Below are 57,671 nucleotides of genomic sequence, written 5' to 3' on the forward strand. Positions count from 1 at the left end.
GTTTTGTTCCCCCATATTTTGCCTTGTTTCCCCGTCTTTCCTCAACCTTAACGAACTACAAAAGAGTCGGATCAGAAACTGCTAAACAAGGTTGACGGAAATTTCTGGGGTTCCGGCTTAGACCCCCTACAAGGGAGCAACCGAGCCTGCAGTGGAAGACATGAGCTTGATGCCAGTGTGGTGAATACGAATGATTTACACTTTATCGAGCATGCTACAAGTAGCATGCTCTGTACGTCAAACTGCTCAAATTGCAGAGCTTTTTGTGGATATCCATTGCTTGAGAGAACTCCCTTATGTCCCATTATTCATCTTACAGCCCCCAAGACACCAACAACCGCAGCAGTGACACTGAAGATCGCTACAAGCGCGATCAGGATGTGTACTACTTTGATATTCGCGAAGGTTTGGTAGTGGGTGTGCAAGAGTGGGATGATGGTCGTTGGGAAAATGAGCGCATCGAGGCTGAAGAAACCTATACCCTCGATGGTCGGGATGTGCTCAAAATTGAGTACGAGCGCGGCTATACCGAAATCACCCGCTACAGCGACCCAGAAAACGATGGCTCCTACGTAGAGGTGTCTGAAACCCGAACAGGTACTATCACGCCAACCACCCCAGTCAGCGTAGATGAACGCATCGAAGTGCGCGCTGGTCAAACAGGCCCTGCCCTGGGCGGTCCGGGTGCTGACAGCTTTGTCGTGCGCGATTTTGGCCACGTGGTGATTGGCGATTTTCACCACAATCAAAATGACCGATTGGTGTTTGACACCGGTACCGGCATTGACTCTCTGAGCGCCTTGGCGCAACGCCTGACCGACTTGCGCTGGGAAGGCAGTGATTTGGTGATTCAGTTGGGCGAGCAGGCTTCTGTTACCCTGTTGGGGGTGCGCATCCACGGCATTGGGTTGGAAGACATCGACACCTTGAGTTGAGGTTCTGCTCGTGGTCGCATCGGGTGGATACAGGATGGCACAGGTCTATGTTGCGTCCGTCACAAGGAGCAAGTGCGCTATACCTGCTGGAATCGAGCTAGCACTGGAAAATAGCCAGCACTTGCAGCCGTAAGGCAGCAGGGGGCAGAGTAGAAAAATTACGCTGCTGCAGCGGTGCTGAACTCGTCAAACGCTGCCGAAGCCTTAGCAGCATACATGAGCGAGGGGCCGCCACCCATATAGACGGCCATGGCCAGCACTTCGGCCAGCTCGGCACGGGTTGCGCCCAGCTTGACCAACGCTTGCAAGTGAAAGCCCACGCATGGATCGCAGCGTGCGGCCACCGACAGAGCCACGGCAATCAACTCTTTGGTTTTTTTGTCCAAAGCGCCATCGGCAGAGGCCGACTGACCCAGCGCATGGAAGGCTTGCAGGGTGTCGGGGATTTCTGTGCGCAGCTTGCCCAATTCGGCAGAAATATCACGGGTTAGGTCACGGTAAGAAGTGCTCATACTCAAGCTCCAGAGGTTGAAAAAACAGGGGGTGGGCGCAGCGCCAAGATGACGTTGAGCGCATCGAGGTTGTGGATGCACACATTGCCCGTTTGACATGGCAGTAACGGAGCGATTTGGTCAAATTGCTCGCGCGTCAGTTGCATGAGCGAGTGGTTTCAGAGCAATCCGGCTCTGGGTCAGTTTGTGTCAACAGGCCCTAGTGTACTTTGCAACCTAAATTCTGGTACGAACCCCGCATGGATTGCATTCACCATAAATTAAATATATGATTAATTAACTAATTAATTAAGAATGATGGTAAGTAAGCTCGTTGGCTAGCTTGACATGCCTGAAAAAGCAGGCATCAGAAAAGAACTTGCAGACGCTGCTGACACCCCATATAAGAAATCACGCTTCGACGCTTGTTGCAACTTTATTTGCATAGGTTGATTGTGATTACGCTGAGATTGTTTGTGACAGGGTACACAACCTGAACCCGTTGATAGATCGATTGCCTTGCATAAATCCCCGTCATCCTCTAACCATTGGAGCTCCGATGCCCTCTGAAATCTTCACTGAAATTGCTATTTTGGGTGCTGGAAGTGCCGGCCTTTATGCCTTGCGTGAGGTGCGTCGTGCTGGTCGCAGCTTTGTGATAATTGATCCAAGCCCTTTAGGTACAACCTGTGCGCGGGTGGGTTGCATGCCGTCCAAAGTTGCGCTCCATGCGGGTGCTGAGTGGGCTACCCGTAAGACCCTGACACACTTGGGTGTGCAGGGGGTGGAGAACTTGTCAATAAATCTATCCGCTATATGGGCCCGACTACGGGAGCAGCGAGATTTCTTCAGCAGCAGCGCTATTGCTAAGCTCCGTACAGCAGCTGGAGAGCACCTGCTTGAAGGTAGCGCTCGCTTTATTGAGCCCACCTTGCTCGAAGTCAGCACTTCCACTGGCGTGCAGCGCATCCGTGCCAAGGCGGTGGTGATTGCCACTGGATCGCGTCCCGTGGAGCCAGCCTGGCTGGCACCGGTGCAGGATCGCACCGTCACTACAGATGCCTTGTTCGAGCTGCCTACCCTGCCAGCCCGTGTTGGTATCTTGGGCCTAGGGGCGATTGGGTTGGAGATGGGGCTGGCTCTGTCCCGTTTGGGCGTGCAGGTACTGGGTGCAGATCTGGCACCACAGGTCGGCGGTATCACAGATCCGGTGCTGGGTGAGTGCGCCCGTGCTCGCTTTGGTCGCGAAATGGATCTGTGGTTGGGTGTGGAAACTCGCCTGGAACGTACCAAGACCGGTGTATGTCTACGCGCTGGTGAACGCGAGGCAGAGGTGGATTTGTTGCTGGCTGCCTTGGGCCGACGACCCAATACCGACAACCTGAACTTGCAGGCGGCGGGCTTTCCACTGGATGCGCGCGGTAATCCGCGCTTTGACCCCGCCACGATGCAGGTGGGCGACTTGCCAGTCTTCATTGCGGGTGATGCCAACGCCACCCGCCCGCTGATGCACGAGGCCGCCGATGAAGGCACCATCGCAGGCTATAACGCCGCGCGCGAAATGCCCACTCGCTTTGCACGTAAGGTCACACTGGGGATTGCATTCTCCAATCCTGACATTGCCAGCGTAGGAGCACGCTTCGACACGCTACCGCCCGAAGGCGTGGTGATTGGTACCGCCAGCGGCGACAAAAACGGCCGCGCCCGTATCCTGGGCGCTACTGACAGCCTGCTGCGTGTGTACGCCGATGCTCACGATGGTCGCCTCCTAGGCGCTGCCATGGTAGCCGCTGGTGGCGAGCATTTAGCTCATCTGCTGGCTTGGTCTATCCAGCGCGGTGAAACGGCGGAGCAGTTGTTGCAGCTGCCCTTCTACCACCCTGTCATTGAAGAAATGCTCCAAACCGCGCTGCAGGACATTGTGCGCCAACTACCCGCCAGCAGATCCCATCCTCTGGGTCTGACTTTGGAGGGATCCGTATGAGTCCGTCTGTCAACGAACCGCACGAGCGGCTTGCCCATGTACCGGTGGCTCTGTTTGCCACCGTGATGGGTATGGCGGGCCTTACGATTGCTTGGATCAAGGCCCACCATGTGGCTGATGCTCCGCTGGAGGTGGCTTGGTTACTGCGCTGGCTGGCCAGCGGGTTGTATGTGTTTTTGCTGGCACTGTATGGGGCCAAGCTGCTGCGCTATCCTCAGGCAGTAAAAGCAGATTGGGCCCATCCGGTACGGGTAAATTTCTTCCCGGCCATATCCATTGGCCTGCTACTGCTTTCGATTGCTTGGGCCCAAGACGCACCGCACGTTGCCTTCTGGATGTGGGGTGTTGCCGCTGCCTTGCATCTAACATTTACGCTGGCGGTGATGAGCAGCTGGATACACCACACCCACTACGCCATCCAGCACGCCAATCCCGCCTGGTTCATTCCAGTGGTGGGCAACATTATTGTGCCGATTGCTGGCGTGCGCTTTGCTCCGGTGGATATCAGCTGGTTTTTCTTCAGCATCGGGTTGGTGTTTTGGTTAGTGCTGATGACCATCGTACTGTACAGGCTGTTTTTTCATGAGCCCCTGCCAGCACGCCTTACACCCACGCTGTTCATCCTGATTGCGCCGCCTGCGGTTGGGTTTCTGGCGTATGTTGCGCTCAGTGGTCAAGTTGATGGCTTTGCCCGAGTACTGTACTTTTCGGGCCTGTTTCTGACTTTGCTACTGTCTAGCCAGGCTGCCCGGTTCTTCCGGCTGCCGTTCTTCATCTCGGCCTGGGCTTATTCTTTCCCGCTGGCGGCGATTACGATTGCCACCTTTGAGATGGGGGCTGGTGGTGTCCAAACCTTCTACATCAAACTGGGTTGGTTGCTGTTGGTAGTTTTGAGTGCTGTGGTGATACTGCTTGCCATCAAGACTTTGCTAGCTGCTGCACAAGGAAAGATTTGCGTGCCGGAGTGAAGGTAGGTATGACGCAGTTCTGCGTCACGTAATTGTTGGTGACGAAACCGTGACCCAGACGTGCAGTTGCGCCTTCCAAGCGACAGCACCATTTGAATGACCAGTTATTGGCTTTTGCCAGCTGCCGCACACTGGTCAACCTGAGCCTGATTTACCCTGTTTTCTGGCTGCTCCACACCGGTTTATCTGAGCCAATAGGTGTACTTCGACACACAGAACCCCAACCAAAGACCTACATGGTGGGAACACCTCCAAGTATCGAGATTACCGCTCGATGGGAGCATTCACAATGGCGGAGTAAGCAAACGCCCCGGCGAATCATCGCTAGGGTTCAGGCGTTTGCGCCGGCGATCTGTACTCCTTGGCCCATCAGCAGTTTGCGCGAAAGCTTCAACAGGGCCAGCAGGGTCACGACCTGAACACAGGCTAACAGCCCGATGCCAATCCAGTAGGCTGTCTCGTACTTGACGATCACGCCGGTTTGTACCCATGCCAAGTGCCACCAGAACATGCCCATCACGAAAAGTGCCACACCAGGGCAGATCAACCCAAAACTGAGCGGGTCACGCCCGGAATTGCCCAGATGCGACCGCAAATAGCCAGTGAGTTGCATGACTTTGAAGCCCATCCCCATCACCGCGAGCTGCAGCGTAAAGATGGCGGTGATCTTGTAGAAGATGTCCCCTGAATCCTGGGGTGAAGTGAAGTGGTGTGCCAGACCATGCTGGATCCGGATCCATTCAATCCCCAGCAAGGTGAGGATGGGTACCAGCATCCAGAGGCTCGGGGCTGCCTTGGCCTGTAGGCCGTGCGTCATCATGGCCGATACCCCGCTAACCAAAACAATCAGTGTAATGACCACCGTGACCACGAAAAAAAAGATGGAGGCAGTGGCTGCCAGCGCCGAAACTACCTGAATATGGGACATGGCAGCGGGAGCGGCAAAGCCCACCGATAACATGGAGAAAGTGAAAGCAGCGATCAGGCCGGACAGATGGTTGTGCTCGCTGGCTTGGTAGCCGCCCTGCACGAGGAATCGTGCCAGGTAACGTCCATATATACGCAAAGCGTGCCAGCCAATCACCACGAATGCGACCAGCGCCCCAGGAAACAGGTATTCGACATAGGCCCACAGTCCCGGGACGAACAGGGCTCCGAGGATGAAGCACACGTTCACAGTCATGGCCAAGGTCAGCGGAACGGCCATTAATTGAATCTCTCCCGATGATTCGCGCAGCGCTGCCAGGATCTGCTGGTTGGCATCTGCACTGTACTGCCGGATGTTCCACGCCAGCAGCACGAAGTGCAGGGCTGCCAGCAGGAGGGTGGCCAGTGTAGCTAGCATCACCACGGTCGGCACACCAGCGGGAAGTGCCTCGGCTTGGGTCCAGACACCCTGTAGATGGATCCAGGTGGGCATGGGTGTATCCGGGTGTGGTAGTAGCCACATCAGGTACATGAAAAATGAGACAGACAGCCCCCCAGATCCCAGAGAGGCAAGCCAGTAGCTGGGGTGGTATGGCACTGAGTCTGGGCGTTGGTTCTGCATTACGGCTTTTCCTTCAAGTGTGTGATTTGGCTTTTACCAGCCGTTTGTTTTTGATGAGAGGGGCTACAGCCAATGTGGCCGCAGCAGCAGCACGAGGCCTAAGGAACCCATCAGTAACCCACTGACTAGCTTGAGCCAGCGGCCACGGGCCTCGTTCAATTTCTGGCTTTGCAGTGCCCAAACGGCGGAGCCAACCATCAGTGCATCGTCAGTGATATAGCCCAGGATGTACAGCCCCAAATAGCTGTAATGTGCCACGGGTGGTAGCGACTGCTGTGTGAGAACGGCGACGTAAAGAGCAGGCAGTCCGGCGGTACACAACAGTTCGATAAAGTTGACCACCACCGCCAAGCTGGCCACAGCCAGCAAGGCCAGTGGCAGGGAATGAGCTTGCATCACTCCGCGCATACGCGCGTACAACCCCGGTTTGGCTGAGGCTGGAATTGACAGGCTGGGACCCTCAAATCCCTTGACAAAGTCTTTTAGGTGGAAAGCAGCCATACCCAGGGCCAGCAATGCCAGTCCCACGCGCACTGTGGCAGACAGGCCCACTGCCAGAAAAAGATTCAGCCAGGCAGCCATAAAGGCATAGTACACCGCGCCGCTAACTAGCACAAAGGTGCCAGCAATCAGTACCATGCGGCGCCGGTTGCGCAAATGCACTAACAGTGACAGTAAAAACAGTAGCACCCACATAGCACAAGGGTTGAACCCGTCTAACAGGCCCACTACCAGTGTGAACAACGGTAAGCCCCAGTCGTTCATATTGACCTTACCCCAAGAGCCTAGTGCCACTTCGGTATCGGTGATGCCGACAGGGGCGGGTACTGTCTGGGGGGCTGGTGGCTGTAGTAGCGTGGCCAGTGCCTCCCCTGAATGTTCCGCATCAGCAAAACCGACCAACACTCGGCCCTGGTACACAAACGTGGGCACCCCTGGGGGCCAGTGGCCGCTGGCTTTGGATACTTGCACTAACTCTTCCCGCGCTTGAGGGTCTGTATCGACCGGGCGGTATTCCAAGCGCAGGCCTGGGTATTGAGGATGCAGCTGCGATAAGTACCCCTTGGCGTGGGCGCAGTGGGGACACCCGTCGCGCACATACACGCGCAACACGTTCTCGACCTCTGGAGATACACTCTGCGAACTTGCCTGAGCCAGAGCCGTCCCCCCCACAGCTAGCCACAGGGGCAGCATCAGCAATAATGCTATTGTAATCTGCTCTAAGCATTTCCACGCCCAGCGCCACAGGCAGACCTGCGTCCCGGCGTTCATGGGGATTCCTTATTGCGCAGGATCTTGAGACGGCGGTAAAGGGAGCGTTCGCTGATACCTAGCGCTCTAGCTAGCTCAGCACGGCTGCCTTGGTGTTCCGCCAGCAAGTGCTTCAGGTCTTCAGGGGTGCCTGACGGCTTCTTGTATGCGATGGTGCGGCCCGCTGAGACATGGGGTGTAGCAGGCGATGTGCCTGTGTCTTGGTGGATATCGGGCCAGTGCAAACCGATGAAAAGGGCCTCCAGTACATGATGGTCTTCAATCACCTCGGCATCGCACAGCAAGATGCAACGCTCAACCACATTGCGCAGCTCGCGCACATTGCCGGGGTAGGGCTGCTCCTGCAGTCGCGCTAGGGCATCTGGGTGAAAGCTGTACCCGCGCTGCGGTTCGATGCGCTGCAGCAATGCTTGGGCCAGCTGTGGAATATCTTCGCGGCGCTCGCGCAGGGGCGGCAAGTGGATGTGAAAAGTCTCTAACCGATAGTACAAGTCCTTGCGAAAGCTGCCGTCAGCGACCATACGGGGCAGGTCACGGTGGGTGGCTGCTACTACGCGGATATCGGCTTGGCGTAACTCGGTGCTGCCCACACGGCGGTAGGTGCCCGATTCCAGCAGGCGCAGCAACTTAACCTGCATGGGCAGTGGGATGTCTCCCACCTCATCCAAAAACAGGGTGCCGCCGTTGGCTGACGCTACTAGCCCTGGGCGGAATTGGGTGGCACCGGTGAAGGCTCCTTTTTCATGGCCGAAGAGTTCGGACTCGAACAGGCTTTCGGTCAGGCTGGAGCAGTCTACTGGTACCAAGGCCTTGTGCGCGCGAGGACTGGCCTCATGTAGCGCATGAGCCACCAACTCCTTGCCAGTGCCCGACTCGCCCAGCAGCAGCACTGTGGCCTTGGACGGTGCCACACGCGCAACCAGCGACAGCATTTTTTGGAAGGCCTCCGAGCGGCCAATCAGACCCTGCGCCGAGGCATCAGGTCGCGCCATGGGCAGAGCGGCCATTTTTTCAACAAAAAAGTGTTGCACGCCCTGAGCGTTGCGCACTGGCACCAGATCAATCTGTACATACTCTTCGCCCTTGGAGGTGTGGTGCAGATGTAATACCCGCTCGCGCTGTCCCGACTGCTGCGCTTGTATTAGTGGGCAAGATTCTCCGGCTAAGTCGCAAGGTTGCGTGAAATGGTGCGAAACCTCGTAGCACTTGCGTCCCACCACATCGGCAGTCGGACTGAACTGCTCGCGGTAGGCCGTGTTGGCTGCAACGATGCAGTAACTGTTGTCCAGCAAAATTTGGGGCTCACTCATGCCTTCAATGAAGGTGAGAAGTTCGGCGGGAGGGGCAGGGTAGGGCATAGCGAACAGTGTAAGCGCAGACTGCCAGCAAAGGTGACACGCTCTGCCATTTCTGCCATGACTGTCGGTATTTCTTACCATGGCATGACAGGCGGATGTGGTTTTTACGCAGCAAGCTTTGTAATTGATTGATAACAAAGGTATTTTTCTCAGTGTCTGGCCCTACAAACTGTTGGCACAGCGTTTGCATAAGTCGATACAAGTGTGTGCATTCTTGTTGGCAAGTTGTGTTTTGCCTGTTGGAGATATTGACCTATGAAAAGACGCTTGTTGCCTGTTCTCTTGTTGGCTTTTTCCGGATTCCTCGGTGCTACTGAGATTGGTATTACTGCCCAAGAAACTTTGCAGAAAGTGCAGTCTGCTGATAAGGCTGTTTTGTTCGTAGATGTCCGCGACCCGGTTGAAATCATGTTTGTTGGTTTTACCGATGCCGTGCATGTAAATATTCCTTTCCTGCAGGTTTATCGTGAGCGTTGGGATGCGCAACGTGGTACTTTTGCGTTGGAGCGCAACCCACAATTTGTGGAACATATCCGCAAGGCGTTGCGCGAGCGGGGCATGGCTGACGATGCAGAAATCATTACTCTGTGCCGCTCTGGCAGTGAGCGAGGTGAGCCTAGTGCGGCCTTTCTGCGGGCTAATGGTTTTCCGAATGCGCGTTATGTAGTGAAGGGGTTCCAAGGCGATAGCCAAAAAGATGGTCCCCAAAAAGGTTTGCGTACTCTCAATGGCTGGCAAAACAGTGGCCTTCCGTGGAGTTCCAAGATGAACGCCGAAAAAATGTACCGTCTGGATCGTTCGTGAGTTGTTATCCCCTGCTGCCTATGATTCAACCATCTCTTTCCCCCGCTGCTTCTGTTGCTTTGCAAACCCCTTTGCAGTGGTTGCGTCGCGTTTCTTGGCTGGAAGGTGTGACTTTGCTGTTGTTGCTGGGTGTGGCGGTACCCTTGAAACGCTTGGCAGGCTGGCCGCAAGGTGTATCCGTATTGGGTCCTGTGCATGGAACAGCTTTTCTGCTCTACCTAGGAATGGTTTTATGGGTCACGGCTGGGCCGCAGTGGACGTTCTCGGAGCGCTTGCAATTGCTGGTGGCCAGTCTCGTTCCATTCGGTGCTTGGATGTTGGGTGGCTTGTTTCGGCGTAAAGCCCATGAATTTGCGTGTGCGAAGGGTGATGGTCACTCTGCCCGTAGCACCATCGATTGACCTTCGATTCAACTGGAGAAACTTCCATGGAACTCGACCCTCTTTTTTTATCCCGGCTGCAGTTCGCGTTTGTGGTGTCTTTCCACGCGATCTTCCCTGTATTTACCATTGGGCTGGCTAGCTATATCGCTGTGTTGGAGACGATTGCCTTGCGCACGGGTAATCCATACTGGGAGCGCTTGGCGGCGTTTTGGATCAAGGTCTTTGCCGTGGTGTTTGGCATGGGCGTGGTCTCGGGCCTGGTGATGGCTTTCCAGTTCGGTACGAACTGGAGTAACTTCTCCTATGTCGCCTCTAATTTTCTGGGCCCTATCTTGGCTTATGAAGTGGTGACCGCATTCTTCTTGGAGGCTGCTTTCTTGGGCGTGTTGCTGTTTGGCCGCCATAAGGTGCCTCCGGGATTACATCTGCTGTCAGCCTACATGGTAGCTATCGGCACCTTCATTTCTTCCTTCTGGATTTTGTCGGCCAACTCTTGGATGCAAACACCCGCAGGGTTTGAAATCCGCGATGGTATGGTGCACGTGACTAGTTGGGTTGAAGCCATTTTCAATCCATCCTTCCCCTACCGCTTCGCGCACATGGCACTGGCTTCGTTCCTGACCGGGGGGTTTGTGGTGGCGGGTGTGTCGGCACTGTTCGTGCTGCGTGGTCATGCGGTGGAGTCGGCCCAGCGCGCCTTAAAGATGACGCTGGTGTTATTGGCCATCATCTCGCCATTGCAGCTGTTAATTGGTGACATGCATGGTTTGAACACATTGGAGCACCAACCCACCAAGGTGGCTGCGATGGAAGGTGTTTGGCACACCGAGAAGGGAGCACCCCTGCTGCTATTCGCGCTGCCTGACCAAGCCCAGGAAACCAACCATGCTGAGATCGGCATCCCTAAGGGGGCTAGCATTATCCTCAAGCACGACCCCGAAGGTGAAATCAAGGGTTTGACCGAGGTGACAGCTGATAAGCGTCCGCCCGTGTTCATGGTGTTCTGGAGTTTTCGCGTGATGGTAGGCATCGGTATGCTGATGATTTTGGTGGGTCTGGTAGGTGCTTGGCTGGTATGGCGTGGCAAGCTCCTGCAATCGCGTGCCTTCTTGCGCATGCTCACGTTCATGATTCCCGCGCCCTTCATCGCTGTGCTTGCTGGTTGGTTCGTGACTGAAATTGGTCGTCAACCCTACCTGATCTACGGCGTGATGACCGCAGAGCAAGCTCTGACCCCCAGCCTGCAAGGTTGGATGGCATTGCTTACGCTGATTGGCTATGCTGCCGTTTATGCCGTGGTGTTCACATCGGGCATTTACTACCTGCGCAAAGTTATCAACCAAGGCATCACCGAGGTACCCGCTGAAGGTACCGATGCTGGCCGCCCCAAGCGTCCGCTGTCCGCTGCCGAGCTGGAACAGCAAGGCCTAGCCCCCTCGTTCTTCCAGAGCTGAAAGGAAGTTCTCCATGTACGACTTCACCTATCTTTGGGTTGGCATTATTGGCTTTGGCCTGTTGATGTACGTGCTTGCCGATGGCTTTGATTTGGGCGTGGGTATGCTGTTTCCCTTCGCCTCCAACGACGATGAGCGCGACGTGATGATGAATTCTGTCGCTCCGGTCTGGGATGGCAATGAGACTTGGCTGGTCTTGGGCGGCGCAGGTTTGCTGGCGGCGTTCCCGTTGGTCTATACGGTATTCCTACCCGCACTGTACATTGGTGTCTTTCTGCTGCTGGCCGGCTTGATCTTTCGCGGGATTGCTTTTGAGTTCCGCTTTAAGGCCTCGCCGCAAAACCGCCACTGGTGGAACGCTGCCTTTAGCATCGGCTCCTTCGTCGCGACGTTTGCCCAAGGTGCGGTGGTGGGCTCTTACATCCAAGGCTTCAAGACCGAGAATATGCGCTATGTGGGTGGTGCGTTCGACTGGCTGACCCCCTTCACTGTAATGACTGGTTTGGGTTTGGTGGTGGGTTATGCCTTGCTGGGCGCTACTTGGTTGGTGCTCAAGACTGAAGGTGCCTTGCAGGAGCGGGTGCGCAGCTGGGCTCGCAAGCTGTTGCTGGCAGTGATGGTGTTTTTTGTCATTGTCAGTGTCTGGACTCCTATGCTCGACAGCTATGTACACGCCCGCTGGTTTGGCAATGTGTCTTGGCTGTGGGTGATTCCAGCACTTACGGTGCTGCTAGCTGGTTTGCTGTGGCGTTGGCTGAACAAGGGTCGAGAAGCGCTACCTTTCATCGGCACTATTGCGCTATTTGCGTTGTTCTATGGCGGACTGCTGTTTAGCAAGTGGCCTTATGTAGTGCCACCCAACTACACCTTCCACGACGCGGCTTCGGCCCCGGAAAGCCAGTTGTTTTTACTGGTGGGCGTATTATTCGTTATTCCTTTTGTGCTGATGTACTCCGCTTGGACGTACTACGTTTTCCGTGGTAAGGTGCGTGCAGGTGCTGGCTACCACTGAGGTAGCATTGACACCGCTGCGCTGGTTGGTGCATTTGCGCCGGGGGCAGGGGCGGTGGTTGGGTCAAGCAGCAGCGGGATCCTTCGCTGGGGTGCTGGGTCTGTTTGCTCTGTGCATTGCTTTGGCGCAGTGGGTGCATGTTGCTGTGCGTGGTTATCCGCCCAGTGCTTGGTGGATGGTGGTGGCCGTACTTGGCATCGTTGTGCGCGCTTGGGGCCATTGGCTGCGTGACAGGGCCGGACAAGCCCTGTCTTTGCAAGTGCGCCACCACCTGCGTACACAGTTGTTGAACCACGCCACTGCCCAGGGGCCATTGTGGCTACAAGCTCAGGGCAACCCTGCTTGGTGGGCCCAGCGCTTGCTGGATCAGGTTGATGCGCTGCACGGCTATCTAGCCCGTTACCTGCCAGCCCGCCAGGCGGCGGTGCTGGTACCCCTGGCCATCGTGGTAGTGGTTTTTGTGATCGACTGGGTTGCAGGGCTTTTGCTGCTGCTGGCCACACCGATTATTCCCTTGTTCATGGCACTCATCGGTCTGGGAACCCAGGCAGTGCATGCCACCCAACAGACCCGCCAGGCCGAGTTGGCGGGCCATTTGTTGGAACGCCTCGAAACCTTGCCCTGGCTGCGCCGCATCGGAGCACTGGCCGAATCTGAGCAAGCCATATCTGAAGCCGCCCACGATTACCGTCGGGTGGCAATGCGCGTGTTGCGGGTGGCATTTTTGTCTTCGGCTACGCTGGAGTTTTTTAGCGCGGTAGCCATTGGTTTGCTGGCCATCTACATTGGTTTTGCCCTGTTGGGCATGATCGCCTGGGGGCCTGCGCCTGCCCTAACTTTGCGGGAAGGCCTGTTCATTCTGCTGCTGGCACCAGAGTGCTTTTTGCCGCTGCGCCAGTTGGCCCAGGCCCATCACGACCTGACAGCCGCTAAGGCGGCTGCAGAAACATTGGCACCCTGGGTTCAGCCGCAGGTGGGCGTGGCATTGGAGGCGTCGACGGCAGCATCCCCTGACCTAGGTCAGGCGCTTGTGCTGGAGCAAGTCGGTTTTTGCCATACGCCAGAAGGCCGGCCTTTGTTCCAAAACGTGAGCCTGGTCGTCGGTGCCGGCGAGGTGCTGGGTCTGGCAGGCCCCAGTGGCAGCGGCAAATCTACCCTGCTGGCCTTGATGGCTGGGTTGGTGCCGCCAGCGCATGGGCAAGTGCGGCGCAGCCAGCGCTGGTCCTGGTTGGCCCAGCGCCCCTATTTGTTCCACAACACCCTGCGCAACAACCTGCTGCTGGCCGGCCCAACTGATTCGGGCAGCATGGATGACGCTGTGCTCCTCGCGGCCTTGGCAGCAGCAGGTTTGCCCCTGCCCGACCCGCAGCTGCCTCAGGGTCTAGATACGCCGATTGGTGACCAAAACCGGGGCGTTTCTGGCGGCCAAGCACAGCGTATTGGCCTGGCACGGGCACTGTTGCAACAGGCACCGCTGTGGTTGCTGGACGAGCCCACTGCTGCACTGGATGCGGATACCCGCGATGCCCTGCTGCCCACGCTCTGGGCCTGTGCCCGCGAGCGGGGCGTGGCCATGGTCGTTGCCAGCCACGACCCCGTGGTGCTCGCACGCTGCGACCGGGTACTGACGCTGGAGGCACCATGAGTGCAGGTCGTTTTCTGTGGGCTCTGTACCGTCCACGCCAATCTTGGCTGGCCTTGGCGTTTGTCTGCCTGGCACTGACATGGATTGCAGGTGCGGCCTTGTTGGCCTTGTCGGGGTGGTTCATTACCGCCTGCGGCATGGCAGGTCTGGGCCTCCTCTTAGGCTTGGATGTGTTCACGCCCTCTTCAGCCATCCGGGGCCTGGCCTTGCTCCGTACAGCGGGCCGCTATGCGGAGCGGGTGGTAGGCCACGAAGCCATCTTGCGGCTGTTGGCCGACTTGCGCGTGCGGGTCTTCCACCGTCTGGCCCATCAAGCGCCCCAGGCCCATGGCCCCCACCGCGATGCCGATGTCGTCACCCGCCTCATGGCCGATGTGGATACCTTGGATGGTGCCCCGCTGCGGGTGTTTGGCCCTTTCCTGGCCGCGTGTGCAAGCCTGTGCGTGTCGGTAGCGATTGCCGTAGTGGCGGGTCCTTGGTCGATCGCTCTGTGCATCGCCCTCAGTGGCCTCAGCACCTTGGCGGTGGCCGTGGCCGCCGCCCGCTGGGGACGCGTGCGCAGCCATGCGCTGGTGCAGGCCCGTGCCATCCAGCGTACCGCCGTCATAGACCATCTGGCCGGGTTAGCCGAACTGCGTAGTTATAACAAAGCCCAGGCCAGTTTGGACTACTTGGCCACCCTTGACCAGGCACAACTCCAACGCCAGCGCCGGCAAGAGGCGGTGGCCAGTTGGGGGGAGCATGGCGTGCAGGCCCTGGTTGCACTGGCTACTCTGTGCGTGATAGCCTTAGGCTGGAGTGTAGTGACTGCACCCACGCTGGCTCTGCTGGCCCTCATGACCTTGGGCTTGAACGAAGCCCTGGGTGCATTGCCAGGAGCCCTGTGGCGTTTGGGCGAAAGCGAAGCCGCTGGCGAACGCTTGATGGCTCTTGAATCTCAACCCCGTGCACCCGCCATGCCTTTGCTTGATGGTCTCGCACCAGGAGGCGATGCCACCGACCACCCCATGCCCTTAGTGCTGCGTGACTTGCGCTGCCAACGTCAACCCGAAGGCATCCCGGCGTTTGACGCGGTGCTGCACCCAGGACGACCGTTGGTAGTCCATGGCCCCAGCGGCAGCGGCAAGAGCAGCTTGATGGACACTCTGGCCGGCGAATTGGCACCGTTGGCAGGGGGCTTGTGGCGTGGTGAGCAAAACCTGTTGGCCTTAGACCATGCTACGCGAACAGGCCAGGTGGCCTACCTGGCCCAGTCTGACCTGCTGCTGGATCTGAGTGTGCGTGCGTTCTTAGGTCTGGGCCTTGGGCCACTGCCCGATGCGCGCCTGTGGGAGGTCTTGCGCCAGGTGGGCTTGGATGCAGTGTTGCAACAGACGGGAGAGGGTCTGGACTACCGGCTGGGCACCCGAGGTAGCCGGGTCTCGGGTGGACAGGCTCGCCGCTTGCAACTGGCAGCCCTGCTTTTGCGCGATCCCGCACTGGTTCTGCTGGATGAGCCCTTCCGGGGAATGGAGCCTGCGCTGGTGCAACACCTGCTGACCGAATGTGGCCCCTGGCTAGCACGCCGCTGCTGTGTGCTCATCACGCACGACCCTCAAGCCCTGCCCGCTGTTTGGCCTAGGCAGGTCTGGCCACTGCCATTTGCTGCCAAACTGACAGATTAACTGTCAGATTTTGACGCATTTGGCAGAACCTGCGCACGGTCTCTTCTGTAAGACATTGATTTTTATAAGCATGCGGTGCGTGATGATTCTGGCACGGTTCTTGTTAGTGTTTATGTAACGAAGCGGGTGCAATTTTTGGTGCAGATCGTTTTTTAGTATTTTCTGAAACAGGATAAGGAAAATCAATGAAGATTATTTTTATTTGCAATCACTGAACTTTCTAATTTGTGATGTAATCAATTTACGCTGCGGTAATTCAATAAATCGTGGTGTTGCCGTTTTATTAATTTAAAACGGATGGTTTTTTATTTATTTCTTTTTAGGAGATTCCCATGGAAAATATCCATACTTTCCCTCGTTTGAATGAGCGTGCTCCGGACTTCAAGGCTCGCACCACTGCTGGTGACCGTTGCTTGGACGATTACAAGGGAAAATGGCTGATCCTGTTCTCCCATCCTGCCGATTTCACACCGGTGTGTACGACCGAGTTCATTGGCTTCGCGCGCCACTATGAAACGTTCAAGTCCATGAATTGCGACCTTCTGGGTCTTTCTATCGATAGTCTGTTCTCGCACTTGGCTTGGATTCGCAACATCAAAGAAAAATTTGGTGTTGAGATTCCCTTCCCGATCATCGAAGACATCAAGATGGACGTGGCGGGTGCTTATGGCATGGTGCATCCCGGTGCCGCCGATACCCAGGCCGTGCGCGCCACGTTCTTCATTGACCCCAATGGCATCCTGCGTGCGATGGTGTATTACCCCATGAGTAATGGCCGCAGCATTGACGAGTTTGTTCGTCTGCTCAAGGCCCTGCAGACCAGCGATGCCAATCCTGGCGTGGCCACCCCTGAAGGCTGGACTCCCGGTTGTGACGTGATCGTGTCCCCACCCAAGACCGCCGAAGCCGCTGAGGCCCGTGCAGGTGAAGGCTACAAGTACACCGACTGGTACTTCTCCACCAAGTCGCTCTGAGTCTTAATCACTACGGTAAGGCATGTCTCTGGCATGTCTTGCTGTTTTCCTTTGGTTGATGCGTGTGATGAACCTGCTTCCCTTCCGTCGTTGGCGTTTGATGACTCCCGTCTTGTTCTTGGTGGCCTCCCTGGGGGTATTAGGTGTGCAGGCTCAGGTGGTACCCGCTCCTGCCGAAGAGGTGGTGCCAAATCTTGTCGTGGTGGTCAGTCCTGCGCCTATGGTGGGTCAGGCTCTGCGACTGCCCCCTGCACTGCAAGACCAGCATGGTCAGCCTTGGGCCTTGGCTGCTGATACGCGGTTGCTGCTCTTTGCCTCTGGCCGCAAAGCTGCCAATCTGATGGAGGCCGCTCTCCAGGATTTGCCTGCCGACCATTTGCCCCGCCATGGGGCCCTTTACCTGGCGGATCTGAGCAAGATGCCTCGCTTGATTACCCGTACCTTTGCGTTGCCCATCATGCGCAAGTTGCCATTCCGCATCGGCCTGATCAATGACGAGTCCATGCTGGCTGCCTGGCCCCGCATGCAGCCTGAAGTGGTCTGGCTAATTACCTTGCGCCAAGGTGTGGTGCAGCAATTGGAAGAAGCCAAGACAGTGGCAGACATCCGGGCTGCCATTGCGCGCTGATATTAGATGAACTCGCACCGGTGGTGTGGGTCTTGTGTACCCTTTGAAGGAGTGTTCTCATGAAAAAGTCCCTGATCCTTGGTGCTAGCTTGCTGGCCGTTTCGTTTTCCAGCCTCGCGTCTGAACTGTTTGTGAACATTCACAGCAGCCAGACCATGGCGCAAGGTGCTGGCTTGGTGCTGGCCACAGCTGCCATGGAGCAGAAGGCCAATGTCCGCGTGCTGCTGTGCGACGCAGCAGGCGATATCGCCATCAACGGCAAGGAAATGCCCACGCTCAAGCCACGCAACGTCACGCCCCAGCAAATGCTGCAGGGCCTGATTAAGGGCGGCGCCAAGGTGGAAGTGTGTGCACTGTACCTACCCAACACCGGTCGCCAGCCCAGCGACTTACTACCTGGCGTGACACCTGCCAAGCCAGCCGAGGTCGCAGCTCACCTGCTCAAGCCTAGCGTGCAGACCTTGGCATTCTGAGTTTGCAGCACTGGGCTATTGATTGGTGAGTGTATTGCATTGCACAAAGGGACAACGGTATGGTATCTCCTAGTCCCCAAACAGTTGGGCCATAGCTACTCTGATGGGTGGTGTGCCTTTGGGGCACACTGGTAACACCGCTGCAAGAATGTACGTAAGAGCATTGGCACATAGGCTTGGGCCTTGCTATATGCCATCGATCGGGTTTGATCTGGCGCGGTCGGTGTTCCTTTTTATCCGTTGTTATCCATGGAGTTACCAATGAAAACTGCCCATGATTTGGTGGCTGCTGCTAAGGCGCATATCCAAGAGATCACTCCCGACGAAGCTGAACAGGCTATCCGAGAAGTCGATGTGCTGATTGATGTGCGTGAGGCCGACGAATACGCTGCCGGTCATGTGCCCGGCGCAGTGCTGATTCCACGCGGTATGCTGGAATTTCGCCTGAGTAACACCCCCGCGCTGGAGTCCCGGGATCTGCGGATCGTGCTGTATTGCAAGACCAGCGGCCGGGCCGCTCTGTCTGCCCGTGCGCTGCACGAGATGGGTTACCTCAATGTGCGTTCTATTGCCGGCGGCTTTGACGCTTGGGTGACCGCCGGCAAGCCGATAGCCAAGCCCCAGCTGCCTTCGTTTGAGTAAGCTGCGGGGCGTTTTTATGTGCTGGTTTTTTTAAGGAGCTCTGTAATGAAAGCTAATGTTGGCGGTATCGACCGCATCCTGCGCATCGTCTTAGGTGTAATTCTGATCGCACTAGCCGCTACGGGTACCGTGGGTTGGTGGGGTTGGCTAGGGGTGATTCCACTGGCCACTGGAGTGTTTCGGTTTTGCCCAGCTTACCCCCTGCTGGGCATCAGCAGCTGCCCCATGAAGAAGAACTAACTCGTCTACGAAAGTGCATTGAAGCTCACAGCATGAACTGATGGTGAAGACCGAAAAACTGTATCAGACGGCCGCCAGAATTGAAATGCAACCACCAACATACCCTTGAGGGTATGTTGGATTTGCGGTGTAAACACAGCAACATCATGTTGCAGGAGTGCGTACCTTGGCTTTGTTGCATAAACACCCCAACAGCAGGTAGTCTTGGGCCATGAGTGACGCTGCCAAACCCACCAAGACACGCTACAAGACCCGCAACTGGGCGCAGTACAACGCTGCACTCAAGGCACGCGGCTCGCTGACTATCTGGCTTGACCGTGATATGCAGTGGCTGGCCACACCCAGCGGCAAGCGCGGTCGCCAACAGATATTCTCCGATGCCTGCATCCAGTTCTGCCTCAGCCTCAAATGTCTGTTCAACTTGCCGCTGCGCCAGACTCTGGGACTGGTACAAAGCCTGTTGCAGTTGGCCGGCTTAGACTGGCCAGTGCCCGACTACAGCACGCTCAGCCGTCGGCAAAAGACGCTGCAGGTGCAACTGCCCTGCCGTCGTAGTGGCGATGGCCCATTGGATTTGCTGATTGACAGCACGGGCATCAAGTTTGTGGGCGAAGGTGAATGGAAACGCAAAAAGCACGGTGCTGAGTACAGCAGGCAGTGGCGCAAGGTACATCTGGCCATCGATGCCAAGACACTGGAGATACGTGCCATAGAGGTAACGGACAACAGCGTAGGCGATGCGCCGATGCTGCCTGAGCTACTGGCACAGATTGCTCAGGGGCAGGGCTTTGTTGCATAAACACCCCAACAGTAGGTAGTCTTGGGCCATGAGTGACGCTGCCAAACCCACCAAGACACGCTACAAGACCCGCAACTGGGCGCAGTACAACGCTGCACTCAAGGCACGCGGTTCGCTGGCTTGACCGTGATATGCAGTGGCTGGCCACACCCAGCGGCAAGCGCGGTCGCCAACAGATGTTCTCCGATGCCTACATCCAGTTCTGCCTCAGCCTCAAATGCCTGTTCAACTTGCCGCTGCGCCAGACTCTGGGACTGGTGCAAAGCCTGTTGCAGTTGGCCGGCCTAGATTGGCCAGTGCCCGACTACAGCACGCTCAGCCGTCGGCAAAAGACGCTGCAGGTGCAACTGCCCTGCCGTCGTAGTGGCGATGGCCCATTGGATTTGCTGATTGACAGCACAGGCATCAAGTTTGTGGGCGAAGGCGAATGGAAACGCAAAAAGCACGGTGCTGAATACCGCAGGCAGTGGCGCAAGGTACATCTGGCCATCGATGCCAAGACACTGGAGATACGTGCCATAGAGGTAACGGACAACAGCGTAGGCGATGCGCCGATGCTGCCTGAGCTACTGGCACAGATTGCTCAGGGGCAGGAGATAGGCAGCGTCTGCGCTGACGGTGCCTACGACACCAAAGCCTGTCACGAAGCCATAGCCCAGCGCAACGCGCAGACCATCATCCCACCGCGCAAGAACGCGCGTCTATGGAAAAACAAGGCCGACAAGATGGGCGAGTGTGCGCGCAACGAGGCGGTGCGCGCTTGCCAGCGGCTGGGGCGCAAAATTTGGAAGCACTGGAGCGGCTACCACCGGCGCAGCTTGGTGGAGACCAAGATGCACTGTTTCAAGCGCTTAGGTGAGCGCGTGATGGCACGCACGTTTGAGGGTCAGGTGACTGAGCTGCAAGTGCGAGTGGCATTGCTTAACCGCTTCACGCAGCTGGGCACGCCCGAGACGGTGGCTGTGGCATAACTGCGTTTGGGGTTAGGGGAATGCTGTCTTGTTGGAATTTTGTGCAACAAAGCCGAGTGCTGCAGCGGAGGGCGGGAAGAATCTGGTTGTTTTTCCAAGTACCAAATTCAGTGAAAATCAGTTCGATTTGATGAGGCTTCAGACAGCAAAGTCTGGGCGTGTGGCCAGAAAGAAGGATGCTGTGAGGTGATGGTCTGCTGACGGACACTGGCGTATGAGCGCTCAGGGACTGCTCTTGTTTGGCCTGTCTGTGATTTTTAATGCTTATTTTTGCGTGTATCATGTAAAAGATGCACTGAAAACATGAAATTATGCTTATCGAGTTCACCGCCTCCAACTTCCGCAGCGTCCACGAGCCGCAAACGTGGAGCATGGTGGCCGCTCCAGCCCTCAAGGAGTGGGAGGAGCACAATACCTTTCAAGCCCTAGGTCTCAGCAAGGGCGGGCGATTGTTGCGGGCCGCCGCGCTCTATGGCCCCAATGCTGCTGGCAAAAGCACTTTGGTACAGGCCTTGGCTTTTGTCAAAAATCAGGTGGTCAACTCCGCCCGCGAGTCGCAGCAGGGTGATTTGATTCCGGTGGTGCCCTTCAAGCTCACGGCTGCCTCACGGGCAGCGGACTCTGAGTTCTCCGTCCAATTCATCGAAGCCGGGGTACGCTACGAGTACGGTTTACGCTGCAACACCTTCCGCTTTACCGAGGAGTGGCTGTATGCCTACCCAGCAGGTCGGCCACAAAAGTGGTTCCATCGGCTGTTCAACCCAGATTCACAGACCGACGCTTACGACTTTTCTGACAAGTTCTTAGGGGGCCGTCAGCGCCATGTGTGGGCCACCGAGACCCGGGCCAATACCTTGTTCCTGTCGCGTTGCATGCAGAGCAACAACGAACAGCTCAAACCAGTCTTTGAGTGGTTTAGCCAGCGCTTACAAGTGGTTGCAACTCCAGGTGCATTAAGCGGTGGTTTCACGGCACAGCGGTGCGAGGACGAAGCTGGACGGGCAAAGGTGGTGGAATTCCTCACTTCAGCCGATTTATCTATTGACGGTATCCGCCTAGAACGCCGGGCCTTCAGCCCTGACATGCTACCGAGCAGCGTAGGTGATGTTATCCGCCAAGAGTTGCTCAACAATTACAAGGGCAAAGAGTTCACCACCCTCAAGTTCCAGCGGCGCGATACCAATACAGGTGAGACAGTTGAATTCGACGAGAGCGAGGAATCCGACGGAACGCGAGCCCTGTTTGCCTTCGCAGGCCCGTGGATGGATGTGATGAACCATAGCTTGGTACTGGTAGTCGATGAGTTGGACTCTAGCCTTCACCCCTTGGTAGTGCGGCACTTGGTCTCCCTGCTGCTGCATGCCAATAGCCAAGCGCAGCTACTCTTCACTACCCACGACACCACCTTGTTGAGTCAAAAGCTGTTGCGCCGCGACCAAGTGTGGTTTATCGAGAAAAATGAAGCGCGCGAAGCCCGGTTGTACCCACTGTCCGATTTCAGCCCACGCGAGAACGAAGCCATTGAGCGCGGCTACCTCAATGGCCGTTACGGTGGTATCCCCAATCTGCAAGAGCTGGACTTTTATGGCAGCTGACAATCCGTTTGGGAAACGCAAGCCTCGCAACCCAAATGCCGAACGTGCAGTACGCCCAGTTCGGCAGCCTGCACCTCGTATATTGCTGGTCTGCGAAGGTGAAAAAACCGAGCCCATCTACTTCCGTGACATGGTCAGGGCCTTGAACCTAGGCAAGCAGGTCATGATAGGCAAGAACGATGGTTCATCCCCAGATAAAGTGGTGGCACGGGCCGAAGAACTGTATGCGCAGGCGCAACGAGAGGGCGATGCGTTTGACGAGGTGTATTGCGTTTTTGACCGCGATGCCCACGAGCGCTTCAAAGAAGCTGTAGCCCGACTGCACGAATTGCGAGCCAAAGGCCAACCGCTGAATGGGATAGTGTCCGTTCCGTGCTTTGAGTTTTGGCTGCTGCTGCACTTTGGCTATACAGAAAAGCCGTATGCCAGTCGGGGCAACAAGTCAGTCGGCAATGCTGTAGTGTCAGACTTGAAGAAAAACCCCGGCTTTGCCAAGTACGACAAGGGCATGGTCGGCGTTTTCGAGCTGCTTGCACCCCACTTGGAGCAATCGCTCAAGCATGCCCAGCGATTGATGAGCAACCCAGCCAGCAACGATGAGCATCCCAATCCATCGACCCAAGTGCATATCTTGGTCAACCGGCTTAAATCAGTAACCAACAAAAAGCCATGACCCCGCTTGAGCGCATTCGCATCGAAAAAGCCGCCGCTGACTGCGGGTTTGAACGTGAGCCAGTGGTGAACGAGCATGGGAAATTGGAACTGCGGTCGGCAACTTTCCCGGAAGTTGTGTATGTCTGGGTCGCTGCCCCCGTTGCTTACCGCATAACGGCATCACTACCTAGCCTGTTAGCCTCAGCAGAAAATGGCGAGATATCGGTAGACAGCATCGATGAGCTCTACAAAGTACTGCAGCAGGCGGCAGCTGTAGCCCGAACCCTGCCGAACCAGGTCGTTGAACAGTTCAAAAGCAAAACGCAGAACCTTCCCCAAACGACCGAAGTCGAGCGCATGGTTGTTCAAAGAGTGGGACAAAACCTTTTTCGTAACGCGTTGCTTGAATTTTGGGAGGGACGCTGTTGCGTCACCGGTCTCGCTATCCCAGCACTCCTGCGGGCCTCCCACATCAAGCCTTGGGCCAAGTGCACTTCTGACCTTGAGCGTCTGGACGTATTCAACGGATTGCTGCTTGCCCCTCACCTCGATGCCTTGTTCGATGGCGGGTGGATTTCTTTTTCTCACCAGGGTGAGTTACTTGTGTCCCAACAGCTCACCGCAGCGGCTCGAGCTCAACTGGGCATGTCGTTGCAATGGTCTATCAAAAACCTGACCTCTGCACACCAAGGCTACTTGGCCTACTACCGCGAGCACGAATTTCGCACGGCCTGACATGAAGCACACCAACAGACCAATTTTTGAGCGCTACATCGGCATCGACTACAGCGGTGCCGAAACCCCCACGAGTAGCCTCAAGGGGCTGCGGGTGTTCATGGCCACCCGTAACCTTGATGCATCAGAAGTACTGCCTCCGCCCAGTCCTCGCAAGTACTGGACAAGGCAAGGCCTAGCGCACTGGCTGCTGCAAATCTTGTCCGAACCGACACCCACCATCGTCGGTATCGACCACGGCTTTTCGTTCCCGCTACGGTACTTTGAGTACCACCGTATCCTGCCGGACTGGGATGTCTTTCTGCGCGACTTTCAGCAACACTGGCCTACCGATGGCCAGAACGTCTACGTGGACTTCGTGCGCCACGGGTCTGTTGGCAATGGTGCGCAGCGCACTGGCAACCCGAAATGGCGACGCACCACTGAACAACGCTGCCGGGCCAAGTCGGTGTTCCACTTCGACGTTCAGGGTTCAGTTGCTAAGTCGACACACTCCGGCCTGCCCTGGCTGCTCTTTCTGCGAGAGAAACTCGGTCAGCAACTGCACTTCTGGCCCTTCGATGGATTTTCTGTTCCAGTAGGTCGCTCAGTGGTCGCTGAAGCATATCCAGCCCTCTACAAGCACCGCTTTCCATCCAGCTCAAGCATGACTGGTGACCAGCAGGATGCTTGGGCGATTGCATGTTGGCTCAAGCAAGCAGACAGCAACGGAGAACTACAAATTGCCATGCGCCCACAGCTCGACCCCAGCATGCAACTGATGGCCAAAACCGAAGGCTGGATACTTGGTGTTGCTTAATGGAGCTGGGGTGGCACTCACAGAGAGTGCTGGAAAAGCGAATGTCGTGGCGACTGCAATGGCAACTCGCCAGCAGTTCGCTCACAGGGCAGCATCCCAATCAGCGGCCCGTTAAAGGCCCAAAGTTTGGGGGTCTAAGCCGGAACCCCAGAAATTTCCGTCAACCTTGTTTAGCAGTTTCTGATCCGACTCTTTTGTAGTTCGTTAAGGTTGAGGAAAGACGGGGAAACAAGGCAAAATATGGGGGAACAAAACTCGCTTTTTCCACCTGCCCCATTGGGAAACTCGAATCCCTACACAGCAACCGAAGTGAGGCGTGAGGCCAGCACCACAGATTGATCAAGCATCGTTGGATTGCCAATCAACACCCATGTGACCACGGCGCTGCTATCTGCTAACCAAGGTTGACGGAAATTTCTGGGGTTCCGGCTTAGACCCCCTTATTGGAAGAAAACGTCCAAGTGCCAAGTGACATCACAACACTGGCTCGTGTGCTAGACGTTCCGGAAATCTGGCTTGAGTCCGGTGGTGAAATGCACTTGCCAGCAAATAGCCATATTGGCGTCCGTGTTGGACGAGAGAGTTTGATGTACCGAGAATCTCGGTATGCTAAAACTATCGAGCTTATCCCGGGCATACCTAGAAACTCTGACCTCGATTACGCGCAAGCGTTTATTGAAAACCAATTGAGGACTAACCAAAGCTTGTCAAAAATTGCTCGCCGCGCGGGTGGTAGTTGGCAAGTTATGAGTGGAACATTGGTTTTTGCACCGTGGATTTCAATCGAAGAACCGCATCACCTTGCGTGTAAGTTCTGGCCTCATGAAGTGGAGGCTATGATTGCTGAAGAGTTGACTACCAACACTACCGTTTACGGCGCTTGGTCTTCTCTAAAAGCACGTTGCGAAGCTCTGGGAATTTCTAAAGACCAGTTCCCTAACATTATTTCGCTGCACAAGCGCTTAGAAAGGAAATAGAACCATATTAAAAATATTAATTAAACCGCTTCCTCAAGCAACAGGAAAAGCGATAGAAATTGCGCTAAACCGCATTAATTCTTAGTTCATGCAACCCCCCCAAGACGCACAGTATTTTATCCTGTGCGTTTTTTCAGGCCTCCATGCTTTGTTGAGGTCTTTGCGCTCCAGCCAGCAAAAGCCCAGTTACCAGTAGGCGTAATTGAACACAGCGTCCAGCTCCGAAAGGTCCTTCAGGCCAAGGCCGGCACGCACCAGCTCAGCCTTCTCGCAGAACTCTTCGTACATTGCTGCCGTGACGTTTGTCTTTAAAGTCCTCAGAGGGAATTGCAGGAATCCAGCCATATGCATCCCGGAGACCGAGTTCTTGTTCAGGATGGCAAAGCGCTTTTTGTCAAAGGTATGCAGAATTTCAGACATCACATTTGGTCCAACGTGCGCTGCGCTGTGGAGCCAGCCGGACAGGATGCTGTACGCGGCGCTGGGGCTGGTGGTGGGCGTCAGCTTGGCCTCAAGGTCCAGCAGTGCTGCTTGCGCCTCTCCAAAGCTATCAGCTACCGTCGCTCGACGTCGATTCAGGTTACCTGAATGCCAGGCGGGGGGCGGTCCACCTTTTCTGCCCACCAGCCCCTCGTATTCCGCAAGGAACCCGGCCCTCGTCAGCGCGGGGTCGTGCGCGATGTTGTCTAGGTGTTGGCGAGCCGTGATGATGCTTGTAGCACGCCTCTTGGCCTGAACCGCGAACCCGTTCGTCCCTTTGTCCGCACGCATTATTTCGAGGACAGCCTCAAGCTCCGCTAGGTACGGTGCTCCAGAAACTGGCCGGACCTCTACACAGGACTGCCGTGCCCGGTTCTCGGCAACCTTCCGGTGGAGCGCATAGAACTGATGGCGACGCGCATACTCATCAAGGGCTTCGGGGGTTGCCTCCTCGATTTCGCCGGTTTTCAACAAATGGTCAAACAGAGAAGTCAGGTCGTCGCCGAGATGGCCCGCATGCTTGCTGGGAACCTGAGAGCCTGACTCGTAAGCCAGAGATGCCTCGTGATTGAGCGACAGCCCCCCTTGCGTCAGGTTGGCAGAGCCAGCAATGACGCGGTACGTGTTGTCCGGATAGCCGAAGTAGTAAATCTTGGGATGGAAGGTTAACTTGGACTCTTCACCGCTGACGTAGAACTCCACCTGGTTGGGGTAGTCGATAACCAACTCCTGCACAGCATAGAGGAAATTGGGGTCCGTGTGGTAGAAGTTAAACCCGACCACAAAGCGACACGTCAGCTCCCCCGTGTCCAGCTTTTCAATCAGCTGGTCCCAGAACAGGTCGAGGCCGTTTTCGTTGGCGAAAGCGACGAAACACTCAAAGCGCACGGCGGTTGCCAGAAAGCTGTTGACTTGGTCGGCGTGGAGCTCACCTTTGACTAAATTGGTGACGAGTTGGATGGATGCATTTACAGGCACGGCAAGAGCTCTCGAGATTGTTTGTGCAAGTCCAAAGTTTGGCTTAAAAAAGATAAACTGTCACTATGTTTTTCGGGTGACGGGCTGTACTGATGCATGGCGTTGCCTGAGGCAGCCCATCCCGGCCATCTACCGGTACGCGTTGAGGCTGTGCGCGGACTTATTCACCGAAAGCGAGGTTCTGTCATGCTCGTATGTACTCAGGAGGGCCAATAGGCCCCTGTCGAGGTGTCCAGAATTATTGGTCAATGACAATAATGACAACGCACTGGCCGAAACTATCAACGGGCTGTACAAGGCCGAGTTGATTCACCGCCGGGCTGTCTGGAAGACCAGGCAATCCGTGGAACTAGCCACCCTAAGTAAGCACACGAAACCGATGTGGAATTTTTTTGGCACTTCTCCAGTGTAGCCGCTTCCACGACGGTTGCGCGTTCTTACTTAGAATGGGTGCACTGGTTCAATCACGTCCGACTGCTCACGCCGATTGGGGGTATCCCGCCGGCAGAAGCTGAGGCAACTCACCGCCAGCAACACCTCGACAGAGGTATTCACTTAAACCAACCAGCCTCCTCGAAACCCGGGGCTGTTCATTCCATAGCATTTTTCGTACGTAGGCGCACGCGCAGATGTGTGACACGGCTCATATGGGAAAACATACATTACCCTACATACCCTACACAGGACTGAGCGCCCAGACCAAGCCAAGCAACCTGTTTTGTGCTTACTTACCACTCAAGCAGACCGAAAGCGTCCATCTGACCCCACCAACTATGGCTGGCGACACAGCCTTTGAGCCTTTGGATATGCGCTCAGGTATCGACAGCGCACTGGCGCGGATGGTGGCGGTCTTTGGTTAGCCGCGCTGCGTTTAAACGCTGGCCGTAGCTATACTGCTCGTCAACATGACCGGGACACTGCACACGCCTGGTCATGACGATGTCGCCGCACCTGGGCCAGCAACCCGGTTTATATAGACAGGGAGACGGTTAGGGATGACGACGGAACAAGTCAGTGACGGTCAGCAGACCCCCAGCACAACGCAAGCAGCCCCAAGTGGTACTTCGCCCGAGCTGACTGGTGGACAAGGCTTCAGCTTCGAGGATGCTGTTGCTTCGGTGTACGCAGCAGCGCTTCTGTGCGAGACGACAGCGCCGGGCCTGCCGGGCCGCGTCGTCAGACATGTCTCCGTGCAGCAAGGTTCGTTCGGCCAGCCTTTGGACGACCTTATCGTTCGTGCAGTCGGCGCCGACCAGGTCTCAGTAACCTTCAGCGCTCAAATCAAGCGCAAGCTGGTAATTAGCGCGGCGAACACGAACACTGATTTCCGAGAGACGATTGAGCGCGCTTACGAAACGCTCATGGACGCGGGTTTTCAAGTTTCGTTGGACAGGGTGGGTGCTATCGTCGGCGAAATATCGGACGCAGCCAAGAGGTGTTTCGAGACACTTTGTGAGTGGGCGCGTGCAGAAAGCTCCTCGGAGCAGTTTGTCCGTAAGCTGCAAACCGACGGCGCCGCCGGAGACAAGCTCTCGCAATTCGAGGCGGTTCGCGACATCCTATCACCTAAGGTGGCGTCCGACGAGCTTGATGTGGCCACCTACAATCTACTGAGTCACTTCGTCCTCATACGCCTGGATTTGCTAACAGAAGGCTCACCGACCGAGGCGGAAACAGTTGCTCGCCTTGCCAACATCCTAGCTCCAGTAGACCGACCCCACGCTGATGACCTGTGGCGCCGATTGCTGGCATTGGTACGAGTTTCGCAAGGGCGCGCTGCGGGGTTCGACCGCAAGACTCTCGTCGCGCGCTTAAACGGCGCATTCAGACTTGCTGGGGCACCGAGTGTGCAAGGAGTCTTGCAAGCCATACAGCAGGAGAGTCGACTTGCTGCTGCCGAAATTACGAACAGCATCTCTGGCCTGAGTGTGCCGCGCGACACCCGCGTTCAAGCGGTGGTCGAAGCTGCAAAGTTGCCTGGATTTGTGCAAATAGGCGGAATGCCAGGTGCGGGCAAGTCTGTCGTTCTCCGTTCGGCGGTCGAACGCTTTGCCGCCTCTGGAGCTGTCCTCTTCCTAAAGTCCGACCGTCTGCGGGGGAGTACGTGGGCGCAGTACGCCGCCGCCGCAGGTATGACGCACAGTAGTAGCTTGGAAGAGCTCCTGGTGGAGTTGTCCGCGTCTGGGTCCAGTGTGCTATTCGTCGACGGTATTGACCGTATCGAGGTTGAACATCGAGGCATCCTGCTTGACCTGCTCAACACCATTCACTCGTCGGAGCCGCTGTCAGGCTGGTGCGTTGTGGCCACCGTGCGCGACACGGGAATGGAGCCGCTACGCACTTGGCTGCCTGCGCGTCTGTTCTCCAGTGGAGTGCGGACACTAACCATCGACTCTTTCGATGACGAGGAAGCTGAGGCGCTCGCGCAAGCCAAGCCAGCTTTGCGGCCCCTTCTTTTCGGCAGTGATTCAGTCCGCGCGGTCGTTCGTAGGCCATTCTTTTCGGCCGTCCTAGCCAAGGAGGTAGACGCCTCCAATGCACCAGCCACTTCTGAGGTTGACCTTGCGGCTCTGTGGTGGGAGCGCGGCGGCTACGGCGCGAACCCCACGCGAGTGGGCTACCGGCGAAATGTCCTGGTTCAGTTGGCTAAGGCTGGTGCACATCAACTTGGAAGGCGTATTCCCGTAGCTGATGTCGATGCTCAGGTACTCTCCGAACTTGAAGCAGACGAGATTGTGCGACCCGTCAGGTACGGGCACAGCGTGCAGTTCTCTCACGACATCTTTTTCGAATGGGCTTTCCTGCAGCACCTAGTCCGGGCGGATGACGCATGGCCGGATGTAATTCGTGAAGTTGGGGAGCCGCCGGCGCTTGGGCGCGTAGTTGAACTGCTCTCCCAGACGGAGCTTGCTTATGGTGAGAACTGGGCCAAGCACTTGGCCACATTGGAGACAAACCGGGGACTTCGCTCCCAGTGGTTGCGCGCGTGGATGGCCGGGCCGTTCTCCTTAGAGACATTCGCACAGTACTCCGCCGAGTTTGACCGAGCGATGTTCGACACTGCACACTCGCGGGTTCGCAAGGTGGTCGTCTGGTACCAAGCTGAAAAGACGATGCCGAATTCCGCCATTCTCGAGCGCTCAGACGCTCCTGACCTCGACCTCGCTAAGCGCATGTTGTACGCGGACATGTGGGGGCATCCTTCCGACGTTGCTGCTTGGGCTCGCTTTTGCGATTGGCTTCTGAACCACGCACAAGACATCCCAACGAGTGTGATTCCGGACGTAGTTGCGGCATTTGAGGTTTGGCAGAACGCGTTCTCCCACTACAGCAACCGGGTTTCGGTGCGAATCGTTCAGACATGCTTGGCGTGGCTTTATCACATTGAGCACCTGCGCCATAAGAGAGAGTTTTCGATGGACCGTGGGGTCTGGGCTGATATCGAAGACCGGCGGGATGGCTTGGACGAACTCGAGTCCGCGCTACGCACGTTGGTGTTTAACTCTTCGCTCACCCTGGGCTCATTGGTCACTCAATATCTCCGCGATTTACGCCACCTGGAACTAATGCCACAGCAGGCCGTTCAGTCCGTGTTCACACATACCCAATTACTCTCGCGAGCATGTCCGGCGGAGTTGGCGGACTTTTCGCTCTTTGTATTGCGCAAAAACCTTCCTGTCGTTGTGCAGAAGGAGATGCGAGGGCGCGACTACCTGGTTTCACACAGCTTTAGCCATTTCGAATGGGACCATCTCTCCATCGACGACCACTTCTCCTTCTCACCTGCGGCTCCAACTAGAGAACCATTCCACTCGCTGCTGCTGCAAGCACCGGACCAGGGTAGGAGATTGATTCGGGAGATTGCAAACCATGCGATTCGGTCGTGGCGGCAGCTGCATCGGCTCTCACATGAGAGGGATGGAACACCCATCCCTCTTGTCATGCAATTTCCGTGGGGAAGGCAAGTGTTCTGGGGCGACAGCCGCCTTTATCTGGGTGCGCGTGGGAGCTTCGGGTCTTCAACCGTTAACTCAGGCTTGATGGCTCTTGAGGTTTGGGCGTTTCGTGAAGTCGAGAAAGGTACCCCGGTAGACGACATCCTCAAGGCAGTTCTGGAAGGACACCAGTCCGTAGGTGTACTAGCCGTTGCCGCTGCTGTCGCGCTGCAGGCCCAACACACTTCTGCAGTAAGTCTGCCCATCGCGACGAATCAACGCCTTTGGCACTGGGACATTCAACGCCACGTGCAGGACATGTCGCAGATGGCAAACCTCATCGGGTTCTTCAAACCGCAGGACAGACCTCACTGGTCGGCCGTGAAGGAAGGCAACGAACGACCAGTGCGTCGTTCGGACATCCGCTCTCTCGGCACTCTCATGGTGCTCAGGGGAGGAGAGCTTGGCGCGCAAGCGGCCGAAGCCATCCAAGACTTCTCAGGGGACCTTCCCTTTGACTACGCTGAGCAACGAACGAATACTGAACTGTGTTCGGACCTAACAAGAACTGCGGAGATTTGGGCTGAACTCGGCAAGCCAGAAAACTATCGCGCAGAGCTCAGCCCGGATGAATCCCAGATAGTTATCTCTCACGAAAATCCCAAGGCCAAAGGCGAGGACATCCAGGCGATACAGGCACGTCAAAGCGAGATGGGACGCAATCTCACTCTTCTAAACTGGGCCTACTCCTACTTTGATGACGGTAAGCTGAAGGAGTCACTCACGCTCGAAGCTGCGGCAACAGAAGCAAAAGCGCTCGACCTTGAAGACCTTTTCGCCACCAGACACGACCACGTAGAGTTGGCACATCAACGGCAATCGGCCGTTGCTGGTGTTGCTGCAATTTTTTTGCTGGAGAACGCCGAAGCGCATCTCGAATGGGCCACTGAAGTGTGCGTTCGTGCCGCGCAGACACCGGAGGTGCCGCAACAGTTTTTCACCCGCAGAGTGAAGCTCATGCACCATCCGGTGCTATACGCCACCAGAGGGCTGGGGGCATTGTTCGCAGTTGCGAAAGACGACGAGGACGTCAAGCCGCTGCAGGCTTTCCTCACGGAGCTGTGCGCCCATCCCTACGAGGAAATCGCAGTCGCAGCATTCGGCTCCTTGTTGGGTGCCTGGCCCAAGTATCCAGACATCGCGTGGGCTGCATTGCGGCTGGCTACGGCGCTTGCGCTCTTCGAGGTGAACTATGTTGCCGAAGGAGACGCAGAGGCACGGCACTACGCACGAATCCAAGACGTCATCAATGAGGAACTCCAACGTCTCCAAGATGGAGCACCTGTGGTTAGCGCTTTTCCGGCGTGGCCAGCGCCTTGGGTGCCGATTACTGACAGCGTGGCTGTTCAAGCTCGCCAGCGACGTGGTCGCACTGTCGATGCCAAGTGGCGTGCCAACCCAGTACACGTCGACACCTCGCTACTGGAAAAGGTTCTGCAGGTCATTCCCTTGGAAGCTGCATTGGCGGACCACGCGCACGCGGCGCTTTTCCTGGACTGGTGCGAAGGCTTGGCCAAGTGGACCATCGAGCGAATCGCGCCTACGTGGGCGAGAAACCGAAGAGACCTTGATGACAATTACGGCCCGGACTACTTCGAGTGGCGTCGTCATCTCTACCGATTTCTGGCTCGAATTTCACTACTGCTGCCAGTTAAGGAAGCCACACGGCGTTTTCTGCAACCTGTCATGGCCACCAATGACGAGGCTTTTGCGAGTCTCGGTGAATGTTTCACAAGTCATCTGATAGCTCAGGTTGCGGACAGCAAGGAGATTCCTCAAGCCGCGTTGGAACTACTATCCGTCATCATGCAGCGCGTTCTGGCCTATGGGGATTGGCACCACGCGGGCCATGGCGGACACTCAGAGGAGGACTTTGTCAACATCGTCAAGCACCTGTTCTTTTCAGATTTCAGGTACGCAGGAGGGGCCGTTCGCTTTGCGAACCGCAACTGGTCCGAAGTGGAGGTTGTACTTCCAGTCTTCGAGCCAATATTGCGTACCCACGGGTCTGTCACCTTCGTCGCCCGCGCCTGGATGGACCTTTGCGAAAGTAGCCTCGAACACTACCCAGCTCAGCACTTCGTCGACAACCTTGAGCACCTTCTAGTTGGAGATGGGACACCGCCTGGATGGCGTGGCACGCATTTGCCGGGGCGGCTATCGGGGCTAATTCAGCGCTTCAGCGAGCGGCAGCAACACATATCTTTGGCTACAGCACAGAAGCTCTTGAGAGCACTCGACCGGCTCGTGGACATGGGCGATAGGCGCGCAGCTGCTGTGCAGCTTAGTGAGGTCTTCCGCTCCGTCCGCGTCACGAATTGAAGACTGAATCTACCTCTGTATCTGGGAAATTTGCGCCAAAAAAACCAACAACAAGACCAAAAGTGACTACCACTTGGCCGTGGTCAGGTTGTCGTGCAACGCAGCAGCCCAGCCACTGAGGTGTGGACAGATGTCCTTTATCAGCCCTGATAACGCCTATTATCAGGGGCCATTTTTTCTAGACATTTTTGGCAGCCGTGAAATCAGGGCTCTAGGCACCCAGAGCTAAGTTATTGATTTTTCGTACCGGTGGCCCTGGGACTCTTTGCCGACGCAGGGCCACCGAGGGCTGAATTTCAGGGCGTGCAGCGATGGCGACTGAGGCCTAGGCCGGGGTTGCTCCGGCAAATTTGATATGGGCTGTAGGCCTAAGCCCCGCAACCGACCTGTTAAGTTGCAAAGTAGCCCCGTGCCTTGAACGCAAGGTATAACCAGAATCTTCGCCTCGAGCAAGCTAGCTGGGGGTCTAAGCCGGAACCGCCGAAAATTCCGTCACCAAGGTACTGAGCCTAAACCAGTGGCATATGTCCAAATGGGGTATGCCCCAACTTGACGTCAGACCAGACAGGTAAAACCGTCAGATTAGGATCGTTTTCCGCATTTCTGGACGCTGCTGATGCACGGTCTATAGCTCTAACCTGACACCTTGCTCCCTTAGCGTACGATTTTTTCCGAATTCTGAGACGACCCCAAGTAGGCAGGGTGGGTCATAGCGGTCAGACCGGGTTAAGGCTCTCTTTGTACTTTGCAATCACGCAATACCAAGCACTTTTATCAATTGAAACAACAGCTTGGATTGAAAAATGTCGGGTTCCGTCCGAATCCCGGCCGACCCTCTGCTTCTTGCCTAGGAAGTAGTCGTCGCTCAGAGAGCGCTACTGGTCATTTAGGGTTCACGTCAGTTGACCACCACCTACACCCGTGGCCAACAACCAAGATCCCATCTTATCTTGGCCATCCAATTTTTGGCCACTTCATTTGGCCCATTAACCCGGTTTTCTGTTCCACTGCACCTCAGACCCCTAGATCGGGTACTTACACTGTGGTGACTCGACCTGCCGCTATTGCCGGACAGCGAAATGGCGGGCTGAACCCCGAGGCTTGCCGCGAAGATTCTGGTCAAAGCGCAAACTGCAACTGCGGATGTAATCCCGCACGATTTGCCAGCATCAGCAGCATATCAAGGCTGAAATCCTCCACTTTGCCTTTTATGAGGCGCGAAACGCGCGGTTGCGTAATGCCAAGATGGCGGGCTGCCTCGGCCTGCGTCCAGCCTTGTGCCTTGAGTTGTTGGGCTGTGCGAATCATGACCTCGGCGCGCAGCTTCATCACTTCAGCTTCCGCAGGGTCAAAGCCCAAGTCAAGGAAGACATTGCCACTGCTTTCGGTAATTTGGATGGTATCGTCGTTCATTAGAGTGCTCCTATCAGTTTTCGGTAACGCTGTGCCGCTAAATCAATGTCCGGCTTGGGTGTTTTCTGCGCCTTTTTTTGGAAAGCGTGCAGCACATAGACCGCATCAGCCAGCTTGGCTACATAGACCACACGAAATGCCCCATGAGCCGTGTCCCGGTAGCGGATTTCATAAACGCCTGCGCCCACGCTGGGCATGGGTTTGAAGTCACTAGGCTCACCGCCATATTGCACAGTCATCAACTCAAGGCCCAAAGCTTGCCGCACGTCAGCAGGCATTGCGCGCAAATCTTTCTGGCTGGAGTCAATAAATCTGAGTAGCTTCATTTTTCGATTATGCAGGCATTTGCATATTCATACAAATTCTTGAATGAAAAAACGCCATCCCCCAAACGCCCACACCATGCGCTGGCAGCCGTCCACTTGTCCTACCCCAAGGAAGTGCAAGGCGCGGGGGTCACTCGTGCAGACCTGCACCTTGGGCAAGGACAGCGCTCGCCGTTGCGTGAGCAGGAGGGCTGGCCCTTTCGATGCCCCTCTCCGGGCTACTTTTCAGCCTACATCCCTAAGATAATGATTACTTATCTTAGGGCAAAAAATAGCGGTCAAAAGTGGCTAATCTGTAGTGAATCGAAAGATTCCTTTTGAAATCAACGGCTTGCAGCCCCATGCTGGCGAAAGAGATGCTCGTGCCTCTACCTACCACAACCCAGACCATTCATTTCGTCCGCCGCCTTGGCCTGCACCACTTCGCCTACCTACGCGCCGTGGCCGAAGGGCTGCCCCGCCTTGACAGCGCCCGCCGCTATCTGGGCATTGAGCATGGCCATCAGGCCAGCACCGCACACCAGCAAACGGTAGATTTGGTGCGCGCCGTAGCCCGTCGCCATGCCGGTATCGGTGAGTGGCGCTTGGTCGGATTGCATATCGCTGCCAATAGTGGCACTTCGGTAGCCGCGCCAAGTTTGGAAGATTTTTGTGAGCAGCAAGGCTTGGATGGCTGGAGCGAAGCGGAAATTCTTGAGATGTACGCCGATGCCTACCCTGCTGACCATCGCCAACAGCGCCGTGCCCGTCTGCGCGAGCGCCAATTAACCATGCTGCGTCGCTTAGAGGCGCTGGCTGCCGAACAGCCGTTGCCAGAGGATTTGGTCACAGGCTGGTTTGACGATGCCACGGCACAGCGCCTGCTGTGGGCAGGCATCAACACACTGGGCCAGCTACACCAGCGCATCGGGGTCGGTGGGCGCTGGTTTTCTGTGATGCCAGGAATCGGAAGCACCAAGGCCAAGCGCATCGAAGCGCACTTGCGAAACTTGCTGCCCGATTTGCCGGTGCTGGCCAAGCGCTTGTTCAGGCTGGAAGTCGCCAGTACCGCCCTTGCTGTCACCAATGCGGATGGGCTGGGCCTGCTCAATGCCAGTAGCGATTTGCAGGCCATTGAAAGCTGGATTACTGCGCGCACCAGCTCGCCCGCCACGGTTAAAAGCTACCGCCGCGAAGCACAGCGCTTGTTGCTGTGGTTGCAAGCCTATCGAGACAGCAAGCCACTGTCCACAATGGACGTGCAGGACTGCAATGCGTATGTGGCGTTTCTAGCGGACATTCCCCCGGACTGGATTTCGCGCCAAAGGGCAAGCCCCGGAACAGTGGGCTGGGCACCGTTTCGTGGCCCCTTGACACTGCATAGCCGCCAGCAAGCGATCACACTCGTAGCCAGTTTGTTTGCGTGGCTGCAAGCGGCGCGCTACCTGCCCGCGAACCCGTGGGTGCTGGTCAATCAGGCCCAAGGTGATGACAAAGAGCAGCGCTTGCTAGAGAGCAAAGCCCTAAGCGAAGCGGCAATGGAGCAAGTGCTGGCTTACATTGATCGCCAAGAGGCCAGTCCTTCACGCTACCGGATTCGCTTCATTTTGGCTTTCATCAGCAGCGTAGGTTTGCGTAGCGCCGAACTGATTGCGGCCAAGCTGGGCGATTTGCAGCACGAACCGGAGGGCTGGTTATTGCAGGTGCATGGTAAGGGGGCTAAGAACCGCTTGGTTGCCATCCCGCCAGCAGCTTTGCACGCCCTGCGCGAGTACCTTCGGGCGCGTGGATTTGGCGATGATCCGGCGCTGGCCCCCACCCAAGCCCCGTTGTTGTCCAGTGTGCAAGACCCTATGCAGCCGATAGGCTATCAGGCGCTGTATGAGCACGTCCGTGGCTGGGTGGGTAAAGCTGTGGCCGCCGCTGCGTTACCGGAAAAAGAAAGGTTGCGGCTGGCCAAGGCATCAACTCACTGGCTGCGCCACACCTTCGGCACCAGAGCGGTTGCCAAGCAAGTGCCCCTCGATGTGATCCAAGCGCAGATGGGCCATGCCAGTATCCAAACCACCATGAACACCTACGGGCGTGCGCCAATCCAGCGCCGTGCGGATGAGCTAGGCAAGGCGTTTGGCTAGTGCTTGGGCACAGCGCGTATGGCCTAGCAGTCGTTGGTACAGCGCAGACAGGGTGTTTTTGCTTGGTAACGGTATTTGGGGACGTGGTGCTAGGAGGGCGCTTAAATTTAGGCAATGCTTAAAAATAAGCAAAAACGCAAAGCCCGTTTTTCCCATTGGGAACTGTTCTCTGAAAGATTGAGATAGTTATTAGGGCGTTTCTTTTTTTGGTGAACGCAGCGTTCATCGTTTTTGGTGAACGCTATATGAAGTTTTTGCGGTAGCGGTAGCGGGAGCCGTGGGCATGGGCGGTCTGATCCGGCGTTTTGTAGAGTCTGTGCGTGCTACAGCCGTGCTTGTGGAGCGCGCAGTCTGGGTTTGGACTCCACAAAGTAGGGCTGACACTGGCCTGAGTCTTGGCAAAGCCGGTTTTTCCTTGACCGGCCAAATTTGGCCGGTCGTAGTTTTTCCAAATGCTAGGCGGGTGCGAGATTCCGCAGCAAACTGTCCAGCCCCTGCCCTATCCCCTGCCAGCCCGATTTGTGCATAGAGGATTTTTTGCTGCTTTTGCCGTTGGCACTGTCTCTGGCATTACCGCTTCTCGTTGGGGTGACAGTAGCTCCCAGCTTTGCATGGTGGCCATTCCGCCAGTGAGCTTGCAAGCCCTGCTTGAGTACCTTCAGGCGCGTGGATTCAGCGATGACCACCTGTTGTGGCCCCAGCCCAAGCTCCGCTGTTACCCAGTGTCCAAGACCCTATGCAAGCGATAGGCTATCAGGCGCACTGTATGAGCATTTCCGGGATTGGATGAGCAAAGCGGTAGTAGCCGCTACGTTACCGGAAAAAGAAAGGTTCCGGTTGGCCAAAGCATCAACCCACTGGCTGAGGCACACCTTCGGCACCAGGGCGGTGGCCAAGCAAGTGCCGCTCGATGTGATTCAGGCACAGATGGGCCATTCCAGTATCTAAACCACCATCAATATTTGCGGTCGTGCGCCGATTCAGCGTCGCACGGATGAGCTAGGCAAAGCGGTTGGCTAGTGCTTGGGCACAGCGCGTATGGCCTAGCAGGCGTTAGCACAGCGCAGACAGTGTGTTTTTTCCTGGTAAACGGTATTTGGGGACGTTGTGCCAAGAGGCATCTTGAATTGGGAGAGTGCTTTAAAAATTAGCAAAAACGCGAAGCCCGTTCTACCCCTTGGGAACTGTTCTCTGAAAGATTGGGATAGTTATTAGGGCGCTTTGCTTTTTCGGTGAACGCTGCGTTCATCGTTTTGGGTGAACGCTATATGAAGAAAAAACTGGGTGGGTGCCGTGGGCTGGGACGGGTTGGGGACGGGTTTGAGTCGTCCGGGTCTAAGGCGGGCTTTTGTGGAGCCTGTACGCGCTACAACTGAGCTTGTGGAGCGCAAAGACGGCTTTGCACTACGAAAAGTAGGGGAGCCATGAGTCCAAGTTTGGACTTTGTGCGGTTTTTCGTTGACCGGCCAAATTTGGCCGGTCGTACTTTGGCGCAAGGATGGCGGTACAAAGTGGTGAGCGGGTGCTAAAAAATCTCGGCCCTTGTTTGAGCCGATGCCGCTTCTGGCCTTGGCATGGGCCAGTTCGCTTTTTTCCTGACCGGCCAAATTTGGCCGGTCGTGTTTTAGCGCAAAAGATGGGGGTGGAAGGTGGTGAGCGGGCACAAAAAAACCTCGGCCCCTGTTTCAGCCGATGCTATTTCTGCCCTTGGCGTGGGCCAGTTGAATTTTTCCAACCGGCCAAATTTGGCCGGTAGTTTTCCCGCTGTCAGGCTGGGGCGAAACCGCCTAGCAAATTACCCAATCCCTGCCAGCCCGGTTTGCGCGTAGAGGAGTCTGTTGCTTTTGTCGCAGGGGCCATCTCTGGCGGTGCCGCTTCGCGCTGGGGCGGCGATGGCTGCCAGCTTTGCACCGTGGCCTTATCGACGGGGATGAGCTGGCCTTTTTGCAGAAGCTGGGCCACCTTGGTCACATCGCTAGGGGGTACAGCCAGCCATTGAACCTTGTGCGTTTCCTTACTCTGCACTTCCTGCACCTTCGCCATGCGTATCCAGTCGTTATCTACGCTGAAAAGCACGGTTTTTCTCGTCGGGTTGCATAGCCATCGCTGTGGTGATGCACTTGCAGCTGCAAACAGTGCGTCCATGTTTGCGGCTACAGGCGTGCCATGCCAAGGATGGACGCGCCCTTCGTCCTCAATTGGAGGTTGGACAACCGCTTCGCTTGCCGGTGCTGGGGTCGGTGGTGTGAACACTAAAGGTGGTGCATCTGCATCTGCATCATCCGATGGTGCCGTTTGCCATTGCTCCAGTTGCTCTTTTGTTACCGCGAAAATCGTTCCATCGCGTATGGCCTGCGCGATGGATGGGGTGTCCAGCACTACAGACCATTTTGCCAATAGCGGGTTGCATACGAAATTTTCGATCTTGGTGCGCTCCAGCACGGCGCTGCTGCTGTTCCACTGCCAAACATAGAGGCGTTTTTCGCTGGACAACAAGCCCGTCTGGGCCAAGGCTTGGCGCAAAGTGCTGGCATCATTTGTCGTTTGCTGCTCTTGCGCTGCGGCTTCTTGTTGCTGCGCTTCCCGCTGGCGTTTAGCTGCCAATCGGCCTTGCCAGTCGATGTTGCTACTGAGTAACTTAACGGTGTAAGCGTAGGGATTTTTGGCCTTGGCAATCGAATCTTCTGCCAGTTCAACGATGTGGCCCAGCATTAAGCCCGCTTTGCTGGCCATGCCCATGAGCTTGCGAATCGCAGATGCTCGCAATCCCAAATGGCGCAGTGGCATGAGGTCGTCGGGCACTTGGTTATTGGCGTAGTAAGCAGCTTGCGGATCGGAATTGGCTGCCACCACGGGGGCTTCACTGGTGCCAGGCGCATCTGGTTGGGCGACAGGGGCTGGCTGGTCGCCGTTTGTTTCGATTTCGATCTTGATGTGTTGGGCAGGTGCTGGTTCTAGCAATTCCACGGCGGCGCGAACAGCAATTTGATCTTCGCTGGGAATGGGCATTACCGGATGGTCTTTGGCACGGGCACTGACCAGTCCCAGTGTTTGCAAGGCCCAAGGGGTCAAGAAAATGTCGCTGACCTGCATCCCAAGTTTGCGCGATTGCACTTGGGAGCGAACAATCCACTCTTTGCTCTCGAGTTCTTTCTTGATCTTGCAAATTTTGTTCACGCTGACATGCAGCGTTTGTGCGAACCGTTCGTTGCTGATGCGAACGGAATTGGTAATGTCCTTCGTTTGGATACTGCGAACCACGGCTTGCAGTAGTAGGCGTGCGTAGGGCTTTAAGGCACTGATGGCTGCAATGCGGCAATCGGTGGCACGGTCTGCCGCACGGGCAATGCTCGGCGGATAGGGTGCAGGTAAAGCAAATTCATTAGATGAGAGTGTGGCAGTCATTTTTTTGAGGGCGAAAAATCCCCCGTGTTGCCAACTGCCACAGAAAAGTTCTAAAATCGGCGCAACTATGTATTTGCGCTGTTTTTTCTAGGACTCGTTCTTGGTGGGGCAGCATGGGCAACCCGATGAAAGCCGCTTCTCTTGGTACAGAAGCGGCTTTTGTCGTTTTACGGTGTGGTAAAGGTCAAGAATTAGATGGTTGGTGTGTCCCTGTGGAGCAATTGTGCAGATTGTCCTGCGAAAAACAGAAAATCTGAAACGATTGAAGATAGCCGACTGTGAATCTTTCGAGCTGGAAATGGCTCAAAAGTGTGCTAGGAATTTCCTTGCGCTGCATGTCTTGGGTGCAGCGTGTCAGGTAGTTGGGGCACTGAACGGACATGCTTTGCCTGTAGCAATGCTTAGATGTTCCCCAATAGGAACTTGTTTTTCGTTGTGCGTGGACGCTTGCTGTAGCCTGCTGGAGGCTACAGCGATGAGCATAGCCGTTGCGGCTGGCGTGCTGAATTGGATGCAAGGCGTAGGCGGTGCGGAATGACATTTTTTAACATATAAGGTCATTCTGTGTCGCTTGCACCAAAAATCCGCTAAAATCCGCACAAACAGGCGAACGCAGATTTCCGGTGTGCAAGGCACAGGATGGTTGATGTGGCGTTCGCGGCGGGCCTACAGTAACTTTCTCAGGGTGGCTGTAGGCTTTTTGCTTTGTGCGAACAAAACAGGTGTATGGTACCGCAGTTTTGATACAAACTTGAAAAAAATTGCGGGCGCAGGACATCCCTCCTGCGTAAGGTAAAGCTCCGCCGCCAATTTTTAGATAGCTATCTAGCTATCAATCAATTTTCAAATATTGCTTTAACAGGCGTTCGACAATCTCTGTCTCGGTTACACGACGGCCTGGAGACGATTCCGCAATTGCCCCGTTCTTCAGTGCTTTTGCAATGTCCCAACGGATGCGAAACAGTTTTTGCACGGTGGGTACTGGTGGTAGCTCGGCGGCAGAGGTTGAAACAGAACTGGACGGCGTTGGAGTGATGCTGTTTTCCCTGGCACCTTCGAGAAAGGCGGTAGGGTCTTTCTGGGGAGGGGTGATACCAGATAGGTCAGGTTTGCCGCGCATCCGATTCATCAGTTTGTGCGTGAAACCTCGGCATTCATGCCGGGGAGGTAGAGCGCGGAACGCATGGCGTTCCTTGCCTCGGGCTGTTACCTGCTCACGTCCGTTCTATGGCCCGGTTGACAGAAATTAGTGCGAGGCTTTTCACCTCTGCTGGGCCTTGCGGCTCTGCCCGTAAGGGCATAGTGACGCGCACCTTGCGGTGCGGCTCCCCTCGACAATGTTGCGTATCGGCTTACCCTTGCGGGCGGTTCCAATCCGTTTCGTGCTTACCCTGTCGCTTGTCTGCAACCAGAACTTTCAGAGCTTGGGACTAAGGAAGCATCCCAAGGTGAGTCTTCGCACCTGCACACAACGTAGCGCCCGCTTTACTCGGCAATGAAGCCCGGATTAAGGCATCCGGGGCGCTTAGTCTGGTCAACCCGAACTTGTAAGGCTTTCGCCTTCCAAGCTCCAACCTTCAGGTCGGGGTAGTTGACGCAGTCACCTCGTGGAAAAATGCTTCAATCTCGGCAATTGCTGCGCTGTCTTTGCCTAGTTCTTGCACAATCGCTCCTTCGCCAATGGCTCGCCGGAACGCCACGCGCTCACACACTTTGCTTGTCAAGACATTGAGTCTTTGTTCTTGTAAGAATTCCAGCATATCGGCAGTATCTTTGCTACGGGGATCAACACGGGTTAAAAGCACTCGAACATCCAGATCGGGGTTGTAATCCCGTGCCAGTTCTACCACCATGAGTAAATCGGTCATCGCTGCGGCATCTAGGTTGGATGCGCCCACCGGAATCACTGCACGCTGGGCCAGCAAAAGGGATGAACGCAAGCCCGCTGAGTCACGTCCTCCAGCATCCACGACCACATGCTGAAACCCGCAGGCTAACGGCCTTCCTTCGGTCAGAATGGCCTTTCCAATCAGACAAGCGGTTGTCGGGTTGCGTGTATGGCTCCCACTTTCTCGCCGCCACGCTGCCCAACTTGCGGCACTGGCCTGTGGATCGCCGTCGATAAGTAGCGTCTTGCCTTGGTAGGCAAGCATGGTTGCTAAATGAATGGCGGTGGTGGTTTTTCCTACACCACCTTTGGTGTTTACCACTGCATAGATGGTCATTGAGTTTTTCTCCAGCACGAGATAGCTATCTTACTGCGTGGTAGATAGATAAATAGATAGCTATCTTTTGATTTAGATAGCTATCATATAATACAATTGATCTATTGCAATCCCCTGTACTAAAAAATCCTGATGAGTAGCTATCACATCCCCACCGCCACCCGCTGGATTTCTGGTGCTTTGGCTACCGTGGTAACGCTGGTTTGTGCTGGCATGGCCGGTATGTCAGCGATGGAGCGCTCTACCAGCATGGCTGGAGCAGTGATGTTTGTGGCATTGGCTTTGGTGATGGTAGTGGGCAGCCATTTATTACCAGCTTTAGCCCGTGGTAGTCGTATTGGCCAAGGCGTGTTTGCCGTTTGCGTGCTGGTGACGCTTTACAACCACGCTTACTTTTTCGACAGCGAAAAGCGCCACATGGGCCAGCAGCGCCAGGCCGAAGTCCCTCCTTCACCCGAGGTACTACGCTATGAACAAGAGCTGGCTTTGATTGATGCGCGTGGTTTGCCGCTGGTATCGGCAGACCTCGCCAGCGCACAGGTGGCAGTTGCCAAAGCCGCTGCTGTACTAGAGCGTTGCCAAGCCAAAGAAGGTGCACGCTGCACCTCTGCTGCGGCTGCGCTAGACATTGCTCAAGCCAAAACAGGCGCTTTACAAGACGAGCGCACCCAAGCCTTGCGTGCTGAAGACCTGCGCTCCAGTTTGTCAACAGCAGTAGCGGCACATGGCGCTAGGGTAACCCAAGCTGGTGTCAATGCCGTGGATGCCTCCATCGCCCGCCTATTGGGCATCGAGGCCGATACCGTGGCCACCATGACTTCCCTCATGCAATCCATCGCCTTGGAAGTGATGGGCGCTTTGCTCTGGGCTGTAGCCTTGCCCAAGGTGGTTAAAAAACCTCGTGTGCAGGAAGTGCGCGTCAAGCACATCATCCCCTACAACCCTAAGCCCAAGCCGTCTAAGCAATTCGGCTGGGCACGCACTGCGCTGATTCGCCACCAAGGCCAGCCCCGCGATTCGCCTGTTTCGGTGTAAAACTCTCCTGCTAAATGCAAAACGCCACCCTTTTTTATAGGGTGGCGCTGCTGCATGGCGAAGGTTAGCTTGCGCTAGGCACGTCGAAAATTCGCTGTGTTTTTACTGTTAATCTGCGGAATCGTCATCCACCACTGTCTCCAAAAGCAGATTGATGTGCTGCTGTACCCGCTCCAACCCTGCAATCGTTTCTTCACGGGTGTGGCTGGTGTCGCCAAAGAAGTCTTGGATGGCTTCGATGAGAGTTTCTGCTTTGGGTAGTGGTCAATCTTTGACTGATTTGCTGTAATTCAGCATTATTTTCATGATAAGCCTCATGCTGTCACCGCACAGCCTTCTCTATGAAACTACACGCCAGATCGTTAGTTTGGTAGTGCATGACTTTGGGAATGGTTGCAAAAAATCAGTCAATTGAACACCACTACCAATTTAACTAGCCACGTTTATTTATTCATGTTTCCAAAAAATCTAGCGTTTTCTTTGAATTTTGTGAACTTGGTACCCTTACTTAATAATTTTTGTGCTTTGGTATGATCCTCATTTTCACTTTTGACTGGTGAAAAATCCATGACACCATCGTCTGCATTGAGTCTTGGTAGTGGCGCTGCGTGCTGAACTGGTGCTTTGGTAGGCTCTATTTGAATGGGTTGAATTGGGGAATGAAGAATCGGACTACTGGTAGTAGCGGGGGCTTCTTCCAATGGCGATGGCTGATTGACAGGGCTGATAGCCTCGGTAGCAGCTGCATTAGGCATAACAGCTTGGCGCATTGTTTGATTCGCATATTGCAGCAGCAAGGTGGCGCTACGGCTAACGCCATGCACTGCAAATAGAAAGACAAGGCGGCGCTTGATATAGAGGCGGCGATTGCTCAAGCCAGAGATCGCGTTGAGTTCTCGCAAGACATCCATCAACCCAGCATCACGTTGGCTGATGCTGATTTCTACGGGAAGGGTGCCATCTACCTCTCCATCCATCGATGTTTGGCCCAATACATCCAGCAGGCTTCGGTCAATCACCACTGGCGCAACCAGCAGGGCACGGACGAAGTTGGAGCGTGCAACTGATGTTGGGAGGCTTTGGAGGTGAAAAAACAGCGGCTCCAAGCCCACGTCATCCGCTTTCAATAGAAGCCGAACTCTGACCGTGGACAGCGATTCCGATTGCATCTTCCTGTTTTGTGTCTTCTTAGTCATGTGACAACCCAAAGTTTGTGGCTAAAGATCAAAAAAACCAAACTCAAGAAAAATTTTCACGAATTGGGAAAAATTTCCCCAGAATCGAAAAAAAATTCCTGACATCAGGAAATTTTCCCCAGAATCAGAAAATTTTTCCAAAAATTAGAAAAAATTCTCCAGCGCCCTTGAACTGGATTCTGCGGGTCGGCGTATGCTTTTTTTCTTCAAAAGATACGCGAAAAATTGAATCTTTCAAGTTTGCGATCTGGGTGGGGGGCGGGTTATGATTCATGTACTCAGCAACTGCGCTTGCAGGAATAGAGCATCAAGAAGTTTTATCAAGAGACCATCAATAGACGGGGGCGTAAGCTTTCCCGTTTTTTTTGTTCACCCTACGGTAAATGGGGTTTTTTAGCTCGGAGCCGATCTCAACAATTCAACACAGAGTGTCAAAGAACAGAGGAACAAACTTAGCAAAATCAACAACTTAGCTTGCTACATTAGCTACAGAGCGCAACACAGATTGAAAAAGAGAAATTTTTTGGTAGGTAATTTGCTTATTTTTTGAGCAGCTTTGGTAGGCAAGAAGGGCAAAACGATGTGTGCTGCACGGTGCGAACTGGGCGGCAATGGGACAACAGGTGTGTGCATGGCGTTGGCTTTTGCTGGTGTACGGGTGCTGATCGATACGGAAGGCGGCTTAGGCGCTGCACTAACGCGGGAGACGGCAACAGGAACGGTGCAGAAGCGCTATGGACGCATGGAGACAACAACTGCCAAAGAAAGAAGGAATCTGCTGGCGTGGCGGCCAGTGCGTCTGATGGGGGTGGATTGACACTTCAGGTCAGGCGTAGGGGGATGCGAAAAGACGGGGTTTGCGCTCCGTGGTGGCCCAAGGGCTGCTGAATTAGCGCACGCTGCTCGCGTAGAGCGCCGTTCCGATGCGACTGAGCCTGCTGGCGGCGGTATCGGGGGCCACGTTACCGTGAGGGCGTGGGTACGTAGGTTTGGCACAGCCTGCGTGCTGCTTTCTTCTTCTTTAAGTACCGTGTCGGGGTGCAAATCCCCAAAGCTGCGTCCGGCAGAGGACGAAAAAAAGCCACCCGATGGGGGTGGAGTTGCTGCATGGACGACCGGCCAAATTTGGCCGGTCGTTATCTCATGCTTGGGTCAGAACTTGGTGCGCTTTCGTTGCTGCCGCCTCGATTTCATCAACCAACGGGCCACCCAAGTCCGCCGCTTTCGCCATGCTGAGCAGCGGTTGCACCATGCTCGTGAGGTTGCAAATCAAGTGCCACTGCTCCACCAAGGCTTTTGCCGCTTGGTCGATGGTGTTATTTTGCGCCCAAATTTCGGGTCATCCTACCAGCACCAGATGCTGCCCATCGCCGTGGACTTGGAAGTCCTTTGCTTGCAAAAAGCGCCTGCTTAACCTGTAACCGATTCCTCTTGGCTCGCTGAGAGTGGGCTTTTTCGTCCGGCACAACTTGCCTCTTGGATGTGTGCATTTTCTGTGTAGCGAATCGAAAGCTCATGCAAATCAGCCTTCTTTCATTCTGAATTTTTCAAATAGAACAATAAAAATTGTGTTCAGTGCTGCACAGAAGCTAACTGCACAGAAGCTAACTGCACAAGCAACTAATTTCTGTTTGTGGTTAGCCTGAGCTATGCACTGCTTGGTGATGTGTTTCTAATGTAAAAGTTGGGAATACGTCAATTTATGAGCTAAATTTCTTTGTGTCCTCATGGTAGGTATTACTACTTCCCAGTCAAAAAATTGTAAAAATGAAATGCAAGTTCCAGAATTAAATAAACCTCTATCTCTATCCAACCTTCATCAGAATCTTCCATCGGCTGCGCGCACTCATGTCCAAGTCAGTAAAGACAAACGCATACCCGCTGAAAACGAGCGTCCCACTTACCGAATTTTTGAAGACTGGCATAGTGAGGATGGGCAAAAGTTTCGTCCCGGTGTTTGGCTTTTCGATATGAAGTCTGTGGGCCGTGGTCAAAATACTACTCCAGTCCCCACCCAGCAGTGGATATGCAGCCCTTTGTATGTCGAAGCGGTTACTGCTGATGCACACGATGGCAACTATGGCCGTATGTTGCGCTTTAAAAACACACGTGGTAATTGGCATGAATGGGCCATGCCCATGCACATGCTGGCTAGCGATGGTTCTGACTTGCGCGCCGTTCTGTACAGCATGGGGGTGGAGCTGTCCCCGAAGGGACGGGACGCACTGACAATGTATCTGCAAACCCAACATCCTGAAAAGAACCTGCTTTGTGTTGGCCAAACAGGGTGGGTAGATAAAAATTTCCGAGCTTTCGTCTTGCCCGATGGCACTATCGGCCCGGATAGTGCTGGTGTGGTGTACCAAAGCGAATTCAAGGCCGATAGCGAATTTGGCACCGCTGGCACCTTAGAGGGCTGGCAGTCTGGGATTGCAGCAATGGCCGTGGGTAATCCCATGCTGGTGCTGTCGCTTTGCGCTGCTTTTGCAGGCCCGGTGCTGGTGAAGGTAAACGCTGAAAGTGGGGGGCCACACTTGATAGGCGCATCCTCTACCGGCAAAAGTAGCCTAATGATTGGTGCTGTCAGTGTATGGGGAAGTCCGGCCTATAAACGTGGATGGCTCACTACCAGCAACGGGCTAGAGGCAGTGGCAGCTGCATTTAATGACTGCCTATTGGCCTTGGATGAAATCAGCGAAGCCGACCCTAAGGACGTGGGGGCAACGGTTTACATGCTTGGCAACGGGCAAGGCAAGCAGCGTGCAGATAGAGCAGGGGGGGTTCGCAAGGTGGCCCGCTGGCGCGTGTCGGTGCTGTCCAATGGTGAACGCTCAATTGCTACCAGCATGGCCGAAGGTGGCTACCGTATCAAGGCTGGGCAAGAGGTACGGATTTTTGACGTGCCATGTGGGGACAGGGCGCATGGCGTATGGGATAAATTGCACCACCACCCCGATGGCTGTGCCTTGTCCGACAGCATCAAGAACGAGGCCAAGGCCCATTATGGGCACGCTGGTAGGGCATTTGTAGCCAATCTGGCAGCCGAAAAGGCAGATTTGGTCGAACTGTTGGCAACCATACGTGCTAGGTCTGAATTCAGCACCAACGGGGAGGGGCAAGAACAGCGTGTTGCAAGCCGGTTCGCAGTGCTGGCAATGGCTGGTGAACTGGCCACCCTCTACGGCATAACAGGATGGCCCGAAGGTGAAGCCATACGCGCTGCTGGTACTGGCTTTGCAGCATGGCGCAATGCACGCGACAGCAAGGGTAGGAACTCAGAACAAAGCCAAGTTGTGCAAGCCATGACCGACTTTATCGACAAGCATGGCGACAGCCGGTTTAGCGATGCGGATACATTGCCAGACCCAGCTCGCCCCCTGCTGATACGTGACCGGGCTGGCTACTGGCGCAACGGCGATAAGGGTCGGGTTTACCTGTTCAACAGTGTAGGAATGCGCGAAGCGTTAACGGGCCTTGATTTTGGCCTCGCCATCGCCCACCTACAGAAAGTGGGCATGATGCCACCGCCTGGCAATGACGGGAGAAGCTCTAAGAGTCTGACCATTCAAGGCCATAAAAACCGCGTGTATGAAGTCTATCCCTGCTCTGCTATTGATGATGAGGGAGGGGTATGACGGTTGAAAGCCTTATCGAGCGCCTGAAAGTGGCTCCCAGAACACCGCAGAATCCGGAAAAAAGCCTCAGTGTTCCTGCGCAAAATACCCCAGTTTCATTGGGAGAAAGCATTCCCAGAACATCCAGAACCCCCAGAACACCGGAAAAAGTAGAAGGGCAAAGAAAAAGCACAGAACTGGCCCATACTGCTGCACCGGTTTTACCGGAATCTGACTCCGGATTGTTGGCGATAGCCATGCAGCTTTGCGACACAACCAACGCCAGTGACAAGGCCCGCGCAGACTGGCGCGCAGATATTGCAGCCACACCCGTAGAGCTACGTGGCGAACTTGCAGCCTACCTGCAAAGTCTTTTGCCAAAGACCAAAACCCCAGCAATGGCAATGGCCCCAGAACGGGCCACCAAGCCATTGCCAAAGTTTGACCAAGCACAGGCATGGCGGGAGGCCGATAGAGCTTTTCAAACCCATTACTGGCAGTGCTCCCAGTGCATAGCGGGTGGGCGTAGCCGTGGCCCACTGTGCTCGATAGGTGAACTATTGAAGCAAGCAACAGACAAGGCTTTTACCGACTAGCACAAAGCTATCGAGCAAGACATCCGGCTATGTGTCGGGTTTGTTTTTGGCGCTATCTAGACCGGGCAAGCTATCGGTCTAAATTTGAGATTCTTGCGCGAGCTTGTATTTTTTTGTGTTCTTGGTGTTCTGGTGTTCTGTATCCTTATCTACATAGGGAAAACGTCCAAAAAATTGCAGAACACCACCCCTGTTTTATGGTGTTCTGCGGTGTTCTCGAGATGGTGGATGCTTGGTTGACATCCTCTCCGGGCTAAACCCCGAAGATTCCTACTGCTAGACGACGATGGCCCGCCGCAAGAATGTTCCGTGCCGCGTTCACATCGCGGTCGTGTTCCGCCCCGCAATCGCTGCAAGTCCATTCTCTTATTCCAAGTCCTGCCCTACCTTTCGGACTGCTGGCGGGAATACTCCCACAGCACGAGCAAGTCTGGGTTGAATACGCTTCGTTGACTTCCATAAAGACAATACCGGCCTGATGGCTCTTGGTTTCCAACATCGTCTTTAGTGATGACCAGCCCGCATCCAGCGCGCTCTTGGCCATCTTGGTTTTAACCAGCTTTGCGCTGGCCACGTCGCCCACGAAGATGGCGGCGTTTTCTCGCACCAGCGTTGTGCTGAACTGGTGCATATCGTCTTTGCGCTGGTTCCTGATTTTGGCGTGAATCGCCTTGACGCGCTTTTTCTTGTTGGCCCGCTGTGCTTTGGCCAAGGCCAGTTCATGCTGACGATACCAGCGCCCATGCAATTGTTGCGTATTGGATGCCGTGGCGCAGTCTTTGAGGCCAAGGTCGATGCCTACGGCTGGGGCAGGCAGTCGGGGGCCGATAAATTCTGGCATCTCAATAGTGACATTGAAATACCAGCGGCCTCGACTGTCTTCGGTGAATGAACCACCGCGCAACTCATATTTGGATAGGCCGTAGCTGTCCCACAAGCTGAATTTTTGGCCTGCAAAGTGGATTTGTCCGGCTTTGTATTTGGCGTGCCCACCTTTGAAGGGTATCCAGCCCAATGAATACTTGGATGATTTTGGATTGGAGACACGCCAATTAAGCCGTGTTTTTTTGAACTGCCTGCGCCGCGTGGCGTACTCCACGCACACCAGTTGCACTGTGCCACTGCCTACTTTCACATCATCGCACTTGCTGTAGCCAGCGGTGCATTTTTGCAGGTCGTAGCCGGACAAAAATTTTGGCTTGCCGTGGAAAGGCCGCGCCGCTTTGGCCGACACCTCGTTGACGTGGTTCCAGACCTGATTGACCTTACGCGCCATCTGACGCAGCACTTTGGCGTGCTTGTCTTTGATACGCAGTTGGAGGGTTTTGGTGCTGGTACTCACAGTAAATATCATAGGCTACGCGATGCGAAAAACAACAGGCCGTACCGGCCTGTTCGCTCGAACCTCGGGCTGAACCCCGAGGCTTGCCGCGAAGATTCCGGTCATTGCCACTTTGGTATCCTGTTCTGGTGCCATCAGAGGCTGACGAAAAATTTTCGTTTTAAAGCTACAGGTAAGCTCCGATAGATTAGTCTGTCGGCGCTTGCCTGATTGCCGCGCTGCCGCAGAAATTTTGCCTTAGGTACAAACGGCAAGCTTGCATCTGGGGCCATAAATCTATTTTTGAAACGGAGCCGCTTTATGCCAGACCACATAACCACCCCAGATGCGCGCACATTGCAAACAGCCTGTCAGAGCATCGCACAATCGGTAGCTTCCTCGATTGTGGATGCACTGACAGAGCCACTGCGTCAACAAATCGCAGCAAAAATCAACGCGATGATTGCTGAAGCAACCAAAGACGTGCACAGCAAAATTGCCGCTGCTTTGGCGCAGATTCAGCCTATCCAGATTCCGATTAACTTATTGGCGCAGCCGATGGTGCAGCCTTTTTCTAGCACAGCACCGCCACCAAGCCCAGCCCCTGTGCCAGCCCCCCCTGAAGCGCAGGTGACACAGAAGACACCATCGCCATCTACCCCTGAGGCGGCGGCTGCAGAACCCGTAGCCGCCCCCAGACCCGTGGACATCCAAGACCCACAAGACACCAGTGATACTGTACTGACCAGAGACCCCCGGCGCACACCAAAAAAAGGTGAAAAAACTTTTACCGCCACCATCGTAGGCTTGATGCCAGGGCAAGCGCATATGATTAAAAACGATTTTAAATTTGCCAAACTGGCATTTGTGACTGCCAACGCACGCAACAGCACCCAGCTGGTAGCCTTGTCAAAAAGCAACAACCCCGTCCTTTTCATGACGGACTTTATTCGCCATGCGTCGGTAGAAAGTGTGCGTGCAGTCCACGGCAATTGGGTTTATGTCAGCGGCGGCATGAGCTCTTTGCGTGAAAAACTGCGCGAACTGTATACCCAACACCAAAGCAACGCCAGCCCTCTGGGTGCCAGCGCCTAAAGGCACACAACACCAACCATACCGCCACATGCTCACATTTGCCCCCGGCGCACGCGCCGTTATCCGAGACGAAGAGTGGCTGATTCGCCGCGTGGACCCCGCTACCGATGGTGGCCATTTGCTCACCTGTGATGGTATTTCTGACTTGGTACGTGGCCAGAATGCGCTGTTTTTGACCGCGCTAGAAGACACCATCGAAGTCCTCGACCCCAGCAAAACCGAGTTGGTGCCCGATGTCAGCCCCACCTACAACGCCTCCATCCTCTACCTAGAAAGCCTGCGCCGGCGCAGCGTGCCCAACGACGACAAGGTGCATCTTGGGCACCGGGGCGTGATGAATGTGGTGCCCTACCAGCTCGACCCGGCCTTGCAAGCCTTACGACAGCCACGTTCGCGCATCCTGATTGCCGATGCCGTGGGCTTGGGTAAAACGCTAGAAGCGGGCATTCTGGCCACCGAACTTATCCAGCGTGGGCGCGGCAAGCGCATCTTGGTAGTCACGCAAAAAGCCATGCTTACCCAGTTCCAAAAAGAATGGTGGAGCCGTTTTTCTATCCCCCTCACGCGCTTGGATTCACTCGGCCTCGGACGGGTACGCAATCGCATTCCGGCCAACCACAACCCCTTCAATTATTTTGACCGCAGCATCATTTCGATGGATACGCTCAAAAATAATTTGGAGTACCGCAACTACCTAGAAAACGCTTGGTGGGACATCATTGTGATTGATGAGTGCCACAACGTGGCTGCCCGTGCCGGTGAATCAGGTTTATCGCGCCGCGCCCGTTTAGCCCGGCTGCTTTCCAACCGCTCAGATACCCTCATGCTGCTGTCGGCCACGCCGCACGATGGCTCAGCGCGCAGCTTTGCGTCGCTCATGAGCCTGCTTGACCCTACAGCCATTTCCGACCCCGACCACTACACGCCGGATGATTTTCGCAGCAAGGGTTTGGTGATTCGGCGCTTCAAAAAAGACATCAAAGACCAGGTGACCAGCGACTTTCAAGAACGCGAAACCCTGTGCTTGCGCCAAGCCGCCAGTGCCCAAGAAGAGGCCGCTTACCGCGCTTTGCTGGAGGTATCGTTCACGCAAGGGGGCCAGCGCAAAGGCGGTCTATCCAGCCAGCTGCAACGTGTAGGGATGCAAAAGGCACTGTTCTCCAGCCCTGCTGCGGCTTTGGAATCTACCCTGAAGCGCATCGAGCTGCTCACCGGCAAACACCGCCCCACACCCGCCGAAGCCCAAGAAGTCGAAGGCTTGCAAGAACTAGCCCACTGCCTGCGCGCCCTGACTGAGGATGCCACCGCCAGCGGTTTTAGCAAATACCAACGCCTGTTGCAGCAACTGACCTCAGCCGCTTTTGGCTGGCAAGTTCAAAATGCCCAAGACCGCTTGGTTATCTTCTCCGAGCGCATTGAAACCCTGCGCTGGCTAGAAAAACAACTCAGCCAAGACCTCAAGCTCAAGCCGAACCAAGTGGCCGTGCTGCACGGGCAAATGTCAGACACCGAGCAGCAAGAACTGGTCGACCGCTTTGGCCGCTTAGATGACCCCATCCGCGTGCTGCTGTGTTCTGACGTGGCCAGTGAGGGCCTGAACCTGCATTATTTCTGCCACCGGCTGGTGCATTTTGATTTGCCTTGGTCGCTCATGGTGTTCCAACAGCGCAATGGGCGTGTGGACCGCTACGGCCAAAAACACCAACCGCAAATCATTTACCTGTTCACCGAAACCGTGAACGAAAAGATTCGCGGCGACCTGCGTATTCTGGAAATCCTGCAAGCCAAAGACGACCAAGCCTACCTCAACCTCGGCGACCCTTCGGCCTTCCTCAACGTGTTTGACCCAGAAAAAGAAGCCGAAAAAGTGGCCAACTTCATGGCCGAAGGCCTGCAACCGGAAGCCGTGCAAGCCCAGCTGGACCAAGCAGCCAGCGATGAGGAGCCCGACAACGAAGGCGATTGGATGATGCAGCTCTTTGGTGGGACTGACACCGATGATGCTCCTCAAGCGCCCACCACCGGCAGCAGTTTGGCGCAGATTGCAGAGCCCGCCTCCTTGTTTGCCAGCGATTACCACTACGCCAAAACCGCCCTCACCCAGCTCAACCAAGGGCAAACGCTGTGCCAATGGGCGGCACAAGACGAAGAAAAAATCATCGCCATCACCGCCCCCAAAGACCTGCAAGACCGCCTGCGCCAACTGCCACGCGAGGTGCAAGCCGCCAACGACCACTACTCCCTGTGCGCCGACACCCAGCGCATGATGGCAGCCATCGAAACCGCCCGCCAAGCCCGCGCCGAAGAAGACACCTGGCCCCAACTGCATTACCTGTGGCCACAGCACCCCATCATGGAATGGGTGGGCGACCGGGTAGTCACGCATTTTGGCCGCCACAAAGCCCCGCTGCTGCAAAGCCATAAGCTGGCCCCAGAAGAACAAGCCTTTATCCTGATGAGCTTGGTGCCCAACCGCAAAGGCCAGCCCCTCTTGGTAGAGTGGCAAGTGGCCAGCCGCATCGGGCAGGGCAGCTTCGCCCTCGAACCCTTTGATGCCTTTGCCAGCCGTGCCGGCCTCAAAGCCGCTGGCCTGCCCAACCGGGGCCATACCGATGGCCTAAGCGCCCTGCAAGCGCACATGCAGCAAGCCTTGCCCCAGGCGGTAGAAACCATGCGCCAATTCATGCTGGAACAGCAGCAAACCTTTGCCGCCCAATTAACCGCACGCCTAGAAGGCACCTTGGCCGAGTTGCAACGCCTGCAAGGCAAGCAACTAGAGCAGCTCACGCTAGAGCTGGACAAGCAATTAGAAACCGTCAAACGCGGCCGCTTTGAGCAGCGCAGCCAGCAAATCAACCGCGTGTTTGATGACTACCGCCAGTGGGTACACGACACCCTGACCACCGAGCCACAGCCTTGGATTCAGGTGCTGGCCGCCGTTTGTCACCCTGCTGCCACCCCTGCCGGAGCCTAAGCCATGCCCGTATTAGAAGCCGTTCAAACCTTTGCCGGTATCAGCAACGAAAACGAGTTCTACAGCCACCACTACTTGGCTGAAGTCTTTAAGGGCGACATCAAAGCCCGCTTAGACGCTTGGCAGGCCAGCGAAGACCAACACCCCGGCGACGAAACCCAGCGCACCCCGGCCAAACGCCTGCAAGCCTGGGCCGGGCGCTGGTTTGGCTTGCGGGGTCAAGTGCAAAAAGGCCATGAGGCGCAAGAGCGCTGGGCCAGCTTTGTGCAACTGCAAACCGGCTTGCTGCAAGCCTTGGGCTATGCCGCCCCCTCTCGCACCCCGGCGCTGCAAGAACTGGTGCCCGGTTTGGCGCTGCCCATTTGGGAGCTACTGGGCCACCAAGCCGGTGCTGGCACCGCCTACCGCTTGGCCATCATCCCGGCCTACCAACCCAGCCGCGAAGACGAAGACCTGCTCGACCACGAACTGATGGCCCTGCACTATGGCGATGAACCCCTACCGCCCCACATCAAGGGCGAAACTTGGGCCGATTTACTCTCCGATGCCGTGTTTGGTGCCGACAACCCGCCGCGCTATGTGCTGCTGCTGGGCTTGGACGAATGGCTGCTGCTCGACCGCTACAAATGGCCCAACAACCGCGCCCTGCGCTTTAACTGGGCCGACATCCTCGACCGCAAAGACACCGACACCCTCAAAGCCGCCGCCGCCCTGCTGCACAAAGACAGCCTAGCCCCCGGCGAAGGCAGCAGCTTGCTCGAAAGTTTGGACGAAAACGCGCACAAACACGCCTTTGGTGTCAGTGAAGACCTGAAATACGCCCTGCGCGAAGCCATCCAACTGCTAGGCAACGAGGCCGCCCGCCAGTTGGACGAACAAGCCAGCGGCAGCAAAAAAAGCGTCTATTCCGGCCAATACAAACTCGAAGCCGGTGAACTCAGCCTTGAATGTTTACGCATGGTTTATCGCCTGCTGTTCATGTTCTACATCGAAGCCCGGCCCGAGCTGGGCTATGTGCCCATCAACCAAAGCGAGGTCTATCTGAAAGGCTACAGCCTAGAAAGCCTGCGCGACCTCGAACTGCAACCCCTGACCACGCCGCAAGCCCGCGAAGGTAAATTTTTTGACCTCACCTTGCGCCGCCTGTTCAAACTGGTGGCCCAAGGCTGTGGCTTGGGCGGCGAACAAGCCCACCTGCGCGATACCAGCCACCCAGTACCCCAAGGAGCCAAAGACACCTTTGCGATGGCCCCACTCGATAGCCGATTGTTTGACGATGCCTCCATGCCGCTGCTGGGCAAGGTGCAGTTTCCCAATGAAATTTGGCAAAAAGTTATCAAACTGCTATCGTTGAGCAAAGGCGGCAAAGGCCGCCGCGCTGGCCGGGTCAGTTACCAATTGCTTTCTATCAACCAACTGGGCGCAGTCTATGAAGCCCTGCTCAGTTACCGGGGCTTTTTTGCCGAAGAAGACCTGTACGAAGTCAAGCCCGCACCCAGAAAAGGCCGCGCTGCCAGCGACGATGCCGACGAAGACGAGGAAGAAGCCCCCGCCGACGAGCGCCCCAGCCGCTCCAGCACCTCCAGCAGCGCCGATAGCGGCCCCGACCTACTCGAAAACGCTTGGTTTGTGCCGCGCAGCCGCCTGCCAGATTATGAGGACGATGAATTGGTCTATGACCGGCAGCAAGACACCGGCAAATACCAACTGCGTATGCACCCCAAAGGCAGTTTTATCTACCGCTTGGCCGGACGCGACCGCCAAAAAAGCGCCAGTTACTACACGCCGCAGGTGCTCACGCAATGCTTGGTCAAATACGCGCTAAAAGAGCTGCTGGCCGAAAGCAATGGCCGCGTCAAAACTGCCGACGACATCCTCAGCCTGACGGTGTGCGAACCCGCGATGGGCAGCGCCGCCTTTTTGAACGAAGCCGTGAATCAACTGGCCGAAGCCTACCTAGAACGCAAACAGGCCGAGCTTAAAACCCGCATCCCGCACGACCAATACGCGCAAGAGCTGCAAAAAGTGCGTATGTACTTGGCCGACCGCAACGTCTATGGCGTGGACTTAAACCCGGTGGCGGTAGAGCTGGCCGAAGTCTCTATCTGGCTCAATGCCATTTATGGCGAGCAAGACGACAACGGCCAGCCCCTGCCCGCCCGCGTGCCGTGGTTTGGCTACCAATTGTTTGCCGGTAACAGCCTGATTGGCGCACGCCACCAAGTCTATGCCGCCGCCAGCCTGAAAAAAGCCGCTAAACCGGCTTGGCACGAACAAGCGCCACGCCGCGCCACCGCCAGCGCCCCGCGCCGCCCGGATGAAATCTGGCATTTTTTGCTGCCCGACCCCGGCATGGCCGACTATGGCGACAAAACCGCCAAAGCCCTCTACCCCGAAGACTTTAAGCGCCTGAAAGAATGGCACAAAGCCCTCAAGCAGCCGCTAGAAGGCTACGAACTGACCCGGCTGCAACAACTGAGCGCGCAAGTCGATACCCTGTGGGCTGAACACACCGCCGCCCTGGCCCGCGACCGCGACCGCACCGAAGACCTGTTGCACGTTTGGCCGCACCAACCCGGCGAGGCGGCCAGCGAGCAGCAACGGCGCATCAGCCGGGCGCAAAAAGAAGCCATCCGCAAAGCCGGTTTACTGAATGAAGATGGCGACTTGGCCACCCCCTTCCGCCGCCTGAAACTGGTGATGGACTACTGGTGCGCGCTGTGGTTTTGGCCGATTACGCGCAGTGCCGAACTGCCCAGCCGCGAACAATGGTGGATGGAAGTGGGCGCGATTTTGGAAGGCAATGTGGTGGACATTACTTCCTCCCAAGCCGATTTGGTATTCAGCCAACCTGCTACCGGCAGCGCCGCTTTGGTTTTTGGCGCGGACGATAGCGCGCCCGTGTTTATCCCGGTGCAATCGGGTTTAGATGGTTTTGCCGAGGTGCAGCCCGCGTTGGCCGCCGCCCCCGCGCCGCGCCTGCACGACAAGCTGGGCCAGTTGCGTATTAGCCGCCTGCGCCAACACTTTGCCCGCGTGCCCGTGGTAGAGGCCATTGCCGAACAGCGCCGCTTTATGCACTGGGAGCTGTGCTTTGCCGATGTGCTGCTGGAAAACGGCGGTTTTGACCTGATTTTGGGTAATCCGCCTTGGTTGAAAGTGGAATGGAACGAAGCCGGTATTTTGGGCGAACGCAACCCGGTGTTTGCTGTGCGCAAAATCAGTGCCAGTGATTTGGCCAAACTGCGCGCCGAAGCCTTTGAACAATTTAGCGGACTGCAAGCCGAATGGACGGACGAACTGCAAGAAGCTGAAGGCACGCAAGCCTTTTTGAATGCGGTGCAGAATTACCCACTGCTGAAGGGCGTGCAAACCAATTTGTATAAATGCTTTATGCCGCTGGCTTGGGGATTAAATAGCGCGCAGGGGGTTACTGGGTTATTGCATCCCGAAGGGCCTTATGATGACCCCAGGGGTGGGGTATTACGTGAAATTATCTATTCGCGGTTGAGAAAGCATTTTCAATTTGCAAACGCATTCTTCCTTTTTGCAGAGGTTCACGACCAAACCCGCTAT

Annotated in this window: 43 protein-coding genes and 3 pseudogenes (1 of these 46 running past the window's edge); 33 read left to right on the plus strand and 13 right to left on the minus strand. The window is 55.7% G+C overall.

Annotation, left to right across the window (positions count from 1 at the left end; translation table 11 throughout):
• The first annotated feature begins 296 nt into the window (after positions 1-296).
• Positions 297-935, plus strand: coding sequence for a hypothetical protein (locus PHX60_RS09215; RefSeq protein WP_300076980.1), 639 nt, complete (start codon positions 297-299; stop codon positions 933-935).
• A 158-nt stretch (positions 936-1,093) separates the two neighbouring features.
• On the opposite strand, the gene PHX60_RS09220 is transcribed toward PHX60_RS09215, so the two are convergent.
• Entirely contained in the window at positions 1,094-1,447 is a 354-nt protein-coding gene (locus PHX60_RS09220; protein ID WP_300076982.1) for a carboxymuconolactone decarboxylase family protein, read from the minus strand.
• 538 nt (positions 1,448-1,985) lie between these two features.
• Here PHX60_RS09220 and PHX60_RS09225 point away from each other — a divergent pair.
• Entirely contained in the window at positions 1,986-3,410 is a 1,425-nt protein-coding gene (locus PHX60_RS09225; protein ID WP_300076983.1) for a dihydrolipoyl dehydrogenase, read from the plus strand.
• Positions 3,411-3,454: 44 nt separating this feature from the next.
• Entirely contained in the window at positions 3,455-4,378 is a 924-nt protein-coding gene (locus tag PHX60_RS09230) for an SLAC1 anion channel family protein (RefSeq protein WP_300076984.1), read from the plus strand.
• Positions 4,379-4,709: 331 nt separating this feature from the next.
• On the opposite strand, the gene PHX60_RS09235 is transcribed toward PHX60_RS09230, so the two are convergent.
• The 3 genes from PHX60_RS09235 to PHX60_RS09245 form a co-directional block, all read right to left on the minus strand.
• Positions 4,710-5,798, minus strand: coding sequence for a hypothetical protein (locus PHX60_RS09235; protein WP_300076985.1), 1,089 nt, complete (start codon positions 5,796-5,798; stop codon positions 4,710-4,712).
• Positions 5,799-5,990: 192 nt separating this feature from the next.
• Complete coding sequence (locus tag PHX60_RS09240; protein ID WP_366144375.1) at positions 5,991-7,199, minus strand: glutaredoxin family protein; 1,209 nt, start codon at positions 7,197-7,199, stop codon at positions 5,991-5,993.
• Entirely contained in the window at positions 7,196-8,557 is a 1,362-nt protein-coding gene (locus PHX60_RS09245) for a sigma-54-dependent Fis family transcriptional regulator (protein ID WP_300076986.1), read from the minus strand. Before PHX60_RS09245 ends, PHX60_RS09240 begins: the two co-directional genes overlap by 4 nt.
• Before the next feature lie 255 nt (positions 8,558-8,812).
• Here PHX60_RS09245 and PHX60_RS09250 point away from each other — a divergent pair, with 255 nt between their 5' ends.
• From PHX60_RS09250 to PHX60_RS09335, 18 genes and pseudogenes are all read left to right on the plus strand, one after another.
• On the plus strand, positions 8,813-9,361 hold the full coding sequence (locus tag PHX60_RS09250; RefSeq protein WP_300076987.1) for a rhodanese-like domain-containing protein: 549 nt from the start codon (positions 8,813-8,815) through the stop codon (positions 9,359-9,361).
• Between the two features lie 20 nt (positions 9,362-9,381).
• Positions 9,382-9,762, plus strand: a complete 381-nt coding sequence (locus tag PHX60_RS09255; RefSeq protein WP_300076988.1) for a DUF3817 domain-containing protein — start codon at positions 9,382-9,384, stop codon at positions 9,760-9,762.
• Positions 9,763-9,788: 26 nt separating this feature from the next.
• On the plus strand, positions 9,789-11,198 hold the full coding sequence (locus PHX60_RS09260; protein WP_300076989.1) for a cytochrome ubiquinol oxidase subunit I: 1,410 nt from the start codon (positions 9,789-9,791) through the stop codon (positions 11,196-11,198).
• Between the two features lie 13 nt (positions 11,199-11,211).
• Complete coding sequence (cydB, locus tag PHX60_RS09265) at positions 11,212-12,210, plus strand: cytochrome d ubiquinol oxidase subunit II (protein ID WP_300076990.1); 999 nt, start codon at positions 11,212-11,214, stop codon at positions 12,208-12,210.
• A complete protein-coding gene (gene cydD / locus PHX60_RS09270; RefSeq protein WP_300076991.1) occupies positions 12,194-13,855 on the plus strand; it encodes a thiol reductant ABC exporter subunit CydD in 1,662 nt (553 codons plus the stop codon). The genes cydB and cydD overlap by 17 nt, the downstream gene beginning before the upstream one ends.
• Positions 13,852-15,519 (plus strand): ATP-binding cassette domain-containing protein, encoded by a 1,668-nt coding sequence (locus tag PHX60_RS09275; RefSeq protein ID WP_300076992.1) that lies wholly within the window; start codon positions 13,852-13,854, stop codon positions 15,517-15,519. The genes cydD and PHX60_RS09275 overlap by 4 nt, the downstream gene beginning before the upstream one ends.
• Before the next feature lie 332 nt (positions 15,520-15,851).
• Positions 15,852-16,493, plus strand: a complete 642-nt coding sequence (locus tag PHX60_RS09280) for a peroxiredoxin (RefSeq protein ID WP_300076993.1) — start codon at positions 15,852-15,854, stop codon at positions 16,491-16,493.
• Between the two features lie 22 nt (positions 16,494-16,515).
• Positions 16,516-17,121, plus strand: coding sequence for a hypothetical protein (locus tag PHX60_RS09285; RefSeq protein WP_300076994.1), 606 nt, complete (start codon positions 16,516-16,518; stop codon positions 17,119-17,121).
• A 59-nt stretch (positions 17,122-17,180) separates the two neighbouring features.
• On the plus strand, positions 17,181-17,594 hold the full coding sequence (locus tag PHX60_RS09290) for a DsrE family protein (RefSeq protein ID WP_300076995.1): 414 nt from the start codon (positions 17,181-17,183) through the stop codon (positions 17,592-17,594).
• A 261-nt stretch (positions 17,595-17,855) separates the two neighbouring features.
• On the plus strand, positions 17,856-18,236 hold the full coding sequence (locus PHX60_RS09295; protein ID WP_300076996.1) for a rhodanese-like domain-containing protein: 381 nt from the start codon (positions 17,856-17,858) through the stop codon (positions 18,234-18,236).
• Between the two features lie 45 nt (positions 18,237-18,281).
• Positions 18,282-18,476 carry a DUF2892 domain-containing protein gene (locus PHX60_RS09300; protein ID WP_300076997.1) on the plus strand — a complete coding sequence of 65 codons (195 nt, stop codon included), beginning with the start codon at positions 18,282-18,284 and terminating at the stop codon, positions 18,474-18,476.
• Between the two features lie 211 nt (positions 18,477-18,687).
• A pseudogene (locus PHX60_RS09305) lies at positions 18,688-19,248 on the plus strand (IS5 family transposase); the annotation flags it as partial.
• A 55-nt stretch (positions 19,249-19,303) separates the two neighbouring features.
• Positions 19,304-20,246 (plus strand): annotated as a pseudogene (locus PHX60_RS09310) (IS5 family transposase).
• 311 nt (positions 20,247-20,557) lie between these two features.
• Positions 20,558-21,841: an ATP-binding protein gene (locus PHX60_RS09315; protein ID WP_300076998.1), complete on the plus strand. Its 1,284-nt coding sequence runs from the start codon at positions 20,558-20,560 to the stop codon at positions 21,839-21,841.
• Entirely contained in the window at positions 21,831-22,514 is a 684-nt protein-coding gene (locus PHX60_RS09320; protein ID WP_300076999.1) for an RloB family protein, read from the plus strand. Before PHX60_RS09315 ends, PHX60_RS09320 begins: the two co-directional genes overlap by 11 nt.
• On the plus strand, positions 22,511-23,230 hold the full coding sequence (locus PHX60_RS09325; RefSeq protein ID WP_300077000.1) for an HNH endonuclease: 720 nt from the start codon (positions 22,511-22,513) through the stop codon (positions 23,228-23,230). Before PHX60_RS09320 ends, PHX60_RS09325 begins: the two co-directional genes overlap by 4 nt.
• A 1-nt stretch (position 23,231) precedes the next feature.
• Positions 23,232-24,029 carry a hypothetical protein gene (locus tag PHX60_RS09330; RefSeq protein WP_300077001.1) on the plus strand — a complete coding sequence of 266 codons (798 nt, stop codon included), beginning with the start codon at positions 23,232-23,234 and terminating at the stop codon, positions 24,027-24,029.
• 443 nt (positions 24,030-24,472) lie between these two features.
• Positions 24,473-25,006, plus strand: a complete 534-nt coding sequence (locus PHX60_RS09335) for a hypothetical protein (RefSeq protein ID WP_300077002.1) — start codon at positions 24,473-24,475, stop codon at positions 25,004-25,006.
• 186 nt (positions 25,007-25,192) lie between these two features.
• Here the strand turns inward: PHX60_RS09335 and PHX60_RS09340 are convergent, their stop codons facing one another.
• Positions 25,193-26,464 carry a phospholipase D family protein gene (locus PHX60_RS09340; RefSeq protein WP_300077003.1) on the minus strand — a complete coding sequence of 424 codons (1,272 nt, stop codon included), beginning with the start codon at positions 26,462-26,464 and terminating at the stop codon, positions 25,193-25,195.
• A gap of 250 nt (positions 26,465-26,714) precedes the next feature.
• On the opposite strand from PHX60_RS09340, the pseudogene PHX60_RS09345 reads away from it, so the two are divergent.
• Both PHX60_RS09345 and PHX60_RS09350 read left to right on the plus strand, forming a co-directional pair.
• Positions 26,715-27,154 (plus strand): annotated as a pseudogene (locus tag PHX60_RS09345) (hypothetical protein); the annotation flags it as partial.
• 305 nt (positions 27,155-27,459) lie between these two features.
• A complete protein-coding gene (locus PHX60_RS09350; RefSeq protein ID WP_300077004.1) occupies positions 27,460-32,781 on the plus strand; it encodes a hypothetical protein in 5,322 nt (1,773 codons plus the stop codon).
• Between the two features lie 1,119 nt (positions 32,782-33,900).
• Here PHX60_RS09350 and PHX60_RS09355 read toward each other — a convergent pair.
• Complete coding sequence (locus PHX60_RS09355) at positions 33,901-34,194, minus strand: helix-turn-helix transcriptional regulator (protein ID WP_300077005.1); 294 nt, start codon at positions 34,192-34,194, stop codon at positions 33,901-33,903.
• A complete protein-coding gene (locus PHX60_RS09360) occupies positions 34,194-34,520 on the minus strand; it encodes a type II toxin-antitoxin system RelE/ParE family toxin (RefSeq protein ID WP_300077006.1) in 327 nt (108 codons plus the stop codon). Before PHX60_RS09360 ends, PHX60_RS09355 begins: the two co-directional genes overlap by 1 nt.
• A gap of 362 nt (positions 34,521-34,882) precedes the next feature.
• On the opposite strand from PHX60_RS09360, the gene PHX60_RS09365 reads away from it, so the two are divergent.
• Both PHX60_RS09365 and PHX60_RS09370 read left to right on the plus strand, forming a co-directional pair.
• Positions 34,883-36,634 carry a tyrosine-type recombinase/integrase gene (locus PHX60_RS09365; RefSeq protein ID WP_300077007.1) on the plus strand — a complete coding sequence of 584 codons (1,752 nt, stop codon included), beginning with the start codon at positions 34,883-34,885 and terminating at the stop codon, positions 36,632-36,634.
• Positions 36,635-37,420: 786 nt separating this feature from the next.
• Positions 37,421-37,582 carry a site-specific integrase gene (locus PHX60_RS09370; protein WP_300077008.1) on the plus strand — a complete coding sequence of 54 codons (162 nt, stop codon included), beginning with the start codon at positions 37,421-37,423 and terminating at the stop codon, positions 37,580-37,582.
• A gap of 819 nt (positions 37,583-38,401) precedes the next feature.
• Here the strand turns inward: PHX60_RS09370 and PHX60_RS09375 are convergent.
• The 3 genes from PHX60_RS09375 to PHX60_RS09385 all read right to left on the minus strand — a co-directional run bounded on the left by PHX60_RS09375 (position 38,402) and on the right by PHX60_RS09385 (position 42,264).
• Positions 38,402-40,039 carry a hypothetical protein gene (locus PHX60_RS09375; protein WP_300077009.1) on the minus strand — a complete coding sequence of 546 codons (1,638 nt, stop codon included), beginning with the start codon at positions 40,037-40,039 and terminating at the stop codon, positions 38,402-38,404.
• Between the two features lie 832 nt (positions 40,040-40,871).
• Positions 40,872-41,168 carry a hypothetical protein gene (locus PHX60_RS09380; RefSeq protein WP_300077010.1) on the minus strand — a complete coding sequence of 99 codons (297 nt, stop codon included), beginning with the start codon at positions 41,166-41,168 and terminating at the stop codon, positions 40,872-40,874.
• Positions 41,169-41,616: 448 nt separating this feature from the next.
• Positions 41,617-42,264: a ParA family protein gene (locus PHX60_RS09385; protein ID WP_300077011.1), complete on the minus strand. Its 648-nt coding sequence runs from the start codon at positions 42,262-42,264 to the stop codon at positions 41,617-41,619.
• 132 nt (positions 42,265-42,396) lie between these two features.
• Between PHX60_RS09385 and PHX60_RS09390 the strand changes: the two genes are divergently transcribed.
• Positions 42,397-43,299 carry a hypothetical protein gene (locus PHX60_RS09390; RefSeq protein ID WP_300077012.1) on the plus strand — a complete coding sequence of 301 codons (903 nt, stop codon included), beginning with the start codon at positions 42,397-42,399 and terminating at the stop codon, positions 43,297-43,299.
• 443 nt (positions 43,300-43,742) lie between these two features.
• Here PHX60_RS09390 and PHX60_RS09395 read toward each other — a convergent pair whose 3' ends face one another.
• Positions 43,743-44,495, minus strand: coding sequence for a hypothetical protein (locus PHX60_RS09395; RefSeq protein WP_300077013.1), 753 nt, complete (start codon positions 44,493-44,495; stop codon positions 43,743-43,745).
• A gap of 17 nt (positions 44,496-44,512) precedes the next feature.
• On the opposite strand from PHX60_RS09395, the gene PHX60_RS09400 reads away from it, so the two are divergent.
• Both PHX60_RS09400 and PHX60_RS09405 read left to right on the plus strand, forming a co-directional pair.
• Entirely contained in the window at positions 44,513-44,764 is a 252-nt protein-coding gene (locus PHX60_RS09400; protein ID WP_300077014.1) for a hypothetical protein, read from the plus strand.
• Between the two features lie 362 nt (positions 44,765-45,126).
• On the plus strand, positions 45,127-45,312 hold the full coding sequence (locus PHX60_RS09405) for a hypothetical protein (RefSeq protein WP_300077015.1): 186 nt from the start codon (positions 45,127-45,129) through the stop codon (positions 45,310-45,312).
• Between the two features lie 324 nt (positions 45,313-45,636).
• Here the strand turns inward: PHX60_RS09405 and PHX60_RS09410 are convergent, their stop codons facing one another.
• On the minus strand, positions 45,637-45,768 hold the full coding sequence (locus PHX60_RS09410) for a hypothetical protein (protein ID WP_300077016.1): 132 nt from the start codon (positions 45,766-45,768) through the stop codon (positions 45,637-45,639).
• A 499-nt stretch (positions 45,769-46,267) separates the two neighbouring features.
• Between PHX60_RS09410 and PHX60_RS09415 the strand changes: the two genes are divergently transcribed.
• Positions 46,268-48,130 (plus strand): DUF927 domain-containing protein, encoded by a 1,863-nt coding sequence (locus tag PHX60_RS09415; RefSeq protein ID WP_300077017.1) that lies wholly within the window; start codon positions 46,268-46,270, stop codon positions 48,128-48,130.
• Entirely contained in the window at positions 48,127-48,705 is a 579-nt protein-coding gene (locus tag PHX60_RS09420) for a hypothetical protein (protein ID WP_300077018.1), read from the plus strand. Before PHX60_RS09415 ends, PHX60_RS09420 begins: the two co-directional genes overlap by 4 nt.
• Positions 48,706-48,958: 253 nt before the next feature.
• Here the strand turns inward: PHX60_RS09420 and PHX60_RS09425 are convergent, their stop codons facing one another.
• Positions 48,959-50,059 (minus strand): transposase, encoded by a 1,101-nt coding sequence (locus PHX60_RS09425; protein WP_300077019.1) that lies wholly within the window; start codon positions 50,057-50,059, stop codon positions 48,959-48,961.
• Between the two features lie 288 nt (positions 50,060-50,347).
• Here PHX60_RS09425 and PHX60_RS09430 point away from each other — a divergent pair, with 288 nt between their 5' ends.
• The 3 genes in view from PHX60_RS09430 to PHX60_RS09440 are tightly spaced (at most 28 nt apart) and all read left to right on the plus strand, a layout consistent with a single transcriptional unit that may run on beyond the window.
• Complete coding sequence (locus PHX60_RS09430) at positions 50,348-51,121, plus strand: hypothetical protein (protein ID WP_300077020.1); 774 nt, start codon at positions 50,348-50,350, stop codon at positions 51,119-51,121.
• Between the two features lie 28 nt (positions 51,122-51,149).
• Positions 51,150-54,095 (plus strand): DEAD/DEAH box helicase, encoded by a 2,946-nt coding sequence (locus tag PHX60_RS09435; protein ID WP_300077021.1) that lies wholly within the window; start codon positions 51,150-51,152, stop codon positions 54,093-54,095.
• Positions 54,096-54,098: 3 nt separating this feature from the next.
• A protein-coding gene (locus PHX60_RS09440) for a class I SAM-dependent DNA methyltransferase (RefSeq protein WP_300077022.1) crosses the window boundary here: on the plus strand, positions 54,099-57,671 show its 5' portion. Its footprint extends 1,716 nt past the window's final position; the window shows 3,573 of its 5,289 coding nt (coding positions 1-3,573); its start codon is at positions 54,099-54,101; the stop codon falls past the right edge of the window.

Source organism: Giesbergeria sp. (assembly GCF_028686475.1).
Lineage (GTDB): Bacteria > Pseudomonadota > Gammaproteobacteria > Burkholderiales > Burkholderiaceae_C > Simplicispira.

Bases quoted from the DNA above. Each gene is read 5' to 3' on its own strand.
- PHX60_RS09260 (WP_300076989.1), top strand. From the start codon at position 9,789: ATGGAACTCGACCCTCTTTTTTTATCCCGGCTGCAGTTCGCGTTTGTG.
- PHX60_RS09300 (WP_300076997.1), top strand. From the start codon at position 18,282: ATGAAAGCTAATGTTGGCGGTATCGACCGCATCCTGCGCATCGTCTTA.
- PHX60_RS09325 (WP_300077000.1), top strand. From the start codon at position 22,511: ATGACCCCGCTTGAGCGCATTCGCATCGAAAAAGCCGCCGCTGACTGC.
- PHX60_RS09330 (WP_300077001.1), top strand. From the start codon at position 23,232: ATGAAGCACACCAACAGACCAATTTTTGAGCGCTACATCGGCATCGAC.
- PHX60_RS09255 (WP_300076988.1), top strand. From the start codon at position 9,382: ATGATTCAACCATCTCTTTCCCCCGCTGCTTCTGTTGCTTTGCAAACC.
- PHX60_RS09370 (WP_300077008.1), top strand. From the start codon at position 37,421: ATGAGCAAAGCGGTAGTAGCCGCTACGTTACCGGAAAAAGAAAGGTTC.
- PHX60_RS09375 (WP_300077009.1), bottom strand. From the start codon at position 40,039: ATGACTGCCACACTCTCATCTAATGAATTTGCTTTACCTGCACCCTAT.
- PHX60_RS09405 (WP_300077015.1), top strand. From the start codon at position 45,127: ATGGCGTTGGCTTTTGCTGGTGTACGGGTGCTGATCGATACGGAAGGC.
- PHX60_RS09290 (WP_300076995.1), top strand. From the start codon at position 17,181: ATGAAAAAGTCCCTGATCCTTGGTGCTAGCTTGCTGGCCGTTTCGTTT.
- PHX60_RS09320 (WP_300076999.1), top strand. From the start codon at position 21,831: ATGGCAGCTGACAATCCGTTTGGGAAACGCAAGCCTCGCAACCCAAAT.
- PHX60_RS09245 (WP_300076986.1), bottom strand. From the start codon at position 8,557: ATGCCCTACCCTGCCCCTCCCGCCGAACTTCTCACCTTCATTGAAGGC.
- PHX60_RS09360 (WP_300077006.1), bottom strand. From the start codon at position 34,520: ATGAAGCTACTCAGATTTATTGACTCCAGCCAGAAAGATTTGCGCGCA.
- PHX60_RS09415 (WP_300077017.1), top strand. From the start codon at position 46,268: ATGCAAGTTCCAGAATTAAATAAACCTCTATCTCTATCCAACCTTCAT.
- PHX60_RS09420 (WP_300077018.1), top strand. From the start codon at position 48,127: ATGACGGTTGAAAGCCTTATCGAGCGCCTGAAAGTGGCTCCCAGAACA.
- PHX60_RS09425 (WP_300077019.1), bottom strand. From the start codon at position 50,059: ATGATATTTACTGTGAGTACCAGCACCAAAACCCTCCAACTGCGTATC.
- PHX60_RS09315 (WP_300076998.1), top strand. From the start codon at position 20,558: ATGCTTATCGAGTTCACCGCCTCCAACTTCCGCAGCGTCCACGAGCCG.
- PHX60_RS09380 (WP_300077010.1), bottom strand. From the start codon at position 41,168: ATGAATCGGATGCGCGGCAAACCTGACCTATCTGGTATCACCCCTCCC.
- PHX60_RS09355 (WP_300077005.1), bottom strand. From the start codon at position 34,194: ATGAACGACGATACCATCCAAATTACCGAAAGCAGTGGCAATGTCTTC.
- cydB (WP_300076990.1), top strand. From the start codon at position 11,212: ATGTACGACTTCACCTATCTTTGGGTTGGCATTATTGGCTTTGGCCTG.
- PHX60_RS09435 (WP_300077021.1), top strand. From the start codon at position 51,150: ATGCTCACATTTGCCCCCGGCGCACGCGCCGTTATCCGAGACGAAGAG.
- PHX60_RS09220 (WP_300076982.1), bottom strand. From the start codon at position 1,447: ATGAGCACTTCTTACCGTGACCTAACCCGTGATATTTCTGCCGAATTG.
- PHX60_RS09240 (WP_366144375.1), bottom strand. From the start codon at position 7,199: ATGAACGCCGGGACGCAGGTCTGCCTGTGGCGCTGGGCGTGGAAATGC.
- PHX60_RS09295 (WP_300076996.1), top strand. From the start codon at position 17,856: ATGAAAACTGCCCATGATTTGGTGGCTGCTGCTAAGGCGCATATCCAA.
- PHX60_RS09385 (WP_300077011.1), bottom strand. From the start codon at position 42,264: ATGACCATCTATGCAGTGGTAAACACCAAAGGTGGTGTAGGAAAAACC.
- PHX60_RS09395 (WP_300077013.1), bottom strand. From the start codon at position 44,495: ATGACTAAGAAGACACAAAACAGGAAGATGCAATCGGAATCGCTGTCC.
- PHX60_RS09275 (WP_300076992.1), top strand. From the start codon at position 13,852: ATGAGTGCAGGTCGTTTTCTGTGGGCTCTGTACCGTCCACGCCAATCT.
- PHX60_RS09250 (WP_300076987.1), top strand. From the start codon at position 8,813: ATGAAAAGACGCTTGTTGCCTGTTCTCTTGTTGGCTTTTTCCGGATTC.
- PHX60_RS09215 (WP_300076980.1), top strand. From the start codon at position 297: ATGTCCCATTATTCATCTTACAGCCCCCAAGACACCAACAACCGCAGC.
- PHX60_RS09350 (WP_300077004.1), top strand. From the start codon at position 27,460: ATGACGACGGAACAAGTCAGTGACGGTCAGCAGACCCCCAGCACAACG.
- PHX60_RS09280 (WP_300076993.1), top strand. From the start codon at position 15,852: ATGGAAAATATCCATACTTTCCCTCGTTTGAATGAGCGTGCTCCGGAC.
- PHX60_RS09390 (WP_300077012.1), top strand. From the start codon at position 42,397: ATGAGTAGCTATCACATCCCCACCGCCACCCGCTGGATTTCTGGTGCT.
- PHX60_RS09285 (WP_300076994.1), top strand. From the start codon at position 16,516: ATGTCTCTGGCATGTCTTGCTGTTTTCCTTTGGTTGATGCGTGTGATG.
- PHX60_RS09235 (WP_300076985.1), bottom strand. From the start codon at position 5,798: ATGCCCACCTGGATCCATCTACAGGGTGTCTGGACCCAAGCCGAGGCA.
- PHX60_RS09430 (WP_300077020.1), top strand. From the start codon at position 50,348: ATGCCAGACCACATAACCACCCCAGATGCGCGCACATTGCAAACAGCC.
- PHX60_RS09225 (WP_300076983.1), top strand. From the start codon at position 1,986: ATGCCCTCTGAAATCTTCACTGAAATTGCTATTTTGGGTGCTGGAAGT.